This window comes from Bacteroidota bacterium, from assembly GCA_039821555.1.
Taxonomy (GTDB): domain Bacteria; phylum Bacteroidota; class Rhodothermia; order Rhodothermales; family Rubricoccaceae; genus JBCBEX01.
The window spans coordinates 1-57671 of sequence record JBCBNX010000007.1 but is presented as its reverse complement, the minus strand read 5'-3'; the positions used below and the strand labels follow the sequence as shown (position 1 = coordinate 57671).

42 protein-coding genes (1 of these 42 running past the window's edge) are annotated in these 57671 nt (G+C 66.0%); 29 read left to right on the top strand and 13 right to left on the bottom strand.

Annotated features, from left to right (window positions below):
- A protein-coding gene (locus AAFU51_10260; GenBank protein MEO1571641.1) for a hypothetical protein crosses the window boundary here: on the top strand, positions 1–423 show its final stretch. 633 nt of this gene lie to the left of the window's left edge; only the last 423 of its 1056 coding nucleotides appear in the window; its start codon lies off the left edge, out of view; the stop codon is at positions 421–423.
- Between the two features lie 14 nt (positions 424–437).
- Here AAFU51_10260 and AAFU51_10255 read toward each other — a convergent pair whose 3' ends face one another.
- Positions 438–716, bottom strand: coding sequence for a NifU N-terminal domain-containing protein (locus AAFU51_10255; GenBank protein ID MEO1571640.1), 279 nt, complete (start codon positions 714–716; stop codon positions 438–440).
- 163 nt (positions 717–879) lie between these two features.
- On the opposite strand from AAFU51_10255, the gene AAFU51_10250 reads away from it, so the two are divergent.
- The 5 genes from AAFU51_10250 to AAFU51_10230 all read left to right on the top strand — a co-directional run bounded on the left by AAFU51_10250 (position 880) and on the right by AAFU51_10230 (position 4305).
- On the top strand, positions 880–1440 hold the full coding sequence (locus tag AAFU51_10250; GenBank protein ID MEO1571639.1) for a phage holin family protein: 561 nt from the start codon (positions 880–882) through the stop codon (positions 1438–1440).
- A 3-nt stretch (positions 1441–1443) separates the two neighbouring features.
- Positions 1444–2022 (top strand): hypothetical protein, encoded by a 579-nt coding sequence (locus AAFU51_10245; protein MEO1571638.1) that lies wholly within the window; start codon positions 1444–1446, stop codon positions 2020–2022.
- Between the two features lie 16 nt (positions 2023–2038).
- A complete protein-coding gene (locus AAFU51_10240; GenBank protein ID MEO1571637.1) occupies positions 2039–2482 on the top strand; it encodes a hypothetical protein in 444 nt (147 codons plus the stop codon).
- A 184-nt stretch (positions 2483–2666) separates the two neighbouring features.
- Entirely contained in the window at positions 2667–3449 is a 783-nt protein-coding gene (locus AAFU51_10235; GenBank protein ID MEO1571636.1) for a hemolysin III family protein, read from the top strand.
- 82 nt (positions 3450–3531) lie between these two features.
- Positions 3532–4305, top strand: a complete 774-nt coding sequence (locus AAFU51_10230) for an SDR family NAD(P)-dependent oxidoreductase (protein ID MEO1571635.1) — start codon at positions 3532–3534, stop codon at positions 4303–4305.
- A 62-nt stretch (positions 4306–4367) separates the two neighbouring features.
- Here the strand turns inward: AAFU51_10230 and AAFU51_10225 are convergent, their stop codons facing one another.
- From AAFU51_10225 to AAFU51_10210, 4 genes are all read right to left on the bottom strand, one after another.
- Complete coding sequence (locus AAFU51_10225) at positions 4368–4961, bottom strand: MarC family protein (GenBank protein ID MEO1571634.1); 594 nt, start codon at positions 4959–4961, stop codon at positions 4368–4370.
- Between the two features lie 246 nt (positions 4962–5207).
- On the bottom strand, positions 5208–5546 hold the full coding sequence (locus AAFU51_10220) for a hypothetical protein (GenBank protein MEO1571633.1): 339 nt from the start codon (positions 5544–5546) through the stop codon (positions 5208–5210).
- A 57-nt stretch (positions 5547–5603) separates the two neighbouring features.
- Complete coding sequence (locus AAFU51_10215; protein MEO1571632.1) at positions 5604–7337, bottom strand: DEDD exonuclease domain-containing protein; 1734 nt, start codon at positions 7335–7337, stop codon at positions 5604–5606.
- Between the two features lie 78 nt (positions 7338–7415).
- Complete coding sequence (locus AAFU51_10210) at positions 7416–8870, bottom strand: alkaline phosphatase (GenBank protein MEO1571631.1); 1455 nt, start codon at positions 8868–8870, stop codon at positions 7416–7418.
- A 218-nt stretch (positions 8871–9088) separates the two neighbouring features.
- On the opposite strand from AAFU51_10210, the gene AAFU51_10205 reads away from it, so the two are divergent.
- From AAFU51_10205 to AAFU51_10170, 8 genes are all read left to right on the top strand, one after another.
- On the top strand, positions 9089–10264 hold the full coding sequence (locus AAFU51_10205; GenBank protein ID MEO1571630.1) for a molecular chaperone DnaJ: 1176 nt from the start codon (positions 9089–9091) through the stop codon (positions 10262–10264).
- Positions 10265–10318: 54 nt separating this feature from the next.
- Positions 10319–11311: a hypothetical protein gene (locus tag AAFU51_10200; protein ID MEO1571629.1), complete on the top strand. Its 993-nt coding sequence runs from the start codon at positions 10319–10321 to the stop codon at positions 11309–11311.
- 26 nt (positions 11312–11337) lie between these two features.
- Positions 11338–12762 (top strand): adenylosuccinate synthetase, encoded by a 1425-nt coding sequence (locus tag AAFU51_10195; GenBank protein MEO1571628.1) that lies wholly within the window; start codon positions 11338–11340, stop codon positions 12760–12762.
- A gap of 19 nt (positions 12763–12781) precedes the next feature.
- Complete coding sequence (locus AAFU51_10190; protein ID MEO1571627.1) at positions 12782–13492, top strand: NUDIX domain-containing protein; 711 nt, start codon at positions 12782–12784, stop codon at positions 13490–13492.
- A gap of 255 nt (positions 13493–13747) precedes the next feature.
- Positions 13748–17491 carry a multifunctional oxoglutarate decarboxylase/oxoglutarate dehydrogenase thiamine pyrophosphate-binding subunit/dihydrolipoyllysine-residue succinyltransferase subunit gene (locus AAFU51_10185; protein MEO1571626.1) on the top strand — a complete coding sequence of 1248 codons (3744 nt, stop codon included), beginning with the start codon at positions 13748–13750 and terminating at the stop codon, positions 17489–17491.
- Between the two features lie 359 nt (positions 17492–17850).
- Positions 17851–18414: a cysteine hydrolase family protein gene (locus AAFU51_10180; GenBank protein MEO1571625.1), complete on the top strand. Its 564-nt coding sequence runs from the start codon at positions 17851–17853 to the stop codon at positions 18412–18414.
- Positions 18415–18495: 81 nt separating this feature from the next.
- On the top strand, positions 18496–19065 hold the full coding sequence (locus AAFU51_10175) for a thioredoxin family protein (GenBank protein MEO1571624.1): 570 nt from the start codon (positions 18496–18498) through the stop codon (positions 19063–19065).
- The gene (locus AAFU51_10170) at positions 19056–19310 is read left to right on the top strand and encodes a hypothetical protein (GenBank protein MEO1571623.1); all 255 of its coding nucleotides are present in this window, start codon (positions 19056–19058) and stop codon (positions 19308–19310) included. Before AAFU51_10175 ends, AAFU51_10170 begins: the two co-directional genes overlap by 10 nt.
- Before the next feature lie 7 nt (positions 19311–19317).
- On the opposite strand, the gene AAFU51_10165 is transcribed toward AAFU51_10170, so the two are convergent.
- From AAFU51_10165 to AAFU51_10155, 3 genes are all read right to left on the bottom strand, one after another.
- A complete protein-coding gene (locus AAFU51_10165; protein ID MEO1571622.1) occupies positions 19318–19821 on the bottom strand; it encodes a hypothetical protein in 504 nt (167 codons plus the stop codon).
- A 103-nt stretch (positions 19822–19924) separates the two neighbouring features.
- Positions 19925–20923, bottom strand: coding sequence for a porphobilinogen synthase (gene hemB, locus AAFU51_10160; GenBank protein MEO1571621.1), 999 nt, complete (start codon positions 20921–20923; stop codon positions 19925–19927).
- A gap of 126 nt (positions 20924–21049) precedes the next feature.
- Entirely contained in the window at positions 21050–23878 is a 2829-nt protein-coding gene (locus AAFU51_10155; GenBank protein ID MEO1571620.1) for a serine/threonine-protein kinase, read from the bottom strand.
- A gap of 164 nt (positions 23879–24042) precedes the next feature.
- Between AAFU51_10155 and AAFU51_10150 the strand changes: the two genes are divergently transcribed.
- The 9 genes from AAFU51_10150 (at position 24043) to AAFU51_10110 (ending at position 36429) form a co-directional block, all read left to right on the top strand.
- Positions 24043–25008 carry a carbohydrate kinase gene (locus AAFU51_10150; protein ID MEO1571619.1) on the top strand — a complete coding sequence of 322 codons (966 nt, stop codon included), beginning with the start codon at positions 24043–24045 and terminating at the stop codon, positions 25006–25008.
- 86 nt (positions 25009–25094) lie between these two features.
- Positions 25095–26117 (top strand): LacI family DNA-binding transcriptional regulator, encoded by a 1023-nt coding sequence (locus tag AAFU51_10145; protein ID MEO1571618.1) that lies wholly within the window; start codon positions 25095–25097, stop codon positions 26115–26117.
- A 248-nt stretch (positions 26118–26365) separates the two neighbouring features.
- On the top strand, positions 26366–27328 hold the full coding sequence (locus tag AAFU51_10140) for a T9SS type A sorting domain-containing protein (GenBank protein ID MEO1571617.1): 963 nt from the start codon (positions 26366–26368) through the stop codon (positions 27326–27328).
- Positions 27329–27594: 266 nt separating this feature from the next.
- Positions 27595–29571, top strand: coding sequence for a hypothetical protein (locus tag AAFU51_10135; protein MEO1571616.1), 1977 nt, complete (start codon positions 27595–27597; stop codon positions 29569–29571).
- Positions 29572–29638: 67 nt separating this feature from the next.
- Positions 29639–31510: a hypothetical protein gene (locus AAFU51_10130; protein ID MEO1571615.1), complete on the top strand. Its 1872-nt coding sequence runs from the start codon at positions 29639–29641 to the stop codon at positions 31508–31510.
- A 12-nt stretch (positions 31511–31522) separates the two neighbouring features.
- A complete protein-coding gene (locus AAFU51_10125) occupies positions 31523–32575 on the top strand; it encodes a hypothetical protein (protein ID MEO1571614.1) in 1053 nt (350 codons plus the stop codon).
- A gap of 118 nt (positions 32576–32693) precedes the next feature.
- The gene (locus AAFU51_10120; protein ID MEO1571613.1) at positions 32694–33989 is read left to right on the top strand and encodes a hypothetical protein; all 1296 of its coding nucleotides are present in this window, start codon (positions 32694–32696) and stop codon (positions 33987–33989) included.
- Between the two features lie 50 nt (positions 33990–34039).
- Positions 34040–35449, top strand: coding sequence for a glycoside hydrolase family 2 TIM barrel-domain containing protein (locus tag AAFU51_10115; GenBank protein MEO1571612.1), 1410 nt, complete (start codon positions 34040–34042; stop codon positions 35447–35449).
- A 68-nt stretch (positions 35450–35517) separates the two neighbouring features.
- Positions 35518–36429: a glycoside hydrolase family 16 protein gene (locus AAFU51_10110; protein ID MEO1571611.1), complete on the top strand. Its 912-nt coding sequence runs from the start codon at positions 35518–35520 to the stop codon at positions 36427–36429.
- A 113-nt stretch (positions 36430–36542) separates the two neighbouring features.
- Here the strand turns inward: AAFU51_10110 and raiA are convergent, their stop codons facing one another.
- From raiA to AAFU51_10095, 3 genes are all read right to left on the bottom strand, one after another.
- Positions 36543–36854 carry a ribosome-associated translation inhibitor RaiA gene (raiA, locus tag AAFU51_10105; protein ID MEO1571610.1) on the bottom strand — a complete coding sequence of 104 codons (312 nt, stop codon included), beginning with the start codon at positions 36852–36854 and terminating at the stop codon, positions 36543–36545.
- A gap of 472 nt (positions 36855–37326) precedes the next feature.
- Positions 37327–39558: a type I DNA topoisomerase gene (gene topA / locus AAFU51_10100; protein MEO1571609.1), complete on the bottom strand. Its 2232-nt coding sequence runs from the start codon at positions 39556–39558 to the stop codon at positions 37327–37329.
- Between the two features lie 512 nt (positions 39559–40070).
- Positions 40071–42200 carry a HEAT repeat domain-containing protein gene (locus AAFU51_10095; GenBank protein MEO1571608.1) on the bottom strand — a complete coding sequence of 710 codons (2130 nt, stop codon included), beginning with the start codon at positions 42198–42200 and terminating at the stop codon, positions 40071–40073.
- 130 nt (positions 42201–42330) lie between these two features.
- Between AAFU51_10095 and AAFU51_10090 the strand changes: the two genes are divergently transcribed.
- From AAFU51_10090 to hprK, 3 genes are all read left to right on the top strand, one after another.
- Positions 42331–42810 carry a plastocyanin/azurin family copper-binding protein gene (locus tag AAFU51_10090; protein ID MEO1571607.1) on the top strand — a complete coding sequence of 160 codons (480 nt, stop codon included), beginning with the start codon at positions 42331–42333 and terminating at the stop codon, positions 42808–42810.
- 110 nt (positions 42811–42920) lie between these two features.
- Positions 42921–43970 (top strand): MoxR family ATPase, encoded by a 1050-nt coding sequence (locus AAFU51_10085; GenBank protein MEO1571606.1) that lies wholly within the window; start codon positions 42921–42923, stop codon positions 43968–43970.
- Positions 43971–44057: 87 nt separating this feature from the next.
- Entirely contained in the window at positions 44058–45077 is a 1020-nt protein-coding gene (hprK, locus tag AAFU51_10080) for an HPr(Ser) kinase/phosphatase (protein ID MEO1571605.1), read from the top strand.
- Between the two features lie 40 nt (positions 45078–45117).
- On the opposite strand, the gene AAFU51_10075 is transcribed toward hprK, so the two are convergent.
- Positions 45118–48801, bottom strand: a complete 3684-nt coding sequence (locus tag AAFU51_10075) for a T9SS type A sorting domain-containing protein (GenBank protein ID MEO1571604.1) — start codon at positions 48799–48801, stop codon at positions 45118–45120.
- A gap of 150 nt (positions 48802–48951) precedes the next feature.
- Positions 48952–52995 carry an ATP-binding protein gene (locus AAFU51_10070; protein ID MEO1571603.1) on the bottom strand — a complete coding sequence of 1348 codons (4044 nt, stop codon included), beginning with the start codon at positions 52993–52995 and terminating at the stop codon, positions 48952–48954.
- A gap of 569 nt (positions 52996–53564) precedes the next feature.
- Here AAFU51_10070 and AAFU51_10065 point away from each other — a divergent pair.
- The 3 genes from AAFU51_10065 (at position 53565) to AAFU51_10055 (ending at position 57477) form a co-directional block, all read left to right on the top strand.
- Positions 53565–54545, top strand: coding sequence for a M23 family metallopeptidase (locus AAFU51_10065; GenBank protein MEO1571602.1), 981 nt, complete (start codon positions 53565–53567; stop codon positions 54543–54545).
- A 270-nt stretch (positions 54546–54815) separates the two neighbouring features.
- Positions 54816–55034, top strand: a complete 219-nt coding sequence (locus AAFU51_10060) for a DUF2795 domain-containing protein (GenBank protein ID MEO1571601.1) — start codon at positions 54816–54818, stop codon at positions 55032–55034.
- 19 nt (positions 55035–55053) lie between these two features.
- On the top strand, positions 55054–57477 hold the full coding sequence (locus AAFU51_10055; GenBank protein ID MEO1571600.1) for a BamA/TamA family outer membrane protein: 2424 nt from the start codon (positions 55054–55056) through the stop codon (positions 57475–57477).
- The last annotated feature ends 194 nt before the right edge of the window (positions 57478–57671 follow it).

Below are 57671 nucleotides of genomic sequence, written 5' to 3'. Positions count from 1 at the left end.
AACGTCGCGTTGCTTTGGGCACCGAAGGGGATCGACGCGGACCCCTACTTTGAGGCGTTTTCAGGCTTCCGGCAGATCATGCCCGCGCATGCGGACACCGACGGCGTCCTCGAAATGCCGCGGGCGTTTCTGAAGGCCGCGAAGCAGCCCTATGCCTGGGGCGACGGCGTCCTGGTCAGTCGCGGTGACCCCGATGTGCAGACGGCTGGGCATCTCCGTTGGGCCGAATACGATTCCCTCGACGCGGTGACAACCTGGATCGACGCGCACCAGAACGCACTCGGCGGGGTCGTGGCCACCGAAGCCGTCGCCAGGCGCGTGCAGATCCCCCCGGCGCTACACATCAAGCCAGGCGACGCGCATCGCTCCCGGCTCGGCACAGCGGCCGACCGTGCGCTGATGGCCTTCGTGCGCAGCTTGTAGGGCTACGCACTCGGTCAAGCCAGGTCTTGGGCGTGATCGTCGAACGCTTCGCGGAGGCTTGGTAACAGCTCCGCCCAGTCGGCGGCAGGATGCTTCGTGATCGTGGCGAAATCCGGCGTGATGAAGACGTTAGCCACGCCACGTACGCCGAAGAGGGCGTTCGCAAACGCGTTCGTTTCGGCTTCCGCGCTGGAGTTGAAGACGAGGATGCCAGCGTCGATGAGTTTCTGGCCGTCGAGCGAGAACTTGAGCGCGTTCGGGCTCGGCGTTGCTTGGGTTTGGAGCGTCGACATCGAGTGGGGGAAGCGGGAGGGACAACGGCGGGTCGTACCACCTGGCTGCGCCAGCAGGTTCCCTCCGGTTGAATGGGCCGGCGCCTGGATCGCTGATTGGATTGCGGCGTCCAAGTGCGTAGTCTATCACCCAGCACCGCACGTCCACACGCCTGCACCCGGCATGGCCGACCCGACCACGACCCTTGCACCGCCGTCCTTGCGCTCAGGCGACGGCGCCCAAGTGCCCGCTGGCACCGCTACGTCCCCAGTCGTCGAGCCGTCACGCTTGGCACCACCCCCAGTCAGGCCGATCTCCCAGCCCAGTTCCCCGGTTGCCGGGACGCCCGCTCGCATCGAGTCCAAAGGCAAAGTCGCCCGGATCTCCGATCAGACGAAGGGCATCGTCGACGATGCAAAGACGTGGGTCGACCTGCGCATCGCGCTGGCCAAGCAGGAGGTGCGCGACGAGGTCAAAGGCCGCGTGGACGGCGCCAAGGCGATCGGGCAGCCGCTGGTGTTGCTGATCGCGGTGGTCTTGCTCGCCGGGGCCTTCTTCCTTCTGACGCTGAGCTTCGGGTTCACGGCCCTCTACGTCTGGGGGTTTGCGTCGCTCCATGCTGGTTTGCTGCTGGGCTTCCTGACCACGACGGCGCTGCTCGGAATCGCGGCCGTGGTGTTCAACGCGCAATTCCAGAAGGCGAAGGCCGCATCCTCCGCTGACTCTCCAAAGACCCCTGCCTGACTCGTGAGTACCGACGTTTCGAAGCCAGTCGCCTCCGACACGCCTGAGCAGGACAAACTGCGGGCCCGTTTGGCTGCGCAGGAGGCCAGCATGAAAGCGCGCTTCGACACCCTCCAGCACGAAGTCACGCGTCCGCTCAAGGCGCTGCCCTTTGTCGGCGGCACATCTTCCGAGCCGGGTGCGCTGGCTCGGGTCGTGCGTGAAAACCCGCTCGCGTTTGCAGCGGGCGCTGTGGCGCTGACCGCGTTGGCGTCGTTTGTGCTAGGGATGCGCAAGAAGCGCAAGAAGCGCCTGGCTCCTAACGACCATCAGCAACTCGTGACGGCCTACCTCAGCACAGTCATCAACGACGCCTCGGCCAGAATGGCGCGCGGGAAGAGCGCCGACGAAGCGCTCGACCTCGCCTTTCGCAGACGCCCGCCGGTGATCGTCTATGGCGATACCGAGGTGAGCACTACGCCGAAGCAGAGGCGTACGCTCATCCGCGAGGGTATGCGCGCTGCAGGCAACCAGGCGGTGCGTGTGGGCCTGAGCTACGCACTCGGTCGCTTCCAACTCGCCCCGTCCGCCGACTTCGAGTAACCCTACCGCCGCCGCCGTGTTCTCTGCTGTCGTCCTCGCTGTCTCGCTGCTCGTCCTCGGAGGCGGGCTCATGATCTACGAGGCGCGCACGGGGCGGCTCACGGGTGCGACGCGTCGGCGGTCGCTCGGACGGCTCGCAATCTTCTTCGCCGGTGCTGCATCGGGTGCCGCCTTGCTGATCTCCACGGCCGGTGCCGAGTGGCTCTTCGCGCTGGCGTTCGTGCCGGTGACCGTGCTGTGTCTGCTACGCTTCACGATGCTCGTCCGCCACCTCGCTCCTGGCTGGGGGCCAGCGTTGCTGTCCAGCCTCATGCTCGCGCTCGCCGTACTCTACGCCGTGCAGTGGCTCCCGCTCCCGCTCGACCGCGCCTACGTAGTCGAGCAGATTCGCCTCATTGATGAGGCCCGGCAGGCCCCAGACTCGATCAACCCCGACGCGCGCCGCACGGTTCGGTCGTAGGGCGGCAACCTTGTGAGACGGCGGCCGTACATTCATAGGGCCTTCATCAAGCGGCGTCTACAGCTGCTTCTGGGGGAACGATTTGTTAACACCGTCGCAGCGTATCAAGCGGTAGCTAGTGGCGGTATGCTATTGACTACCACCACCACCGCTCGCTCTCTCTCCACCTGCTCTCCTGCTCGCCATGCGCCGCCGAGCTGTCCGACCGCGCTCCGTCCGTCGACGTGCCGCACGCATCCAGGCGATCCGGCGCCAAAATGCGCCGCCGAGTCGGCTCGCGCGCACCCGCACCGTCGTGCAGTGGCGTGCTCGGCGGGTGGTCGAGGCGCACCAGAAGCGGCTGCGAGAGGAGATCGCGAACTCGCTGACGCACGGGCTGGGCATGGTGCTCGCGCTCATCTTCGTCCCGGTGCTGATCGTCCTCGGCGTCATGCGTGGCGATTTCGTGCACGTGACCACGTTCTCGATCTACGGCGGCGCGCTCATCGCGGTCTACACGACCTCGACGCTCTTCCATGCCTTCTTCGATAAGCCGTGGAAAGACACATTTCACGTGCTCGACCACATGGCGATCTACCTCCTGATCGCAGGCACCTATACGCCGATCGTGCTCCTGAGCGTGCCGGGACCGGTAGGCTGGACGCTCCTCACGCTCGTCTGGACGCTCTCGGTGTTCGGCATCGTCTACAAGCTCTTCTACACGGGGCGGTTCAAGCGTTTCTCGCTCATCCTCTATCTCCTGCTCGGGTGGTCGGCGGTGTTGATCGCGAAGCCGCTGATCGCCGCGATGCCGCTCGAAGCGCTGTTCTGGATCGTGGCGGGGGGCGTGTTCTACACGGTTGGCACCCTCTTTTTCGCCTGGGAGAAGCTGCCGTTCAGCCATGCTATTTGGCACGTCTTCGTGCTCGCCGGTAGCGCGTGCCATTACTACGTGATCCTGGGCTACGTCCTACGCGGCGGCTGGTGATTCTGAAGTGTGAAGTGGGAAGTTGGTGGTGCGTCGGATATTCGGGCTGAACTCGAAGCTTTAAGCCTACGCCCCAGGACGAATGACTCAGGACCCGACACCCCCTACCGTTTTCATCACGGGGGCCTCCTCAGGGATTGGCGAGGCATGCGCTGAGGCGTTCGCGCAGCGCGGGGCGCGCCTCGTGCTGTGCGCTCGCCGCCTCGACAACATGCAGCGCGTTGCGCAGGGCCTGCGTGACACCTACGGCGTGGCGGTGCACGCGTTTGCGCTCGACGTGCGCGATGCCGAGGCCGTCACTGAGGCCGTGGCGGCGCTCCCGGAGGCGTTCGCCCACATCGACGTGCTGGTCAACAACGCCGGGCTCTCACGGGCGCTCGACCCGGCCTACGCCAACGAGGTGCGCCACATTGACGACATGGTAGACACAAACGTGAAGGGTTTGCTCTACGTCACGCGCGCCGTCGTGCCTGGGATGCTGGAGCGCGGGCGCGGCCACATCGTCAACATCGGCTCCACGGCTGGCCACGAGGTCTACCGAGGCGGCACGGTGTACTGCGCCACGAAGCACGCGGTCGGCGCCATCACGCGTGGGCTCAAGATGGACCTCCACGGCACGCCCCTCCGCGTCTCGACCGTCGACCCAGGTCTCACCGAAACCGACTTTTCGCTCGTCCGCTTCGAAGGCGACGCCACCCGCGCCGATGCCGTCTACGCAACGACGACGCCGCTGCAAGCCTCCGACATCGCCGATGCGGTCGTCTACGTCGCCACCCGGCCTGCGCACGTCAACATCGCCGAGGTGATCCTCACGCCCGTAGCGCAGTCCAGCGCCTCGCTCATCGACCGGCAATGAAGTGCGGCTGGAGAGCTTGAGGCAGCCGTGGAGACGGTGTGCCTCGGCGACGTGTGTGGGCGCTAGAGCACCGCCTTGACGCCGTTGACGAGCATCTGCACGGCGATCATCAGGAGCAGCATGCCCATGAGCCGTTCGAGGGCAATGAGGCCCCGTTCGCGCAGGAGGCGGTAGAGGAGGGGCGCTGCCATCAGGAGTGCTGCCGTTGTCCCCCAGGCCATAAGCAGCGCCAGCGCCCACGTCCCCGTGCGGTCTGGAGCCGCGTTGACCATGAGAATCAGCGTGGCGAGCACGGACGGCCCCGCGATGAGTGGGATCGCCAACGGGACGATGAACGGCTCGCCGTCGGGTTGAGGCCCCATCACGCCATCTGGCGTGGGAAACACCATCCGGAGGCCGATCACAAGCAGCACGAGCCCGCCTGCGATCGTTACGGATTCCTGCTGGAGGTGCAAGAGATCGAGGATCGCCTGCCCGCCGAGCAGGAACGCGAAAAGCACAGCGAGCGCGATCAGCAGCTCCCGTGCGAGCACCCACCGCCGACGCTTGTCGTCCACGTCGCGCAGCAGCGAGAGAAAGAGCGGGATGTTGCCCAGCGGGTCCATGATGAAGAGCAGGACGAGTGCCGCCGACCACACCGAGTCGCTGAATTCCATCGAACCGTGCGGGAATAGGGGGAGGAAACACCAGGGCGCGCAAACTACACCGCTGGGCCTTGGTCTGGCCGTTTCGGTGCACGGGCAGGCACGCGTCTTGGTGCTGCCGTCAGTGCTCCGTGAGTGCGCCCGAATGCGTTGCGTATTGTGCCTGACGTTGAGAGGTCGGCTACTATCCGGTCCGTACCGTGCATCGCGAAGCCTGTGCGGCGATGCGAAGCCCAACGCCTCGGCGTGCTCGCGCTGCTAGTTCAACCGCAGCCCACGCAGCGCGCCGACGGGGGCGCGTTGATCCACGTGGAGGCGGTCTGAAACGGCGCGCACGCCGGGCAGCGCCGCCACGCGACCGAAGACGATGTCGCGGTCCCGGTCCTGTTGCACGCTCCCGTAGACGGTTACGACTCCGTCCACAACCTGAAAGTGCAGCCCCTTGAACCGTTGGTCGGTGCCCCGTTCGAAGGCGAGGTAAAGGCTACGGGCCAGCGTGCGGTCGTCGCGCGTGCGCGTGCGACGCGAGCGCAGGTGGTCTACAAACGCACGAAGCGCAGCAAACGGCGAGCGGGACGAAGACGAGGGTACGGACATAGCCATCGGCACAGGAAGATTCGTCTTCCTGAAGCTTAGCAAAGAGCGTACCGAGTGCTACGCGTCGTCCTCTTCTGTGTCGTCGGTCACGGCTTCGCGCCACGTTTCGCGCGTGGCCGAGTCCACGATAGCGTCGCGCATCGCCGCGAGGTCGTCTTCGTCGTGCCAGCGGATCTGACGGGCTCGGTCTGGGTGGCGGTGCATCCAGTGGAGCAGGATGCGGGTCTGGTCTACGTCGGCCTTGCCAATGACATCGGGCGGGGCCACGCTCGGGTCGAAGTGCTCCTCCAAGAGCCCGTCGAGCGCGGAGAGGTCATCCGGCGTGGGCGGGACGGGCAAATCGTGCATCGCGACGAGGCGCCCGTGGCGGATGACGAAGAGCTGCACGTCGCCCTCGCGCAGACCTGGCTCCACGAGCACGGCGTGGTGATCATGCACCGCCGAGGCGATGTGCTGCTGACGACCGAGCGTGCGTTCGAGGCGGCGGAACTGGTCACGGTAGAACCCCGCCTCCTCGAAATCGAGGCGGGCAGCCGCCTGCCGCATTTTCTGCTCCACTACGTCCAGCGCTGAGTTGTCCTGCCCGGTGAGAAAGCGCCGCACGTGCTCCACGACCTCGCCGTAGCGCGCTGCGCCAAGGCCGCCCTCGCACGGCGCCGTGCAGCGGCCCATCTCGTGGTAGAGGCACGCCCGCCCCATGCGAAACGTGGGCTCCTCGCACTCACGAAGCTGAAAGAGGCGCCCGATCAACTCGACCAACTCCTCGGCCTGGCCGCGCCGCCCGATGGGGCCATAGTATTCAGCGCCATCGTTGCGAATGACCGGCGTCTGCGTGATCGTCGGGAAGCGGTGCGTGGTGTCGAGCCGGAGGAAGGGGTAGGAACGGTAGCGCCGCTGAGCCCGGTTGTAGACCGGCAACATTTGCTTGATGAGGCGGCTCTCGTCGAGGAGCGCGCGCAGTTCTGAGCCCGTCTCCGTCCACTCAACGGTACGCACGTCGCGGAGCAGCTTGCGCGTCTTCGGCGGGTGCGCCTCGATGCCGGTGAAGTACGACCGCACGCGGTTGCGGAGGCTCTTCGCCTTGCCGACGTAGATGATGCGGTCGCGGCGGTCCTTCATGAAATAGACCCCGGGCCGGTCGGGCAGCAGCGGCAGCCGTTCTTGTCGGATCCTTTCGAGGTGCTTCGGCGCGCGGCGCGTGTCTTTGTAGCGCTTGCGCTGAAAAGCGAGCACGTCGGCGATGGTCGTCGCGCCGAACTCGATGCGGAGCTGGTCGAGGAGGCGCATCAGCACGTGCGCCGTCACGGTGGCGTCGCCGAGGGCGCGGTGGCGGGCGTCGTTCTTGAGGCCGTAGTGTGTGGTGAGCGCCGAGAGGCCCTTCGAGGGTAGCGCTGAGAGGAGCCGCCGCGCCAGCCGCAATGTGCAGAGCGACTCGTTGGTCATCGGTGGCTGGTCCGCGAGGTCCAGCTCTACGTCGAGGAAGCGCTGGTCGAACGGCAGGTTGTGCGCTACGAGGATGCTATCGCTGAGAAAGTCGAGGTAGCCGGGCAACACCTCGCCTGCCGTGGGCTGTTCGAACACCATCGCCGTGGTGATGCCGGTCAGCCGCGTGATGCGCTGCGGGATGTGCCGCTCCGGGTTGATGAGGTGCTGAAACGTCCCTACGATCTGCCCGCCGCGTAGTTTGACCGCGGCCAGCTCGATTAGCCGATCCTCGCCCGCCCGCGCACCCGTTGTCTCGGTGTCGGTGACCACGAACGTGGCTTGATCAATGGGCGTGCTCAGGTCCATAGCAGTGGATCAGGTGCATCGGCAACGAAGGAAATCAATTGGCAATACGCGTCCTTCGTAGGCAAGCGGACGGGGTTGCTACTCCACAACGGTCTCAGGTTCCTGGCGAAGCTCTGCGCGAAGCTCCGCGGTGAGCGCGTCGAGATCGAAGCCCATCACGTCGGCCAGCGTCCGGCCGATGGCGTCGTTCTGCATCACACCTGCGAAACGCTCCGCATGCGGCCCGTAGCTGTGCAGGTTCACGGCGACAGCCGTATGCCCCCCTGTCGTCCAGCCGATCAACGCGCGCTCTGACAGGATGGCCGCCATCACGCTGTAGAGCGAGCCGGGGCCTCGAATAACACCGACGGCGTCGCGTAGCGCGCTGCGCTCGTCGTCCGTCAGGTCGACGATGCCGCCGCGGGTCGCCATAAGCGTGTCCGGGGCCATGCCTTCGTCGACTAGCGCGAGCATCCCCTCAACGCTACGTGTTGCCTGGGCGAGGACGTCCGGTCGCCAGTCGTAGATGCCGCGCCCGTCCAAGTTGCGCCCCAGCGACAGGCCGCCTGTCTCGTGGTCGGCCATCACCACGATCAGCGTCTCGCCGTCTTGCTCGGCAAACGCAAGAGCCCCCGCCACGGCCTCGTCGAACGCAATGATGTCGTGCAGGTGGCCCACAGGATCGTTCCCGTGCCCCGCGTGGTCGATGCGGCTGCCCTCGATCATCAGAAAGAAGCCGTTGGGGTCGGTGCTCAGGTGCGCAAGCGCGAACGAGGCCATCTCAGCGAGGCTGGGCTCTTTCGACGGGTCGCGGTCGATCTCGTACGCCAGGTGCGAATCGCTGAAGAGGCCGAGCACGGGAGGCGCGGTGTCGGCACCGCCGAGCGGTATGGCGCTGAAGGCGTTGAAGCCCGCCCGGTCCAGCGCGACGGCATAGCCGCGCTCGCGCGCCTCCTCGACGAGGTCGCGGCCATCGTCGCGACGGCCAGCGTAGTCCGTATTGGTGTCGGTGGGAAGAAAAAACGGCCGCCCTCCGCCCAGGATCACCTCAATACCCTGATCCAGCATCTGCGCGGCGATGTCGAGCTCCATCCCGCGCTGTGGCACGTGGGCAGCAAACGCCGCGGGCGTGGCGTGCGTGATGCGGCTCGTCGCCACGAGGCCCGTGGCCATGCCGCGCGCCTCGGCCGCCTCCAGGATCGTGGCAACCGGCGCCCGCGTCGCGTCGAGGCCGATGGCGCCGTTGTAGGTCTTCACGCCGGAGGCATAGGCCGTGGCGCTGGCAGCGGAATCGGTCACGCGGCTGTCGGAGGCATACGTGCGCACCGCCCCGCTCAGGATGCGATCGAGCACGAGCTCGCGGCCCTCGATCTCGTGGAGATACTCCCGCGCCATCGTCTGCGAGGTAGGGCCGAAGCCGTCGGGGATGAGCACGATGAGGTTGCGGGGCGGCGGGGGCGCATTCGGTTCGGCTGGTTGCGCTGAGGCCCAGGGCGCTGCGAACAGCAGGACAAGCAACCAGAGCAGGCTGTGGGCGGGGGGAGACGCGCGCATCGATGTCGGAGTGGGTCGGTGGGGGACGAAGCTACACGCGGCCGGGTGTCAGCCGCGTGACGCAGGCATGACGAATGGCCGCAAACAGGGCGAGGACGCCGCTATGGGTCGATGCAGCGAGAAGAACAGCGAGAAAAGTATATAGTGTTGTAATTACACTTAAATTGTTCTACCTTGATGTCAGACGCCCCAAGCACCCTTCGCCAACGTCCCTCGCCGTGTCCTACCGACTGCCCACCACCTTCGCTGACGCATGTGGCCGCATCGATGCGGCCAGGCGAGCGGCTGACCTGTTTGGAGCGCTGGAAGGGGACGCCACCCGACAGCATAGTGCCCTGCGTGAGCGCTATCGCGCCTTCGCGTTCGTCGTCCACGCCGACCGCAACGGCGGCGACCCGAGCGCTACCACGGCTTTCCAGCGTCTCGGCGCGCTCTACGAATCCGCCCAGCAACAGCTTCGACTCGGTACCTACGGGCGACCCCGCGCGCTGGCGGTGCTCCGGCACGCCGACGTCACCTACCGCCTCCACGACATCCATGCACGGGGCGATGTGGCGGATCTCTACTTGGCCACCGCCGAAACCAAGCGAGGGACGGCAACCCTCGTGCTTGTCAAGAGCGCACGGTCGTCGGCGGACAACGATCTGCTCACCAACGAGGCCTGGGCGCTGCGCCGTCTCCGCGAGCGCGTCGACCCGTGCAGCGATGACGCGCGGCTGCTCGCACACGTGACGTCGCTCTGCGCTTCGTTTGACGTTCAGAGCGCGGACGGCACGCAGCGCCGCGCCAACGTGTTGGACTGGGAAGACGGCTGGGTGTCGCTCGTTGACGTGAAGCGGGCGTACCCCGCGGGTGTCCACCCGGCGGACATGGCCTGGATGTTCAACCGCCTCCTCGCCGCGCTCGCGCTGACGCACGCCTGCGGCCTCGTTCACGGTACCGTCGTCCCCGCGCACGTTCTGGTCCGCCCCGAAGACCACCACGGGCGGCTCATCGACTGGGGCTACGCGGTGCCGTTGCCGACCCGAGCCGCTGGAACGCCACCAGCGACACGCGTCCAGACGGCGTCGGAATCGATCCGCGCGATCAGTCTGCCACACCGTGCCTTCTATCCGCCTGAGGTGCTCGCCAAACAGCCGCCCACGCCAGGCACGGACCTCTACATGGCCGCGCTGACGATGCTCTGGCTCGTCGGCGGCGATGCGGCGACCCAGACCCCGCCACGGGGCCTCGACCCGCGCCTTGTGGCATTCTTCCGGAGCTGCCTGCTGCCTAACCCAGCACGCCGTCCGCAGGACGCCTGGGCGCTCTTCGGCGAATTCCGCGACCTCCTGCAGACGCTCTACGGCCCGCCTCGCTTCCGCCCGTTCGCGATGCCGTCGAACCCGGCATAGGGCGCACGCCTGTTCTCTCCACGAACCCAATCACACAACCACTGAGGTACTACCATGGGATACAGCCGTTGGTCACACGATGCCTACAGCAGCCGCCAGCACGACCGCTCGTCCCGCGGCGTCGACGCCTTTGCCTACGACCGCCACGTCCGGTCCACCGGGCGCTACGTCGCCCACGACAAGATGAACCCCCACGGCGTCGCCTTCCGCGAGAGCCGCGACTCTGCCGAACACCCCAACTCGGTGCCCATCGGCGTGTTTTTCGACGTCACCGGGTCGATGGGCTCCATCCCGCGCGTCCTCCAGACGAAGCTGGGCGCGCTCATGCGCACGCTGATCGCCCGTGGCTACGTCGCCGATCCGCAGGTGCTCTTCGGCGCCGTCGGTGATGCGTTCGTTGACCGCGTTCCGCTCCAGGTCGGGCAGTTCGAGTCGGGGCTGGAGATGGACGACGACCTCACCCGTATCGTCATCGAGGGCGGGGGCGGGGGCACTATCGAGGAGTCCTACGACCTCGCGCTCTACTTCTTCGCTCGCCACACGGCCACCGACGCTTGGGAAAAGCGCCGCCGCAAGGGCTACCTATTCCTGATCGGCGACGAGAAACCCTACGACGAGGTGCGGCGCGACCACGTCCGGGCGCTCATCGGCGACGGGCTGGAAGCGTCGATCCCGATCGAGGAGATGATCGCCGAAGTCGAGGAACGCTACCACCTGTTCTACCTCGTCGTGACGCGCGGGGCCAACGGGCGTCGCCCGGAAGTGCGGCAGCGGTGGCGCGATCTGCTGGGCCAGCGCGCGCTGCTGCTCGACGACCCCGAGGCCGTCAGCGAGACCATCGCGCTGCAGATCGGGCTGGTCGAGGGCACCGTCAACGACTTGGGCCGCGCCACGGACGACTTGGTGGCTGCCGGCTTCGACGCGGGCGCCGTCCGCTCGGCTTCGAAGGCCGTAGCCAAATACGCCGCCCCGACCGCGCTCACCTCGGTCGCCTCCGGGACGCTGCCGCCCCCGAGCAGCGACGCGGGCCGTAGTGGTAGGCTCTAACCCACACGCGCAAACCCACACGCGCTATGACCACGGCCTATCTGATCGTAGACCTCGGCTTCGGCGACGCGGGGAAGGGGAGCCTCACCGACTTCCTCGCGCGCCGAGCCGTCACCGATGCCCACGGCGTCCACACGGTCGTCCGCTACAACGGCGGGCCGCAGGCTGGCCACAACGTCGTCACGCCCGATGGGCGGCACCACACGTTCTCGCAGTTCGGGGCGGGGACGTTCGTGCCAGGCGTGCGCACGCACCTCGCGCGCCACATGCTCGTCAGCCCCCCGGCCATGCTGGCCGAGGCCGCACACCTGGACGAGGTCGGCGTTCCCGACGCCTTCTCCCGGACAACGATCAGCGCGCGGTCGCTCATCATCACGCCGTTCCAGCAGGCTGCCAACCGCCTACGCGAGTTGGCGCGCGGTGATGCGCGCCACGGGAGCTGTGGCATGGGCGTCGGCGAGGCGCAGGCCGACCGGATCGCCCTCGGCGACGAGGCGGTGCTCTTCGCAGGCGACCTCGCCGATAAGGCGCGGACTCGGGCCAAGCTCCAGGCGCTGCAGGCCTACAAGCAGACCCAACTCGACGACGTGCTCGCGCGGTTGCCCGATACACCCGCCGTGCGCCGTGAGCGGGTGGCTTTCGACGCCGACGATGTCGTGGAGACAACGCTCGACGGCTACCGGCGCTTCCTGCGGCATGCCCGGATCGTGGGCGACGGCTACCTCGGCGAGGTGCTCCGCTGGCCCGGCGGCGTCGTGTTCGAGGGGGCGCAGGGCGTGCTGCTCGATGAGTGGTATGGCTTCCACCCGCACACCACGTGGGCCACGACCACGCTCGCCCACGCCGATGCGCTGCTCGCCGAACAGGGCTACGAAGGTGCTATAACGAAGCTGGGGCTTACGCGGGCCTACCAAACGCGCCACGGGGCCGGTCCCATGCCCACCGAAGACCCCACCCTCAGCCGTGAGCGCCCCGACGCCCACAACGGCGACGACCCCTGGCAGCACGGCTTCCGCGTCGGGCCGCTCGACCTCCCGCTCCTGCGCTACGCCCACGCCGTCGTGGGCCACCTCGATGGCCTCGTCGTGTCGTGCCTCGACCGCATCGCGAACCGGGACGGGGCCGTGGCGACAGGCTACCGGACAGACGCACCCTTTCCGGAGGCCTCCTTCGTTCTGGCTGATGGCGTCCATACTGACGACAACCCGTTGATTCGAACAATCGAGGTGCATCCGTCGCAGTGGTCGGAGCAGCAGCGCCTCGACCATCAGGAGCGGATCGGGCGCACGCTCGGCACGTGCCGACCAGCCTACGAACACGACCTCAGCGCCGACGCGCTCGCCCACCTCGTGGCTGACGATCTTGGGGTGCCGCTCGCGCTCACGTCGGGGGGGCCGACGGCTGCCGATAAGCGTATCGTGGCGTCGGGGCTCTTGCCAACAACGCCGTAATCGCCAACCCTCCGACGTCATGCCATCGCCACCGGTCGACCCGAGCACGCTCCGCTTCGCTGTGTTGGCCGTCGACGTGGTGGTGTTTGCGCTGCACGAAGAGACGCTCCGGGTGCGACTGATTCCGGTGGACCGGCCAGCGGTGGCTGGGCGTGAGGGGTTCCCTGGCGGGCTGGTCGCGCCGACCGAGACGGCCGAGCAGGCGGCCGCGCGGCTGCTGCGCGACAAGGCGGGCATCGACCCCGAGACGGTCTATCTGGAGCAACTGCACACCTTCAGTGCCGTTGATCGGGACCCGCGCGGGCGCGTCGTGTCCGTCGCCTACCTCGGGCTGACGACGATCGCCGAAGATGTCATCGACACCGACGCAGCCGATAGCGACACACTATACAGCGGCAGCGGGGCCCGGTGGCAGCCCATGGACGACCTCCCCGCGCTAGCCTACGACCACGACGCGATGGCCTCGGTGGCAGGGCGGCGCCTGCGCGAACGGCTACGCGCCACCAACCTGATCGGTCGGCTCCTGCCGGAGAGCTTTACGCTGACCATCCTGCAAGACGCCTTCGAATCGCTCCTCGGCGAGCGCCTCGACCGGCGCAACTTTCGGCGGCGTGTGCAGGAACTAGGCCTCGTCGAGCCGACAGGAGAGGAACGCCGAGAGGGACGGGGGCGGCCTGCTGCGCTGTTTCGGGTGGCCGAGGCCGACGTGCGGGCCATTCCGTTGCTCTAACGAGGACGGTAAACTGGGGACAGTTCAACTGGGACAGTTCTAAACGGGGAGAACTGTTCCAATTCACCGGAAAGCCCAGGGAAAAGATGAGCGGGTGCGTCTGCGTGTGGTCAGAACGCGCTACCTTCCCGAAGCGCTTTTTCTGACGCCGAATCGGCACTGCGGACCGAGCGGCGTGGATGGCGCGGTGGCTGAACACGGGGAATCCCCCTGCGTTCGAGCGTCCCTCTTTGCGATCCAACCCCTGCTTCCACCGTGAGCAACTTCGGCTTCAACAGCGGCTACGTCGACGACATCTACGCCCAGTATCTCGAAGACCCCAACTCCGTCTCCGAGTCCTGGCGCGAGTTCTTCGCGGACTACGACCCTAGCCCCACCTTCATCGGAGCCAATCCGGACAGGATCGCCGCGACTACGGCCCCGCCGGCCACGACACCGCCTGCAACGTCCCAGCCAGCCTCGACGCCGTCCGGTGACGGAGCGACGAAGGAAGCCGCCCCGGCGCGGACTCAGATCGAGGTCCCCGTGCCCGAAGGCGCGGAGGTGACGAAGCTGCGGGGCGTGCCCGCCAAGATCGTTGAGAACATGGAGGCGTCGCTCTCCATCCCGACGGCGACGAGCGTGCGCTCGATCCCGGTCAAGCTCATGGCCGAGAACCGGCGGCTCATCAACCGCTTCCAGCGCAGCGTCGGCGGGGACAAGGTGTCGTACACGCACCTCATCGCCTACGCAATCATCCTGGCGATGAAGCAGGTGCCGTCGATGAAGGCAACGTTCCGCCAAAACGGCGCGCCCGAACGCATCGACCCGCCGCACGTCAACTTTGGCCTCGCCATCGATATCGAGCGTCGTGGGAAGCGGCAACTGCTCGTTCCGAACGTGCACGCCGCCGAGTCGATGAGCTTCGCGCAGTTCCTCGGGGCGTACAACGACATCGTACGCCGCGCGCGCGGCAACGGCCTGGAACTGAAAGACTTCCAATACACGACCGCTACGCTTACCAACCCCGGCATGATCGGGACGGTGATGAGCGTCCCGCGCCTGATGCCAGGCCAGGGCGTGATCGTTGCGGCAGGCGCCATCGGCTACCCACCGGAGTACAGCGCGCTGCCCAAGACGGAGTTGTCCCGCCTCGGTATCTCCGAGACGATGACGCTCACCTCGACCTACGACCACCGCGTCATCCAGGGCGCAGAGTCGGGCGAGTTCCTCAATTACATCGCGCAGTTGCTGCAAGGCCAGCACAACTTCTACGAGGCCGTCTTCCGCTCGCTCGGCATCTCGACGCCGCCGTTCAAGCCCGCGCAGGACTCGACGCCCTACCTCGTCGGCTCGCGGGAGCGCGACGAGATCGACTTCATCAAGAAGCAGGCGGCGGTGCTGCAACTCATCCGCGCCTACCGCTCGCGCGGCCACCTACTCGCCACGACCAACCCCATTGGGGCTGACGGGCAGGGCGGCGGCTACCACCCTGAGATCGACCCGGCCGAGTATGGCCTGACGATCTGGGACCTCGACCGCCACTTCATCACCGGCGAGCTCGGCACCGCAGGCGGCAACCTCGGCGGCGAGACGCGCCTGCCGCTGCGCGACATCCTCGACATCCTGTGGGAGACCTACACCCGCAACGTCGGCGTCGAGTTCATGCACATCTCGACGCCCGCCGAGAAGCGCTGGCTCATCGAGCGCATCGAACCCGAGCGTTTTCAGTCGGAGATGCCCGTTGAGACCAAGCGGCGGATCCTGGAGAAGCTCAACCAGGCCGAGGCGCTGGAGAGCTTCATCCACACGAAGTACATCGGCCAGAAGCGCTTCAGCCTCGAAGGCGGCGAGTCGCTCATCCCGATCCTCGACATGCTCCTCTCCGACGCCGCCGACCAGGAGGCCGGCGAGGTCGTGATCGGCATGGCGCACCGCGGGCGCCTCAACGTGCTCGCGAACATCCTCGACAAGCCCTACAGCGCCATTTTCGACGGCTTCGAAGGCACCGTGAAGCCCGACACCGTGCAGGGCTCGGGCGACGTGAAGTACCACCTCGGCGCGGAGAGCACGCACACCTCGCCCAGCGGCGAGACGGTTACGGTGGCGCTTGCGCCCAACCCGAGCCACCTCGAAGCGGTCAACCCCGTCGTGGAAGGCATGGTGCGCGCGAAACAGCAGCTGATCGTGGGCGATCGCAACCCCGTGGAGGTGCGCGACCGCGTTATCCCGATCCTGATCCACGGCGACGCGGCCTTCGCCGGGCAGGGCGTCGTGGCGGAGACGCTCAACCTCTCGCAACTCGACGGCTATGCGACCGGCGGCACGGTGCACGTCGTCGTCAACAACCAGATCGGCTTCACGACGGTGCCGGTGCACGCGCGCTCGTCGGTCTACGCGACGGACATCGCTCGGATGATCCAGGCTCCGATCTTCCACGTCAACGGCGACGACCCCGAGGCCTGCGTCCGCGTGGCGCGCCTCGCGCTGGACTACCGGCAGGTGTTCAACAAGGACGTCGTTATCGACATGATCTGCTACCGCAAGTTCGGGCACAACGAAGGCGACGAGCCCAAATTCACGCAGCCGCTGATGTATCAGCGCATCGACGGCCACCGCTCGGTGCGGAAGCTCTACCTGGAGCAGCTCCTCAAGCGCGGCGAGATGAAACCCGAGGAGGCCGAGTCCATCCTCGACAGCTTCCGGGGCATCCTCGACTCAGCGTTCGAGGAGACGAAGGAGACGGCCGAGCTCCTCAAGGATGCCGAGCCCGCCAGCGCGCCCGTCCCGAGCGCCTTCACCGCCGATTTCGAGACGAAGGTGTCGCGCGACGTGCTCGACCGCATCACGCAAGCCCTCGTCTCCTGGCCCGACGACTTCGAGGTCCACCGCAAGCTCGCCCGCCTGCTCGAACGCCGCCCGCAGTCCTTCGCCGACGGCAGAATCGAGTGGGCGTTCGCCGAGGCGCTCGCGTTCGGTTCGCTGCTGCTCGACGGACACCGCGTCCGTCTCTCTGGGCAGGACTCGGGGCGCGGCACGTTCAGCCAGCGCCACGCCATCCTCTACGACCAGACGACCGGCGGGCACTACATCCCGCTCAACCACATCCCTGATTCTTCGGGCGAGGACGCCGACCAACTCCCGCTGCAGGTCTACGACTCGCTTCTGAGCGAGTACGCCGTGCTCGGCTTCGAGTATGGCTACACTGTCGCAGACGACCAGGCGCTCGTGTGCTGGGAGGCGCAGTTCGGCGACTTCGCCAACGGCGCGCAGATCATGATCGACCAGTTTGTCGCGTCCGCTGAGGCGAAGTGGGGGACGCAGAGCAGCCTCGTGATGCTGCTGCCGCACGGCTTCGAGGGCCAAGGCCCCGAGCACTCCTCGGCCCGCCTGGAGCGCTTCCTCCAACTCTGCGCAGACGAGAACCTAATTGTCGGCAACTTCACGACACCGGCGAACTACTTCCACGCGCTGCGCCGCCAGATCATGCTGCCCGAGGCCAACGGCGGCATCCGCAAGCCGATGGTGCTCATGACGCCGAAGAGCCTGCTGCGCCACCCGCGCGCTGTCTCGGAGGCTAGTGACCTCACCGATGGGCGCTTCCACACGGTCTACCCCGCCGCCAACGACGACCCGCAGGCGGCCTCGCGCCTCGTCTTCTGCTCGGGCAAGGTCTACTACGACCTCCTCGCCGCACAAGAGAAGATGGACAACCCGGCGTCGGTCGGCCTCATCCGCGTGGAGCAACTCTACCCGTTCCCCGAGGCCGAGGTGCGCGCCGAGCTAGAGCGCTTCGGGCACGTCACCGACGTGGTGTGGTGCCAGGAGGAGCCGCAGAACATGGGCGCGTGGTCGTTCGTGCAGCCGCACCTCGACGGCCTGCTCATGGAGCGCCATGGTGACTGCTGCGTCCGCCCGCAATATGTCGGGCGCCCCGCCGCCGCCAGCCCCGCCACCGGTAGCTCGAAGGTGCACGCCGCCGAGCAGGACCGGCTAGTCAGCGAGGCGCTGGGCCAATAGCCAAGCACACCAATGAGCAACCACAACTGGGTTTGCTTCAACTGTCGACGGTCCGTACGTCGGTCCTCTAGCGATACCGACGTACGGTGCCCGTCGTGTGGCTCTCAGTGCGTGAGCCTTGGGTCGAAGATTCCGATTCCTTCCAGGTCGAAAGAGTCTTCCTGGCAACGGCTGCGTACGCACGTTTTCTACTGGAAGCAGCAGTGGTCAGTACACCAACACCGAGCAAGCGTGCGTAGGCGGCACGAATTGGCTAGCGAAATTGTACGACTTGAGTCGTTGCCAGAGAGCCCTGGGCGAAATGCTCACCTCAAGAGACTAAGGGCCCGCTTAGATGTGCTTGGCAACAGATCCTAGCCATGAACGCGATTTCTTCGGACACAGCGCTCCTCATCGTAGACGTGCAGCAGGGGATGGACGACCCGAGGCATGGCCCGCGTAGCACCCCGAACGCCGTGGCGAACATGGCGCGGCTGCTCGCAGCGTGGCGAGAGTCGGGCTGGCCGGTCGTCCACGTCAAGCACAATTCTACGGTGCCGACCTCGCTACTGCGGCCCGGCTTGCCCAGCAACGCACTGATGCCGGAGGTCGCGCCTCACCAGGGCGAGCCCCTCTTTGAGAAGACGGTCAATAGCGCCTTCATCGGTACAGACCTCGAAGGCTATCTCCGCGCGCGCGGCCTCACAACGCTCGTGATCGTCGGTCTGACGACGGACCATTGCATCTCCACGACGGCGCGCATGGCCGAAAATTTGGGGTTCGCAACGACCGTGGTTGCCGACGCCACGGCGGCCTTTGGCAAGACCAGCTACGATGGGCGCTCGTTCAGCGCTGAGGAGATTCACGAGGTCGCTCTCGCCAACTTGCACGATGAGTTCGCCACGATCCGTGCGACGGACGAGGTGCTGGTCAGCATCCAGTAAGGACTGACGTGCTTTGGAAACACCGACGCCCGTCGGCGGAAGAAGAAGGCGAACGACTTCGCACGTCCAACAGCCCGTCTCATGGCCCTCACCTATTCCGAAATGATCGACCTGGGCACGATGGCCCCAGCGTTCGACCTGCCCATCGCCAACCCCGACGTTGATGACCTCAACGGCTCCACGCGCAGCGTCGAAGACTATGACGCGGCCGAAGCGCTCGTCGTCGTGTTCATCTGCAACCACTGCCCGTACGTCCACGCCATCGAGGAGCGGCTGATCGCGCTGGCGAAGGACTACGCGCCGAAGCAGGTCCAGGTCGTCGCTATCAGCAGCAACGACGTGGCCGCGTACCCGGCCGACTCGTTCGAGAACATGACTGCACGCGCTGCGGTGAAGCGCTATCCGTTCCCCTACCTCTACGACGAGAGCCAGGAGGTTGCCCGCGCCTACAGCGCCGTCTGCACGCCGGACCTCTACGTCTTCGACGCGGACCGTGCGCTCGCCTACCGAGGCCGCCTCGACGACGGACGACCCAGCAAGCCCGCAGTCACTCAGCACGACCTCCGCAATGCGCTTGATGAGTTGCTGGAAACGGGCACCGTCACGGCCGAGCAAATCCCGTCGATGGGGTGCAGCATCAAGTGGAAGTAAGTCCGCGTCCTCCAGAGCCCGATCAGCGTCCCAAGCCGGAGACGCTGTTGCTGTGGCTGGGCCTGCCCGTCGCGCTCGGCGCAGGCGCCATGTGGACGTGGCATGACTACTCGACGTATGGCCAGTGGACCGGCTACGGCCTGCGCATCGGGCTGTTCGGCGTGACGGCGGTGCTGCTCTATTACGGCGTGATTCGGTTCGCCCGCAGCTTTTCCGCACGCGCCTCTGAGCGCTCGGGCGAGTGAGCTGTGGCTAGCCCTCGCTGAGATCGCGGTGGCCGAAGTAGAACAGGCAGTGCTTCAGCTTCTTCGCCTTCATCGGGCCAAAGCCAGGCAACGCACGGATGCGCTTCTCGACCTCGGCGTTGGTGCCCTCCGCCCAAAGGTTGGACGCGGAGCCATCATATTCGTCGGCGAGGATCTGGGCGATCTTCTGCGTGGTGTCGACCATCTTGTTTGTGAATCGGTGCACGGCCGGCGATTCGCTGAAGACTTCGGCGAAGGCGTCCCGGTCCATCCCCGCAATGCGCGCCATGTCGAGGTGCCCGAGACGCTGGTAGAGCTTGTAGGGGCCAACGAACGCGGTTTCAGCGAGCACGCGCTGGTCGTAGAGCAGCCCGAGGAGCACCGCGTTGGGCTCATCGCGGAGGTACTGGTCGGCGGCGGGGTCCTTGGTGGCGGTGCCCTCGGCTTTGAGGCGGTCGAGCATGCGCACCAGGCCGCCGTCGAGGTAGGAGTAGTCGGAAGCGTCGAGCATAGCTGGATTTTAGATGTGGGCTGTACGATGTGCGATGTGAGACAACGGCTACCCAGGTGCACCGTGCTACATCGTGGGGTTTAACATCACAAATCCAAAATCGTCAATCGTATATCCACCGAGCTAAGTCTTTGGCGAAGTAGGTCAGGATGAGGTCGGCGCCGGCGCGGCGGATGGCGGTGGTGGCTTCGAGGGCGGCGGCGCGGAGGTCGAGCCAGCCGCGTTCGGCGGCGGCGTGCAGCATCGCGTACTCGCCCGAGACGTGGTAGGCAGCCACGGGCACGTCGCTGAGCTCGCGCACGCGGTGGATCACGTCGAGGTAGGCGAGGGCGGGTTTCACCATCACCATGTCGGCCCCCTCGTCCAGGTCGAGGGCTACCTCGCGGAGCGCCTCGCGGGCGTTGGCAGGGTCCATCTGGTAAGTTGCCTTGTCGCGGGGCACGTCGTCCAACTCACGGGGTGCTGAGTCGAGCGCGGCGCGAAACGGTCCGTAGAAGCTGCTCGCGTACTTCGCCGCGTAAGAGAGGATCGCCACGTCTGCGAAGCCGGCCTCGTCCAGCGCCGCTCGGATCGCGCCGACGCGCCCGTCCATCATGTCGCTCGGCGCGATGATGTCGGCCCCGGCCTCGGCCTGGACGACCGCCATCTGAGCGAGCAGGTCCAGCGTCTCATCGTTCTGCACCACGCCGCCTCGGACGACGCCGTCGTGCCCGTCCGACGAGTAGGGGTCGAGCGCGACATCGCTCACCACGAGGAGGTCAGGCGCCGCGTCCTTGACGGCACGGATCGCACGGGGAAAGAGGCCGTCGGGGTTGAGCGCCTCCGAGCCTGTCCGGTCCTTCAGCGACTCGTCGAGTGCGGGGAATAGCGCGACGGCAGAGAGGCCGAGGTCAGCCACGGCGCGAGCTTCCTCCGCGAGGGTGTCCACCGAATAGCGAAACTGCCCTGGCATGGCTTCGATCGGTGTACGCCGTCCCGAGCCGTCCTCGACAAAAAGGGGGAGGACGAGGTCGTCTACGGAGAGGCGGGTCTCGCGGACGAGGCGGCGGAGCGCGGGCGAGCGCCGGAGGCGACGGGGGCGGTGGAGCAGGGGGGCGTCCATAGGGGAAGGTCAGAGTGCAAAGCGCGGCTCGCCGAACACACGGGGCCTACGTGCCTCGTTCCGACCCGGCCTGCGAAGTCCAGATGAGTACGGCTCCGGACACGTAGAGCAGCGCCTGGCTCTAGCCTACCGTGCGAGCATCGCGGCAACCTCGTCGTTGCCCGTGATCGCATGCAACTCGCGCAGCCGTTCGCGGATGGAGAGGCGCAGGCGTGCCGTTTCGCCCGCCCCGCTCTCGATGCGCAAGTAGCTGGCCGTGAGATGCTGCCTGGCCTCCGTGGTATGCCCGAGAGCCAGTCGGGCAGCACCGAGTGCGCCTTCGGCCTCGGCAATGCGCCAATGCTGCCCCGTCGCCGACTCACGGATGGCGAGGGCTTCTTCGAGGAGCGGGAGGGCTTGCTGGGGACGGCCGAGTGCAGTGAGGGCCTCACCTAAACCTGTCAGCGGATACGCGCGCGCCGTGTGTGCGGCCGGGACCTGCGCAGCCCGGTGGTAGCCCAGCGCCGCATCGAAGTGCACCTCGGCTTCCGTGAAGCGCCCCTGCGCAAGGGCCAGCATGCCGATGTGCGCGCGCGAATGGCCGACGCGGAGGTGCGAGTCGCCGTAGAGCGCACGGTACATCGCGTGCGCCTCTTCCAGGAAAGGTCCTGCCTCCTCAAAGTGGCGGGGGTCGTTCTCCACGAGCCCGCGGTCCTTCAGCAAGACGCCGAGATTGGCTAGCGCGTAGGCACGCCGGGGGTGCGCCGGGCCGTAGATGTGCCGGAAGGCGTCGAGGGCGTCGCGGTAGTGGGGTTCGGCATCCGCATAGCGCCCCTGGTTTTTGATCACGACGCCCAACTCATTAAGAGCAGTGGCCGTGCGGACGTGGAGCAGCCCGAGCGTGGGGCGGTAGTGGTCGAGGGCCTGGTGATAGTAGTGCTCGGACTCTGGGAGCAAGCCTTGTCGGTAGAGGACGTGGGCGAGACCAGCCAGCGTGTGGCCGAGAACGGCAGGGGAGAGGTCCGCATCATGTTCCTGAAGGCGGAGGGCGCGGCGGAGGAGTAGTTCCGCATCACCGAAATTGCCATGCAGCGTGAGGGTGCGGCCCAGTTCGTAAAGCGCCTCAGCGGTCCGCGGACCGTCCTCGCCGTCGTGGCTCTCGAAATAGCTAAGGGCACGTCGATGCAGACGCTCAGCCTCAGCGTAGCGACTGCGGTCCGATAGGAGAGCGCCGAGCGCGAGCTCGACTTCGGCGACTTGATCGTGCGTGCTGCCGAAGCGTCGTTGCCGAATGGCGAGCGCGCTGCGGAGAAGGGCGTCGCCGGCGTCGTAGAGCCCGAGGCTGTGGTGGACGCGCCCAAGCGTGAGCTGCATCGCCGCCCGCGTCTCGGGCTGATCGGCGAGTTCCGTCTCAACGCGCCGTGCTGCACGTTCGAGCAGCGCGCGGGCACTCAACTCGTCGCCCGTCTGGCCGCCCACGCTCGCCATCATGTCGGGGTCCTCGCTGCCGAACAGGTCGCTCAAGAACTGGGCAGAGGCCACAGCCTTGTCGCGTTCCACAGAGACGCGGTGGACTTGCGTGGTCACGGCGATGATCCCCGCGGCGAGGAGCGCCATGATGGTGCCGACGGCCGCGACCGCCCGGCGATGCCGCCAGAGGTTGCGGCTGAGTCGGTAGCCGAGGGCGCCGCGGCGCGCCTGGACAGGCTTGGCTTCGAGGTAGCGCATGAGGTCACGGCCAAGAGCCTCCGCCGAGCGGTAGCGCCGCTCCGGGGACTTCGCCAGGGCCTTCTGGACAATCGCATCCAGGTCGCCGGCTACGACGCGGGCGGCCTTGGCAGCATCGGGGAGCCCGACGGCGTGCTCGGGATGGCGTCGGAGCACCGAACTCGGCGAGGGTGGCAGGTCTTCCAGCACGGCGCGCTCGATCTCATGCACCGATCCCGTCGGGGCGGTAAACGGCCGCTGACCCGTCAAGACTTCGAACAGGAGCACGCCGAGGCCATAGACGTCAGTGGCGGTAGTGATGCCCTGGTTGCGAATCTGCTCGGGCGCCGCATACTGCGGCGTGAACGGCCGCACCCCCGTCAGGGTGAGCGCCTCGGCGAGAGGGTCCTCGTGCTGCAGCTTGCCGATGCCGAAGTCGAGCAGCTTGGCGAGCGGCGTCCCGCCCGGCCCGCCATCCGGGGCCACGAGGATGTTGGAAGGCTTGAGGTCACGGTGAATGACGAGGTGACGGTGCGCATACTGAACCGCCTCGCAGATATCTAAGAAGAGCCGCACCCGCGCCCGGATGTCAAGTTGGCGCTGGGCGCAAAATTCCAGCAGCGGCGGACCCGCCACGTACTCCATGACCAGGAAGGGCACGCCATCGTCGGTGACGCCGCCATCGATGAGTTGCGCGATGTGAGGATGATGAAGACGGGCCAGCAGAGCGCGCTCCCGCACGAAACGCTGGCGCAGCGCTTCGGAGAACATGGACGCGCGGACGCGCTTGACGGCGACCCGCTGCTCGAAGGCGCCGTCGGCCCGTTCGGCGAGCCACACGGTCCCCATGCCCCCTTGTCCGAGCTCGCGCAGCAGTCGCCAAGCACCAAGCCGCCGGCCGGGCGCGGCCGGGCGCGGCGCGAGCGACAGCACCGTCTCGTCCGGAAAGTCGCCCGAGTCGGTGCGCGACCTGTCGGCGTCCGCTACCGGAGCAGGTGTCTCCGGCTCAGGGTTCTCGTGCTCGGCGACCACGTCCGCTACCATCGGAGCGACGCGGCTCACAGGCGTGTCGAGAAACCCATCGCCCGTCTCCCCATTGATCTCCGTGTCGAGGCGCGCATCGGCGTCGAGGAGCGCAGAGACTTCGGCCAGCAACGCCGCGTTGGTACCTGTCGTCGCGCGCAGAAACGCCTCGCGCTGCGGGGCTGGCTGCTCAAGAGCCGCCTCGAAGAGCGCACAGACATGCGCCCAATGGTCTTGTGCAGGCACGGGCGGCAACGAGGAATCCGAGTCGGACACAGGAGTCATAGGAGAACATTGGGTGGGGATGACCACAACGCGCAAAAACCCCGTGGGATAGCACACGCGAACATACATCCGGGGCTGTCGAGGCAAAAGGCAAGGCGTGCGCTCCGGGTGAGCGTGTCCGTACCATGGACCGCCTCGTCCCAACGACTGTCTCGTCCCAACGAACGCCTCGTCAAGCCACCGAACAGCCCGTGACCGCTCCACCTTCTGCTCGGGCCCTCGTCGTCGGCGAAGTCTTGTGGGACGCGCTCCCACGAGGCCTCTTTATCGGCGGTGCCCCGTTCAATGTCGCAGCCCACCTCCATACGCTCGGGGTGGACGCCTGCTTCGTCAGCCGCGTCGGCGACGACCGCCTCGGCCGTGAAGTCTGCCGCCGGGTCACACAGCTGGGCCTCGCCGCCGATCTTGTCCAGGTCGATACAGGGCACGAGACGGGCTTTGTGGAGGTGGACCTGGACCATGATGGGATCCCGAGTTATACCATCGTGGAGCCGGTGGCATGGGACCACATCGCCTGGACCGACGGCCTCGCTGCCGAGGCTGATGGGGCGAGCATGGTCATCTTCGGGAGCCTGGCCCAGCGCAGCCCCACCACCCGTGCCACGCTGGAGCGCATGCTCAGCGCGACGCCCACCGCAACGGCCGTGTTTGACATCAACCTGCGTGCTCCGTTCGTTGACCGAGCCGTTGTTGAGCGCTCGCTCGCTCGCGCCGACATCGTGAAGCTCAACGATGACGAGCTGGTCCTGCTACAGGCGTGGTACGGTCTCCCTGACGGTATGGACGCATCAGCGGAGGGGTTGATGGAGCGGTTCGCCGTCGACACGCTTTGCGTGACGCGCGGCGCCGAGGGGGCGCTCCTGTGGCACGAAGGCGAGCGGTATGCGCATCCAGGTTATCAAGCCAATGTGGTGGACACCGTCGGCGCCGGCGACTCGTTTTTGGCGATGCTCTTGACCCAACTGCTGGCGGGCGCACCAGGCGCAGAGGCGTTAGACTGGGCAAATCGGCTGGGGGCGTACGTTGCCGGGCAGCCCGGCGCCACGCCTGTGTATTCTCGCCGTGATCTCTTCGATTTGCCAGCGAAATAGGCTATGTTGAGCCCTACTAGGTCGCCTTTGTTAGGCGATCTACCCTGTGTGCGTTCCATCGAACGTGTTCCATGCAGTGACGAATCATGAGTGCTACGATCCGAGACGTGGCGCATCGCGCAGGCGTCTCCATCTCGACGGTGTCGCGGGTGCTCAACGACACAGCCCGCGTCAGTCATACCAAACGCAAGCGCGTGCTGGAGGCAGCCGAGGCGCTGGGCTATGCGCCGAACCCGGCCGCCCGTACACTCCTTGGTAAGCAGACGAGCAGCCTCGGAGTGCTGCTCCCGTTCGTCAGCGGCGAGTTCTTCTCCGAATTGCTCCACAGCCTCGACACCGCCGCCCAGGAAGCGGGCTATTTCCTGCTCATCTCGACCTCGCACCGGCTCCGTGACGAGTTCCGCGCGGCGCGCATGATGCTCGAAAAGCGCGTCGACGGCCTCATCGTGATGGCCCCAGAACTGCGCCCACGGGAGGCACAGGTGCTCGCAAGCGCCAGCGAGCCGATCGTGTTCATCAACACCGACGCGGAAGGGCTGCCGTTCGACACGGTCAACTTCGATAACTACGGCGGGTCGTACGCGCTCACGCAGCACCTGCTGGACCTCGGTCACCGTGACATTGGCATCATCCGCGGGCCGTCCGGCGCCAAGGACGCCGATCAGCGCCTGGAGGGCTACCGAGCCGCGCTCGCAGAGGTAGGCGTCACGCCTCGCTCTGACTGGATAGTCACAGGCGAGTACACGCTCGAAGCGGGCTACGCAGTAGCACGGCCCCTCTTCGCGACCGCTGACCGACCGACGGCGCTGCTGTGTGCCAACGACTACTGCGCCGCGGGCGCCATCCATGCGGCGCACGAGGCAGGCTTACGCGTACCAGAGCACCTCTCCGTTGTCGGGTTCGATGGGCTCCCAAGCACGCTCTACACCCAACCGCCTCTGACCACCGCGCGAGTCCCCATCGACGAGGTGGGCAAGATCGCTGTGGCGTTGTTGCTCGACCGGATCATCGACGGGCCCGTCGGTCACGACCCCGTGCGCCGGGTCGTGCCGGTGGAGGTGCTCTTGCGCGCGTCGACAGCCCCGCCCTCCAAGCAACTTGAGAGATAAGAGGTACTAGGACGCACGCTTGGGGGAATTCAGTAGCGTGTGGGAACTTGGTGAAGGTATGGCGAAGTAAGTCGGCCAGAACGTCCATTCGGGGCTCGGCTTCGATTCCGTCGCTGCGAACGGGCCTTCCAGCTAAAACGTCTGCGTGTACGCCGTAGAAAAGCGCTTTGAAAAGGTTTTCACCTTTGGTATGTTGGAAGCGCTTCAGGCTTTTCCCCAGTCCCCCCTTGTCTCCCATCCGACGACCCATGACTCCAACGCTACGCCTTTCTACCATCTCGCTAGTCCCTGCGCTTCGCGCCGGCGCGCTCACGCTCGCCCTGGCTGTGCTCGCCCTAGTCGGGGTCCCCGCGGCCACGGCCCAGGTGGTCTACGACAACTTTGACGACGGCAACGTGGACAACACGGGCGCCTTCGCAGGGGGCGCGGAGAACACTGGCGCGGGCACCGGCCCGACCGACGGCCTCGGCGGCGACGCCGACACCGGCCTCAACCTCGGCATCGACCCGGGCTCGGGCGGCGGCTTCGCGGGCGCGTTCGTCACGGCCCCGGGCGGCGTCTTCGACGCGACGGGCCAGGAGTACCTCACGTTCTACATTCGCCCGTCGGTGGTGGAGGCGAACCTGCCGCTCACGCTGGAGATCGTCCTGCAGGAGGACATCAACGGCGACGGCGCGTTCGACGGCAACGGCGGCGGTCCTGAGGACGAGCTCCGGACGACGTACCGCCTGGACGCGGACATGATGGGCTTCGAGTTCGTGCAGATCCCGCTGGCGACGTTCGTGGACGGCGGCGGCGGTGCGGACGACGGCGTGGACCTGTCGAAGATTCTCAACGTGGTGTACGTGTTCGGGGGCATCCCTGCGGGCCCGCCCTTCGCCGTCTCCCTCGATGAGATTGCCTTCGTCACCGGTACGCCGGTCTCCAACGAGCCTGCGAACATCGCCCCGGCCTTCTCGCTGAGCGCGGCCTACCCGAACCCGTTCCAGACTTCGGCGCGCGTCGACCTGACGCTGGACCGAGCTGAAGCGGTGCGGGTGGCGGTCTACGACGTGCTGGGGCGCCAGGTCGCCGTGCTGCACGAGGGCACGCTCTCGGCGCAGACGCTGCACTCTTTCTCGCTCGGCGCACGGGGGCTGTCCAGTGGCCTCTACCTCTACCGCGTCACGGGTGAGTCCTTCAGCGCCACGCGCCGCGTGATCCTGAATTAACTCCTCGCCTGCAGCTTCTCTCTGGCTCACACGCCATGCTAGTGCCTCTTTCTTCACGCCAGCGGCTCGCCGTGGAGTCGGTCCTCGCGGATCGGCTTCACGGAGCCAGCCGGCTCCTCTCGCTCGCGTTGTCCTTCTTGATCGGAGCAACTGCGGCCTCTGCGACGCCTCATTTGCCCACGGGTCCTCATCAGCCCCACACCGGGTTGGAGGCGAGGGCGTCCAACTCACTGGGGGGAGACGAGGCCGATTGGCTACGAAGCTCGTTGCTCGACGGCGTCGACCTACCGAGTCTTCCGGACTCTGTTGACCGGGCCTACCCGTCGGACTCGACGGAAACGCTTCGTCAGCCTGCGCAACCGTTGACGGTGTTCGGCTACTACCGGACCATTGGGTATTACCGTGCCTTCTCGAACCCGTATCCGTTCCTGGAGCCCTTCGAGCGAGCCTACGGAATCGGTGACGGGTATCGGGAGCCCATGCTCTCGATAAGTGTCCTGGGCCGTCCAAACGGGCGGTCGAGCTTTGGCACGGAGCTGTTCATCTTTACGCCGTACGATGGTGGGGGTGTGGAAGACAATGTTCTTTCGCTCAACCTGGGCATCAACTTCTACGGCAACTTCCGGACGGAAATCGGCTCGTTCGGTGTGCGTGCCGGTGGCATCCACTGGTACAACCTCAGCCCGTTTACCATCGGCGTGTATCAGGTCCTCGATCGCTTCTCGATCTTCGACCGTACACCATGGGAAGGCGTTAGTGACTTGGCTCGCTACGACAACTACTTCCAGTCAGGGCAACTCGCAACAGGCGACGCCCGGTGGAACTTCCAGGCCTTCCAGGGCCTCATCCTCAACGGCGGTCAGCTCCCCGGCGACTTCAGCTTCGACGCGTTCTGGGGCAAGACGCAGCCCAATGGCGGTCTCCCCAATGCCCGCACGGAGCCATCGGAGACAGTGGCCAACGAAGGCGAGGAGGCGGGCGATGTCCCGACCTATGCTGGCTTTGGCGGCGACGCGGAAGCGCTACCAAGCGCCATCACGGGTGGGCGTCTGGCCAAGACGTTCGGCTCTACACTGATGCTGGCCTACAACGGCCTCTACAGCTATCGCACGCTCGATAGCCTCGACGTGGAGCGCCGGGAATACCAGGTACACACGGGTCAGTTCGAGGCCAACCTCCTCGGCGTTAACCTCAGCGGTGAGTTTGGCGCGAGCCGGTTTGACAGCCCGACCTACACGTCGCCGTGGGGGGAAGCCTTGATGGGCCGCATCCGCATCCCCGCCTCAGCGACCTACTTCCCGCTCGATGTCCAGGTCTACCAGATCGGTCGGCACTTCTACAACGAGAACGGCGAGATCGCGACGAACAACAACCCGCAGATCCAAGCCGCCATCAATGAGGAGGACGGGCTCGGCACAGGCGAAGTCATCCTGTCTGGCCAAGGGTCGGTCGGTGGCCTTCTCACCCAGGTCAACCAGCTCGCTCACAACCGGCGTGGCATCAACTTCAATACGAAGTGGAACGCCCCCAACGGACTGGTTGAATTCGGGGTAGGGTGGGGCGTCGCCCACGAACTGGCCCCGACGACCACATCGCTTTCCTTCATCCACCGTGTCAACGGCCTGGCGCTCTCGCGCGTCTACAATCCGTTCCCAGCAGACGCCGTCTTTGCCACCCAGTTTGGGGCATACGGCCGGAAGTACTCGTTCTTCCGCGGCTTTTTCGAAGCAGTGCCGACGACCGACGTGGACCAGGTCACGGGCATCGCCACGACGCGGAAGTGGTTCCACTCTGTGGACCTGACCGCGAAGACCCGGGTCGATCTTGATGGACGCAATCTCTACGCGTTCTATCTGGGCAGCTTTTCCTCGGCCAACCGCGACTTCACCGGGGTCCCCCATGACGACGACACCTACCTGTTCGTCCAATCCCACGAGCTGGATGTCTACTTCGACCTCTTCCCTCGCGTGATTCTCGCCGGCTACCTCGGCCTCGAGTTCGCGAAAGGCGGGCGCTTCACTCCGCGTGATGACCGGTTCTTCCCAGAACTCCCTGAAACCACGCTTTCCAACGAGCCCCTCGACCAGCGGGGACTCGGCGTTGGTCTCGGCTTCGACATCACTCTCGCCGACAACGCGGGTCTGTACCTCCGGCACCGCTGGATGGACTACGAGGACCGCAATTTCGCACTCGACCGCTACGTCGGTCGCGAACTGACGGCCGAGATCAAAATCTTCTTCTGATCGAGTAGCACGCGTTTCTCGCCTTCTGCTTTTCTCCGTTCGACTGCCCTATCACCCCACTCGCGGTATGCGGTTGTTTTCTCTCCCTCGCCTTCTCGCGCTGACGCTCGCGCTACTTCCCGTGGCTGCTTCAGCGCAGGCCCCCTCCGACGATCCTGACGAAGGCATCGGCCTTCGTTTCAACGGCATGGGGCGCACGCTCCTGCAGCAAACCAACCTCGGCGGCAACCTCGCCGACGAGGACACGGTGACGCCCGAGAGCCAGACCGACGGCGAGTTTGTGCTCGACCTGGCGCTCAACGCACAGCCCAACAGCAACACCGAAGTGCAGGGCGTGATTCGTTTCCGCAACGAGTTCGGTGGCTTCTTCGGAGCAGGCGTCAACGTAGAAGTCCGTGAGCTTTGGGCGCGTGGCGTTGTCGCAGACGTGATCCGCTACCGTGTCGGCGACATGGACAAGGTGCTGACGCCCTACACGCTCTACCTGGAGGAGGAGGACGGGGTTGTCTTGGAGCCAGAGGTGTTCCGGCCCCAGAAAGACGTTCTCTACTACGAGGAGTTCTACACGGGCCGCAATACGCGTCGCCTTCAGGGGGCCAACCTAGGCTTCGGCCTCGAATTCGAACAGGGCCTCGAAGCCCTGGACGTGGACGCCTTCGTGGCTCGGCTGCGTGGCACCAACTTTTCTGATACGCCGACGCGTCTTATCAGTGGTGGACGCGCGTCCATGTCTACGGTGCCGCTCACGTCCTATGGGTCGCAGGTGAACCTCGGGGCTAACGTCGTCTACACGTGGGACGACCTCAATTCGGGCAACGCCAACGAAGGGCTCCGCAACTGGGTGCTCTCAACAGACTTTGACATCGCGGTTCTCGACAATCCGAGCTTCAACCTGAGTGTCATTGGGGAAGGTGGTCTCTCGACTGTGTCTCTCAGCGAGCGCGTCCGCGAGGCGACTGGCCTGCCCACCACAGTGACCGGCCCCGACGGCGGGAGCGTGGTGATTCAGGACTCGGCCTTTGTGGTCAACTCGATCTTCGAAGACGATGACACCTTCATAGAGGTGGGGCTGCGGAGCGTCTACAAGCCGCTCGACCTATCCGTCACCGCACGGTTCGTCAACGTCGGGCCTGACTTCTTCAGCGCGGCTGCGCAGAGCAAGCGCGTCGACTTCAGCCGCGCTCTCGGCGTCTACAACCGCCTCGGCAACGACCGCCTGGAGCGCCTCCCAACGCTCTTCGACCTCACACGGGATGCGGAGCTCTACACGTTCCGTGTCTCGGAAGAGCTGATGGCCTATGACCCTCGCTACAGCAACGTGCTGCCCTACGGGAACGCGACACCTAACCGCCGAGGCGCTCGTCTGGGTATCGACTACACCCCGGCAGAGGGTGCACTCGACGCATCGCTCGACCTCGCGCTCTTGACGGAATTACGCGGGCAAGGCACGACGGAACTGAAGGACTTCCTGCACCTCCGCGCTTCCGCGGATGTAGATGTTGCCACGCTCACAGGCCTCAACCGCCTCTTCGACGTCACGCTGGGCCTCCAGGTTGAAGACACGAGCCGAGGGGGCGTAGAAGTCGAGCAGGTGGATCTGAGTTCGCTCCTGTTCGAAGCAGGCTTCGCCTTCGAGATCTACAACCGCCTGGACGTGCTGGCTGGCACCAAGCTGCGCACCGCCAGCGGCCGGGAGTATATCCCCATCTTCGAAAACTTCAACGACGTCCGGGACTTCCCTGCGCCGTTCGACATCGACGATCAGGAGACGCTGCTGGGCGCAGGGCTGCGCTACCGCTTCCGTGACGACGTGTATCTGACCGTGCAATTCCAGCACCTGAGCTACACCAACGACGCCACGCCTGCCGAGGGCGTCACGCTCCCTCCCGAGGACTACAGCTTCGGGCAGATCTTCGCGCTCTACTCCATGTTCTTCTAGACTATCTCGTTCATGTCACGTACTGTATCGTTTGAGGGCGCACGTCGCGCCATGAAGACCTGGATGGGGGCGAGTCTGGTGCTCGCCTGCGTCCTCACCCTCGCCGCGTGCGACCACGCCACAGACGGCATCGACGGGCCCTTCCTCGTAGACCGCTTTGGTGAGTTCACGCTCGTCGAGCCCCTGTCGGCCGTTCAGGGCGAAGTCGACTTCGCGGGCGGTCAGACGCTCGCCTTCGAGGCGGCATTCAACAAGCAATCCAACTGGGTGATCGAGATCACCGGTCAGGAGAGCGGCGCCGTAAAGCGCATCGAGGGATTCTCGCGCGAGATCGACGACCTCGTCGCCACGTGGAACGGGTCCACCTCGGTGCTCCCGTTCTTTCGCGCTGAGCCTGTCGAAGCGAAGCTGCTGATCGACGGTGCGGTGCTCGATGAGTCGCCACCGGTGACGGTCGAAGTCACCAGTGCCCGCGTATACCCGGGTGAGGAGGTAACGGGCTTCGAGGAAGACGACCCCGCCACGCTCGTGCTCGGCAACTTCGAGTTCGAGTTCGACCTGACTGCTACGGGTCCTAGTTCCGAGATCCCGGCTGCCGAGGGGGAGTCGTTTTACTTACTTCGGAGCACGGGTGGTCCGACTGTGGCCGATCCGTTCTTCATCGGACTCACGAGCATCTTCCCCGCCGCGGACGGGCCTGACTACTTCAGCGTCCCCACGACCATCCCGGAAGACCTGTTCTTCAACGCAGCGCTCTACAGCTTCGGTACGCCCAACACGATCGCCGTCGTCCAAGTCGGCGTCGACAGCAACGGCAACGGGGTCTACAACGACGGAATCGACGCCGTAGTCAGCGTGATCGATCAACCGGTCGACTGGCAGGGTTGGCAGCTCTTCAGCATCCCGTTCTCGGACACCAACTTCACGCAAGAGCAGTTGGAGACGATCGTCGCGGTGCGCGTGCTGCTTATCTCGGACAACAACGGCCAGCCGAACCCACCGCTTCCCGTCGACTACGGGATCGACTTTATCACGTTCACCGCAGGCGGACCGCTTGAACTCTGACGTGTGCTCGTCGTTGAGCCCATGTCGCGGCAGGACACTTCGGATGGGTCCATCTCGGGACTCCCGGTTACTGCCCCTGCCAGTGCTTCCAGTCTCCCCTGACTTTCTTCCTTCGGCCATGCGTGCCTCTCGCTTTCTCGTTGCTCTTGTCGTTGCGCTGTTCGCGGTGACGGCCTCCTCGTGCGTGCGCTTCCAGACAGCAAACCTCTACGACGGCGTTGCCCTGGCGCCCCCGCCGGAACGCCCCCGAGTGATCTCGCTCGCGGTACAGCCGACGATCTACGACGACCAGAACGACGACCAGATCTGGTTTCAGGACGACGTGAACTGTACGCAAGGGCAGTTGACCGAAGAGGTCGTCTACGAAGGCGAGCGGGCCATCCAGGTATCCTGGAATCGCTTTGAGGAAGGTTGCAAGTGGGCCGGCATGGGCGTCGGCTGGGACAATTGGGCAGGCAAAGACCTCTCGGAGTTGCTGCCGTACGCGGCCATCTCGATGCGCGTCCGCACCGTGGAAGGCAAGATGTACGGTTTGCCGATTGTGCTCACGCTGGAAGACTACAGCGGTGGCATGGGCTTCGCCTACACCGGCAACCGCTACTTCGAGCGCCCCTTCATTGACGAGGAGTGGCAGCGTGTGGTCGTCCCACTCGCCGACTTCGACTTGGAGATCGAGAACCTTGATCCGACTAATGTGAAGCAACTCATGTTCGAGTTGCAGCAGAGCGGAAGCATCTACATGGACGACATCCAGGTCGTCTTCTACGAGCCGGAGCCGCTGGAGCCCTGGCTTGTCGAGGAGCCGCGCCCTGATCCGGCGGCCCTGCCCATCACGCTATTCGATGACGCCTTCATCAACAACGATGGCTGGGGCCTCGTCACCGACGCGTGCCAGGCGGTCCAGCCGACGCAAGAGTCCACGTCGATGGGCGACACCGCCCTGTCGTTCGAGTGGGACATCTCGGGCGAGGCCTGCTACGAAGGCATGGTCGGCGTGAGTTGGGACAAGTGGTACCCCATCGATGTTACCTCGATCTCGGAAAACGCGGGTATCCAGTTCGATGTGCGTCTTCCCGAAGGCACGGCCACCCAGATCCCCGTCCGCATTGCGCTCGAAGACTACGGGCGCCGCACCTCGCAGATCATCCTCGACGGGCGCTTCCTCGAGTCCGGCACCTTCACGACGGAGTGGCAGACGGTCACCATCCCGTTCTCTTCGCTGCGTGGCGGTGGTCGTGAGCTTGCCTCGGCTCCGGCGACGGTCGGCAACCTCCCCGAGTTCAGCGACGGGGCAGACTTCCGCAACATCAAGCAGTTGATGTTCTTCCTCGACGAGTCAGGGGCCATGATCGTGGACAACCTGAAGCTCATCGACACGGCCTCCGTGGACGTCGGGCCGCTCCGGCGGCGCTAGCGCGACACCCAACCTACGGTAGCCATTCAGACGTATCGATCAGACCTGTCATGCGAATCACCTTCCTCCTTGCGCTCGCGCTGTCCCTGTTTGGCAGCACGGCCACCGCGCAGAACGAACAAGACACGACGACCGACCGGCCCGCCTCCTCTGGCATCCTCGAAGAGGCACCTAGCTTGGAAGGCGTGATCCCGGTAGAAATGCGCCAGGATGACGAGGGCAACTGGACGCTCTATCGCGGCGGCGAACCCTACTACATCCGCGGCGCGGGTGGCATCCAGTTTATGGACCGCGCGGTCGAGTATGGCGCTAACTCCGTGCGCACCTGGGGCGCAGGGGAAGCGATCTCCATTCTCGATGAGGCCCACGAACTAGGGCTGTCTGTCGTCTTCGGCCTCTGGGTCGGCATGGACCGCCAGGGCTTCGACTACAACGACACCAAGAGTGTGGAGGCACAGCTCGCCCGCTTCCGCGAGGTCGTCCGTGAATACAAAGACCACCCGGCCATCCTCATGTGGGGTGTAGGCAACGAGGTCGACCTTTTCTACGAGGACTTCAAGGTCTGGGACGCCATCAACGACATCGCCGAGATGATCAAGGAGGAGGACCCGCACCACCCGACGATGACGGTGACGGCAGGCCTCGATGTGGCAGAGATTCAGCTCATCATGGAGCGTGCGCCCGCCATCGACATCATGGGCATCAACACGTATGGCGAACTGGTGGGCGGTACGCGCGAGTTTCGGACCTACGGCTACGACGGCCCATCCGTAGGCACCACGCTGCGCCGCGCTGGATGGGACGGCCCCTACATCATCGCTGAGTGGGGCCCCGACGGTCACTGGGAAGTTCCGCGAACCTCGTGGGGCGTTCCGATCGAGCAGACGAGCACGGAGAAAGCCAGAGTCTACCGCCTCCGCTACGAGCGCGGCATCGCGGCGGACTCGGCGCGCTGCATCGGCTCCTACGCGTTCCTCTGGGGCGAAAAGCAGGAAACTACCCCGACGTGGTACGGCATCTTCACGCCAGGTGGCTACGAGACCCAAGTCATGGACGTGCTGGAGTACGTTTGGACAGGCAGCTACCCTGAAAACCGCGCTCCCCAACTCGACGCGCTCACAGCCAACGGCCAAGATGCCTTCGCGAGCGTCTACATCGAACCGCGAGAGGTGGTCACGTTCTTTGCTGACGTGACCGACCCCGAAGGCAAACCGATCCGCTACGACTGGGAACTACTACCAGAGAGTACAGACATCCGGGCTGGTGGTGACGCAGAGACGCGTCCCGATGCGGTAGACCTAGACATCGTGAGCGGCCAGGACGGTGAGATCAACGTACGCGTGCCCCGTCGCGAGGGACCCTACCGCATGTTCATCTACGCGTACGACGACAGCGGCAACGTGGCCACGGCCAACATTCCGTTCTACATCGGTTCGCCGGAGCAAGCTTCGGCTCGGTAGACCTAGCTACAGATGCCCGTTCGCGGGTATATCCAGCGTCTCTCACAACAGAACTACGCCCTTTCGACATGCTTCGTGCTGCTCTCCTCGCCGTGTTCGCGCTCTGCGCCGTCGCTCTCGGCGCCTTCGCCGTCGGCTGCGACAACGCCGTAACGCAAGAAATCCCCGACGCGCAAGCAACCCCTGCCGGATGGTCCCTCGTGTGGGCCGACGAATTCGATGGCACCGAGGTCGACGAATCGAGGTGGGAGTTTCAACTCGGCGACGGCTGCCCGGACCTCTGTGGCTGGGGCAACGCCGAACTCCAGGACTACGCGCGCGAGAACAGTGTGGTGAGCGACGGCACGCTCAAGATCACGGCGCTCCAAAACATCGTTGATGGAGACACCACCTACACGTCGTCACGTCTCCGCACGCTCGGCAAGGGAGATTGGACCTACGGGCGTTTCGAAGTCCGCGCAAAGCTACCCCTCGGCCAGGGCATGTGGCCCGCCATCTGGCTGCTCTTCAGTGAGCCGACCTACGGTCAATGGGCCTCCAGTGGAGAGATCGACATCATGGAGGCTGTCGGCGACAAGCCCGGCGAGGTCTTCGGCACGCTGCACTACGGTGGGGAATTCCCGCAGAACGTGTTCAAGGGCGACGAATTCCAGCTAGCCGCCGGCACCTTCCAAGACGACTTCTTCGTCTTCACCGTCGAGTGGGAGCGCGTTGACCGCGAGCCGGGCGAAGACGGCGAGCCGGTCGAAGGTGTCGACATCCGGTGGTTCGTCAACAACGTTCTCTATCAAGTCCAGACCGAAGAGGACTGGTTCTCCGGCGGTAGCGATGACCCGACCTCGCCCTTCAACCACCCGTTCCACATGATCCTCAACGTGGCCGTTGGAGGCAACCTCCCTGGCTCGCCCGATGCGACGACGCCGTTCCCGCAGGCGATGGAGGTTGACTATGTGCGGGTCTACGAGCGCACAGGAAGCTGAGTCACCACGGCCTACATGGTTCCATAATCAGAAGCCCCAGGTCGCGCGAAGCGACCTGGGGCTTCTCTCGTTTCGTGACGAGCCGGGTGTACGTATTGGCAGCGTTCGTGGGGCTACCGATGCGAGTCCTTGTTGGTGCTGCGCAGCTTTTCTTTATAGCGCTGCACCTGCCGTCGTAACTGCTTCACGCAGCCATCCACGGCGACTTCGTGCGACGGCCCGGTTTCGCTCGCCGTGAGCGTCTGACGGTAGACGTTGAGCGCAACTTCAGCCGACTTGTCGGTGGCCCGGTCATCGCCGTTGAGCACCACGTGTGCGTCCACGATGCCGTCATAGTATCGAGTGAGCTTCGAGAGCGACTGCTCGATATGGGTGCGGAGTCCATCGGAAGCCTGGAAGTGCCGAGCCGTGATGCGCGTTTGCATAATCTCACCGGTTAATATGAGGGGTATACCAAGTCGCCAGGATAGTAGCCCACCTCCACCTTTGTCATCCCGGACTTGATCCGGGATCTACACGGGGTACCGTATGGATCCCCGCCTTCGCGGGAATGACACTCGGGTTCGAGTGAGGCATCATCCCAAAGAACTGGTATTAGAATGGACTCCCAGTAAACGGCGAGGGGGCGCCTATGTCAAGGGACGGTTAAGCGAGTAGGGACTTGCGGCCGCACGGATGCGGGAAAGCCCTACGGGCTCATACTCCAGGGGCTGGGTTAGCACACCCACCGAGGGTATGCTCTGGCGGACTGTCGTTTACACCTAGCCTGATCTGCCTGGAGGCAACACGCTGTGTTTGTAGGTCTCGATCGCCTCCCGGATCATAATGACGGCTTCCCGCTCAGACTGCAGGTGTTCGCGAATGATTGCCACCTCGGCCTGAGACTCTACGGGTTTGTCAACCTGAACCGCGAGGCCTCGTTCGGCGGCGTGACGCTGGCGTTGATGCTGGGGCGGATGCAGTAGCGGCCGGCGCAGTCTCGGTGTGCGAGCAGGCCGGATATGTCGAGCAGCCGCGGAATACGTTACCGCTCTTGGCGCGGCGCTCGACGAGCCAACCGCGATGGCAGATGGGGCAGCGCGGTGCCGTGCGTGGATCAAAGAAGGGCATCGTGTGGCGGCACGTTGGGAAGCCGGTGCAGCCATAGAACGACCCCTTCGCGCCGTCGCGGCGGGCGAGCGGTTTGCCGCAGCGCGGACAGGCTAGGCGAGGGGCGTCGTCGGAGGACGCAGCGGATGCAGCCTGGGGCGAAGAGGTGGCGGCTGGCGAAGGGGCGTGGTCAGCCGACCGGATGGAAGCACCAGCGGGCGGCTTCCCGGCGTCGATTGCAGCCTCGGCATCGTGCAGCGCGGCGAGGAGGCGGTCGTGATAGAACGTGTGCAGCGTGTCGCGGTAGGCGCGCTGGCCGGCGGCGATCTGGTCGAGCGCCTCTTCCATCTTGGCGGTGAAGCCGAGGTCGAACAGCTTGGGGAAGTGCTGGACGAGGAGGTCGCACACGCGTAGGCCGAGGTCGGTGGCGTGCAGGACGCGCTTCTTCAGGTCGGCGTAGCCTCGGTTCTGGAGCGTGGCGATGGTGGCGCTGTAGGTGCTCGGGCGGCCGATGCCGTGGCGTTCGAGCGCCTTCACGAGCGACGCCTCCGTGTAGCGCGGCGGCGGCTTCGTCTGGTGCTTGTTCGTCGCGAGGTCGAGGAGGTTAACGGGCAGGCCCTTCCGCAATGACTCCGGCAGCTTCTGCTTCCCTTTTGCTGCCTGGGTCGCATCGTCTTCGCCCGAGTCGTCGTGGCTTTCGCCGAGGTCGTAGACGGCGCGGAAGCCGCGAAAGCGCGTCACCTCGCCCTTCGCCAAGAAGACGAACGCGCTGTCGGTGCTCGCCACCTCAGCGGTCGTGCGGTCCACAACGGCGGGGGCCATCTGGCTCGCGACGGTGCGGTAGAAGATCAACTGATAGAGCTTGTGCTGCTCGGGCGTGAGCCACTTGCGGATCGCCTTCGGCGTGAGGTCGAAGCGCGTCGGGCGGATCGCTTCGTGGGCCTCTTGCGCGTTCTTCGACTTCTTGCCGTGTCGGTGCGGCGACTTCGGGAGGTAGTCGAGCCCGAGGTCGCGTGCGATGAGGTCGCGGACCGACGCAATGGCCTCGTTCGAGATGCGCGTCGAGTCGGTGCGCATGTAGGTGATGAGCCCCACGCGTTCGTCGTTGCCGCGTGATCCGTCGCCGATCTCGACGCCTTCGAAGAGTTGCTGTGCGACACGCATCGTCTGCTTCGGCGACATCCTGAGCCGCGCCGACGCTGCCTGCTGCAACGTCGAGGTGGTGAACGGCGGCGGCGGCTTGATCCGGGCGGTCTTTTTCGTGAGCGAGCGGACGGCGTAGAGCCGCATCTCGGCCTCGTCGCGGAGGTGCGCCGCCGTACCCTCGTCCGGGATGGTACGCTTGACCTTGCCCTGCTCGCGCCCCTTCTGGACATCAGCCGGGGAGCCGACCTTTTCGCCATACGCCTCCACGAGCCGCGCGCTGAACGTGTCGCCGTTCTCGGTGGCAAACGTGGCGTCGAGCGACCAGTAGTCCTCCGACGTGAAGTCGGCGATGGCCATTTCGCGCTCGCAGAGGAGCCGCAGCGCCGCCGTCTGCACGCGGCCCGCCGAGAGACCCTGCTCGCCGCGCGCCGTCTTCCAGAGGAACGGGCTGATCGTATAGCCGACGAGTCGGTCCATCACGCGCCGCGCCTGCTGCGCCTCGATGAGCGGTCCGTCGAGGCGGCGCGGGGCGCGCACGGCGGCCTGAACGGCAGGCTTGGTGACCTCCTGGAACGTCACGCGCGCGACGTCCTTGCAGACGCGCTTGAGCGACTCGGCGAGGTGGTAGGCGATGATCTCGCCCTCGCGGTCGGGGTCGGTGGCGAGGAGGATCTGGTCGGCCCGCCGCGCCTCCTCCCGCAGCGACTTCATCGTCTTCTTCTTCGCCGAGAGCGTCTCGTACTTCGGCTTGAACGTCTTCTCCACGTCCACCGCCACGTCCTTGCGCGGTAGGTCGCGCACGTGCCCGAGCGACGCGCGCACCCGGTAGCCCCGCCCCAGGTAGCCCTGGATCGTCTTGGCCTTCGCGGGCGACTCGACGATGACGAGTTTCATGGGTGGTTTACAGTGCGTTGTACGTTCTGGGTGGCTCTACATCCTCTCGAGCGCGGAGTCAGTCCCGCGAAGACGGGAATCCGTAGGAGGCTATGTCCTGGTCCGGGAGAGTGTATAGATCCCCGATCAGGTCGGGGTGACGGGTATGCGGCTAGGATAGTTTGAAGTGAGCAGATGCCATCAGAATAGCCTCGACGCCAAGGGCTACCGGATTGGTCGGATCGAACTTTAGGAAGGTGATCCCTGATCCTGACTCGTCATGGGCAATCTGTAGATCAATAGCTCCCGTATCGCCATATAGCCTTAGCTGTGACCAGCGTCCCAGATTGCAGTTTGTGTCCTCTAGGTCTTGGAAAAGGAGATACGCGTCCGATTCAGAGACGGTGTAGCCAATGAGTTGTCCGATCAGCCAAAGAGTTGGACGAAGGTTGTCCGATAGAATCCAGTCGATTTTTTCTCGATCAGCCGCCTTTCTGCCTTCAGCATTCATCCTTCTCCCTTCCCCTGACTTCCTACTTCCCACTTCGAACCTCACAGGTCAAAACCATGTCGCCTTGCACGACGGCGTCCGCTACGTCTTGGCCTTCGGCGAGTTGGCCGACGGCGGTGTAGCGTCCGTCGAGGTGGGGCTGGGGGGCGTGCGTGACGAAGTACTGGTTGCCCTCGGTGTCTTTCCCGGCGCTCGCAATGCCGACGGTGCCGGTCGTGTAGCGCGTCCGCGTGAACTCGCTGCGCAGCGTGAAGCCCGGCCCGCCGAAGCCGTCGCGGCGGGACGAGTCGCCGCCCTGGATCACAAAGTTGGGCACGACGCGGTGAAACGGTACGCCGTCGTAGGTGCCCGCCGCGCATAGCCGCGCGAGCGTCTGTGTGGTCTGGGGGGCCTGCTCGGCGTCGAGGCGCATCACGAAGGTGCCGCGTGTGTCACCAGTCTCCGTGGCAACCTGAAACGTGAGCGTCGGGTGGCGGCCGAGGCGGGCGAGCACATCCCAGTCGATGCCCGGGGTGGGCGGCAGCGCTTCGCCGAGGAGGTTGACCTCCTCCAGCGCTTCGACGCGGGTTTCGAGCGCATCCGCAGCGGCGCGGCGCACGACGGGGTGGCCGTCCACGGCGGCGTCTACGAGGAAGCCGATCACCGTCGAATCACGCTTGAACGTGCCGAGCGCGCGGACGATCTCGACCATCGGCTCGATGTCGTCGGGGGCCGAGAGTTGCGTGTAGACCCGCTGGAGGAGCGGCGCGGCCCCGAGCGGCGCAAACGTGCTGTCAGCTAACGCGGGCGCGGCGGCATAGGCCGTGGCGAGGTCGCGGCGTTCGAGGGCTTGCTCGAAGGCGGCGTAGTAGCGCGGCGCGAGGTTGGGCTTGGCCGTCTGGTCGCGCTTCCACCGCGCCTTAAGCGCGTCGAGGGCGGCGTACGCCACACGCGTGTCGTCGTCCTGGGCCTTCTCAAAGAGCAGCCCAAGTGAAGCGTCGTCGTCCGCCGCCCGTAGCGCTGCGATGCCCGCCGCGAGCGCGAACGGGCTTGTCTGCGCCCGCAGCCACGACTGCGAGTAGTCGATCATCTCGTTCTGCTGGGACCCGACGAGGATCGGTAGCAAGGCCGCCGACGTGCGCCAGTCGGTGTCGTTGGCACGGATCCAGGCCAGCGCGCGCGCGGCGAGGAGCGGGGAGCCAGGCTGCGCGGCAAGGCCCTGCGCTGCCACGAGGCGCACGTGCGGGCTGTCGTCGTCGAGTCCCGTGAAGAGCACGTCGAGGTTGGTCGTGGAGCCCGCCGCCGAGTCAGCGCGGGCGACGTGCGGAGCAAGCGCTCGGGCCGCGTTCGTGCGCACGCGCCAGTCGGGGCGGTCCGACAGGATCCCCCGGAGCAGCGCGAGGCTATCGCCGTCGCCCATCTTGCCGAGAGCAAGCGCGAGGTGCATGAGCGAAGGCTCAGGATCGTTGCTCTGTGTTAGCCGCTGCGCGTTTTTCACAAGCTCATCACTGAGCGAGAGCCACGACTCGGTCGAGCGGACGCGGCCGAAGAAATAGGCCGCATTGTGCCGGACGGCGGGGTCGTCGCTGCCTAGGTAGCGAGCAAGCAGTGAGCTAGCCGAGGGGCTGGTGACGCCGCGCAGGCCGTAGCGTGCGAGCGCGAGGGCGTGGTCGGCTTGCTGCGTGGGCGACGAGTCGACCATCTGCAGCGTCACCAGTTGCCGGAGCGAGAACGCACTGCCGGTCTTGCCCAGCGCGTCCATGAGTTCGCGGCGGGCGGGGGGCCACGCCTCCGCCGCCAGGGCGTCGAGGAGGTGGGCCTCGGCGGTCGAATCGGCCGATTGGCCGAGTGCGAAAGCCACGTCGGTACGCACGAGTGGGTCGGCGTCGCCCAGGGCGTCGAGGAGCGTCGGGACGGCCGCTGGGTCTTGCACGGACCCGAGGGCGAATGCAGCCCGTGCACGTACGGCCGCCGACGAATTGCTGAGCGCAGCGCTCAGGGCCGCACCGTCCCGGGCGAGTTGGTGCAAGACGACGGCCTGCAGCGCCGAGTCGGCGAGGAGCCCATCACTGGCACGGTCAGGTAGTTCCTGCGGAACGATCCCCCCCGTAGGCGGGCGGCTCGCACACGCGGCGAGGGTGAACACGAGGAAGGCGAGCAGAAAGCGTGGCATAGACGGCGGGGCAGGGGAGCGGGACGGACCAAGAAACGAACAGCGCTGGGAGAACGTGCGCGCGCCGAACCCTGCGAGGCGCCGAGAGTACCGCACCGCCCCCACGCATTCACACCCACTCCTGATTCCGATGCAACGAGCTCTCCTTTTCCTCTTCAGCGCGGTCCTCGTGGCCACCCTCGCGGCGTGCGGCGGCGGTGCCGATAGCAGCGAAGCCGCTGGCGGTGACTATCCCGACGGAGCCATCGTCATCCAGCCGGTTGGCAACGAGATGCGCTACGCCCAAACCGAGTTCACCGTCGATGCGGGCCAAGAGGTCACCGTCGTCTTCGAAAACACGGCCACGAGCCCCGCGATGCAGCACAACGTGCTCATCCTCAACTCAGACAACGACGAAGACGTCGAGCGCGTCGGCATCGCGGGCATGACCGCCGGCGACAACGGCTACGTCCCGGACGACCCCGCGGTGTTCGCCTACACGCCGATGTCGCAGCCCGGCCAGACCGTGCAGGTCACCTTCACCGCCCCGACGGAGCCCGGCCGCTACCGCTACATCTGCACGTTCCCCGGACACTACTCGATCATGCAGGGCGTGATGATCGTCGCGTAGGTCGATGTTCGATTGTCGATTTGGGATGTTCGATGTGAGTCGAAAGGACAACTCAGCGATGGTCATGTCTTTACCGATCGAAAATCTAACATCCTAGATCTACCATCGACATGCTCGATCCTACGCCACCCAGTCCAGCGGACTCTGCGGTCCACGCGTCTGGCCTCACTTCCGCCGACATCGCCGCGTTGGCGGAGGAGGTCGAGCGAGAGAGTGCCTTCGTGCGCACCCTCACAGACGCCCTTGCGGACGTGGTAGTCGGGCAGCGGCACATGGTCGAGCGGCTGCTGATCGGGTTGCTCGCGGGCGGGCACGTCCTCCTCGAAGGCGTGCCGGGCCTTGCCAAGACGCTCACCGTGAGCGCCCTCGCCGAAGCCCTCGACGCCGACTTTCAGCGCATCCAGTTCACGCCCGATCTCCTCCCGGCAGACCTCCTCGGCACGCTGATCTACAACCAGCGCACCGCCGACTTCCAAATCAAGAAGGGGCCGATCTTCGCCAACCTCGTCCTGGCTGACGAGGTGAACCGCGCGCCCGCGAAGGTCCAGAGCGCGCTCCTCGAAGCGATGCAGGAGCGCCAGGTCACCATTGGCGAGACGACGTTCCCGCTGCCGAAGCCGTTCCTTGTCCTCGCGACGCAGAACCCGATCGAGCAGGAGGGAACGTATCCGCTCCCCGAAGCGCAAGTCGATCGGTTCCTGCTGAAGGTGGTCGTAGGCTACCCGTCCCGCGAGGAGGAGTTGGAGATCATGCGACGCATGGCCCGCACGGGCGAGCGTACGCCGATCCCGACCGTCGTGACGCCGCAGCAGGTGCTCAAGGCGCGCGGCCTGCTCAACCGCTTCTACGTCGACGAGCGCGTCGAGCACTACATCGTGGACCTCGTGATGGCGTCGCGCCAGCCGGGGCGGTATCGCCTCGCTGACATCGCGCCGCTTCTGAGCTTCGGAGCGTCGCCGCGCGCGACCATTGGGCTCAACCTCGCCGCGCGCGCCCATGCCTTCCACGACGCCCGCGCCTACGTCACCCCAGACGACGTCCGCGCCATTGCGCCCGACGTGCTCCGGCACCGTCTCGCGCTCACCTACGAGGCCGAAGCCGAGGAAATCACGACGGACCACCTCGTCCGGAAAATCCTGGACACGATCGAAGTGCCGTAGGACTTATGATTTCGATTTTTCGATGTATGGCGTGAAGTCGTGAGTCAGTAATCGAAAATCATAGATCGTCAATCGCAAATCCAACAGATGCGAACCCCACAGCCCTTCAAAAAGCAATCGATCACCGTCGCCTTCATGATGGCGGAGATGCGCGAGACGGTGCATGTCGAGATCGAGACGGTGCACGAGGGGGAGGCCGAGGAGCGGCTCGTGACGGAGAGCAACCTCCACCGGCCGGGCATCGCGCTCGCGGGCTACACCGACCTCTTCACGCACCAGCGCGTGCAGGTGCTCGGCAACACCGAAAACCAGTTCCTTGCCTACCTCGACGAGGACGACCGCGCCGCGGCGTTCCAGCGGCTCGTCAACTTCCCCGTCCCGTGCCTCATCCTCACGGAGAGCAACCAGCTTCCAATCGCCCAGGTCGAGCAGGCGAAGCGGGCCGGGGTACCCGTCTACCGGACGCCAATGCCGTCCACGGAGTTTATGTACCACCTCCGGGACTTCCTGGAGGACCAGTTCGCGCCGATGCAGACCGTCCACGCCTCGATGGTGGACGTCTACGGCGTGGGCCTGCTCATCGTTGGCAAGTCGGGCATCGGCAAGAGTGAGGTGGCGCTCGACCTCGTGGAGCGCGGCCACCGGCTCGTCGCGGACGACGTCGTCGTGGTGACGAAGAAGGCCGAGAACGTCGTGATGGGCGCGGGGACCGACCTCATGGGCCACTTCATGGAGATCCGCGGCATCGGCCTCGTGGACGTACGCGCGATGTTCGGCATCCGCGCGATCCGCTTCCAGAAGCGCATCGAAGTGGTGGTCGAGATGGAGCACTGGGAGCCCGATCGCGAGTACACCCGCGTGGGCATGACCGGCGAGGCGCAGGAGCTACTCGGCGTCGACCTGCCGCTCGTGCGCCTTCCGATCATCCCGGGCAAGAACGTGACGGTGATCTGCGAGGTCATCGCCATGAACCACCTGCTGCGGCACTACGGCTACGACCCTGCCGAGATCATGAAGCAGCGGCTCGCCGAGCGCATCGCGGCGAAGAGTGGCGGGGCCGCTCGACCGCGCCGCGGCGTGACCTACTTCGAGCACGACTACGAGTAGGCGGCTGTCGGCTCTCAGGAGCTTGTGTAGCGGCGGAAGCTCACCGCAGTCGGGTGAGGCGGAGCGCGTCGGTGCCGCTTGGAGTGCGAACCTGGACGACGTAGACGCCGCTTGGCACCGATCCTGCGTTCCAGGGCACCGCGTGCGTTCCGGGCGTGAGTAGCCCGTCGTGCAGCACGGCCACGCGTCGGCCGAGCAGATCGAAGACAGCCACCTCGGTGCGCGTCGCTTCGGGCACGTCTACGCGCAGCACCGTCGTCTCCGCGAACGGGTTCGGGTAGGCTGCGGAGAGCCTCACTGCCGCTGGGCGTGTCGCCGTGTCGTCATCGCTGGCGACGGGCGCTTCGGCAGGCAGCGCGACCGTCGTGAGGCCGAGCGCGGGGCCGTCCTGGTTCGCCGCCGGGTCGAGGAAGCCCGCGAGCACGACAAACTGCACGGCCGAGGGGTTGCTGAAGTCGAGATCGTAGGTGCCCAGCGCCGCACCGTCGGCATGGCGGCGTACCTCCACACGTGGTGTGCTGCGATCAATCGCGAGAGCCACCGAGACAGCGTTGAACGTCAGGCTGTCCGCGAACACGGTCCCATCGGGGAGCACCACGTCGACGGCTGGCGCGTCGGTGACGGCATGCACGAAGCGCGTGAGCAGGCGGTCGCCGAGCGGGAGGGCGCGGTCGGGGGATTGCAGGGCGACGAGGCCGAGGCCTGTGTCGAAGCCGTCGGGGTTGGGCGCGTAGTCGCCGGGCGTGTCTACCCCGGTCACGGCAAAGGTGACGCCGCCGATGTTGTCCACGACGAGCGTGTCGGTGGACAGCACCGTCCCGTCTTCGGCGGCGAGTTCGAACACGAGCGGCTGGCCCACGGGGAAGTCGGTGGTCGTGACGACGCTCTCGCCGAACGCGACCGTGCCCAGCACCTCGCTGGAGGAAGACGAGGCCGCTCTGCCGAGGCCCGGGTTGGCGCAACTCAGCCGGGCAGTCGGTCCGAGGTACACCACATCGGTCGCACGACCTCCGCCACTGCCTCCCGACCCACCACGAATGCTCCCGCTGGACCCGACAACAACGACGGGGGGCGGCGGCCGGTAGTCGCGCCACTTCGCCAGTCCGGGCGCTTGCTGCCCCGCGCCCACCTCGCTGAACTGCCCGCCGACGTACCACGTGCTCGTGTCGAACCGACCGATCCGGCACGAGGTCCAGCCCGTGTCGAAGACGGTGCCGTTCGTCCCGTCGCCGATGGAGGCGAATACCTCCGGGCCGCGCCGCACGGGGTCGTCGTCGAACTGCCCGCCGGGGTAGAGCGGCGCGTAGTTCCGCAGCAGCACCACGTTGGGCGACGTGATTGTGTTGCCGAACTCGTCGTAGGCCTCCGTAAACGTGCCCGTGACCATATAGGCGAAGGCTCCGTTGTCCTCGCCAAAGAACGAGATGCTGGGCGAGGACGAAACCTCAGGCCGGAACTCGATGGAAAGGACAGGGCCGTTGGTGCCGTTGCCGGGCGTCCCACTCGCCTGGCCGAACGGGAGACCGAGTTCGGACCACCGCGAGCCGCCGGTGCCGACGAGCACGCGGGCTAGGTTGGAGACGGGCAGGTTGGGGCCGTCGGTCAGCACGCTCGTAAAGCTGCCGCCCACGTAGAGCGTCGTCGACGTCACGTCGAGGCGGCATCGGTCAGGCCCAGCGAGGCGCTGGTTCAGGGTCGCAAGCCGCGTCGCGGACGAGCGCAGACTTTCTAGGGCGTAGACCGGGCCAGCCGGACCGCCGCCGATGGCGCGCCACTGGCCGTCTGTCGTGAGCCAGGCGAGGTTGCGCGCGCCGGCGACGCCCATGCCGTTCGCGTCTAGCACCGTGTTAAACTGTCCGCCGATGAACAGCGCGTGCCCTTCCAGGCCATCGTCGGTCGGCACGAGACGGGACCGCTGCCCCGCCTCCAGCCGCAGCGCGAAGACCGGCCCGGTCGGGCCGCCCGCGAGGGCTTCCCAGCGGTTCGAGCGCAGGTTGTAGCGTGCCAGGTTGCGCACGGCCACCGTCGAGCCGTCAGCGTTGGTTGCCGTGTCGAACTCGCCGCCGACGTAGATGAATTCGCCCGCGTCCTCGTCGAAGCGGCAGGGGAGTGGAAGGTGGTCGATGGCGTGCACGGTGCCGGTGCCAGGCACGCCGCCGCGGCTCACGCCGAGCCCGAGCGCCTGCCAGCGCTCGTCGCCGAAGCGCCAGAGTGCCACGTTGCTCACAGGCACCGCCGTGCCGTCGTCCTGCGTCACCTCGGTGAATCGCCCCGCGACCATCATCGCCAAGCCGCCACCGTCTGCGAAAAGCGGCAGCGCGGTGGCGCGGAGCGCGTGCACAATGCCGCCGGGATCGGTGATGCCCTGACCGGGGTCGTCCCAGTCCGCCCCGGTCGTCGAGAACGCAATCCGGTTGACCGGGCGATTCCGGACGGATGCGAGGTCGCCCCCGACGGCCATGAGGCGGATCCGGTCGAGCGGGTCGCCGTTGCGCGGCACGATCAGCTCCTCGACAGCCCGCACGGTGCCGCTCACGCCCACGAACGGCGGCTGGGGCGACGTCCACGCACCGTTCCAGAGTGCGAAGTTGGCAACGGTGGTGAGGGAGCCGTTGAACAGGAAGAAGTTGTCGAACAGCCCGCCGGCGAAGAGGTAGCGTCCAGGCCGCCCCCGGTTGGCCGCCAGGGTGCTCGGGAAGCCATTGGCGATGACGGCGATGGCCGACCAGTTCGCGAAGCCTGCGTTGGACTGGTGGATCGTGGAGCGCACGCCGAAGCCGCCGTCCCCGAAGGCGTAAAGAAAGCCCGCGCCGTCCAGGACAAGGTCGTAGATGTTGGGCTCGAGGTCGAGGCTGCTGCCAAAGCCCGACCACACCGTGCCGTTGAAGCGCCACACCTGGCGTACGTCGGTGTTGATCTCGATCCCGGTCCCGCCGATGAAGACGTTGGTCCCGTCCGTGGCGATGGTGCGCGGCGTGCTCGATCCGACGTCGAGGCCGTTGAAGAGCGCCTCCCATCGCCCCGTGGCAAACCGGAAGCGGGCGACCTGCCGCACCGTCAGCGCGGTGCCGTCGCCCTGCGTCGCCGTTTCGAAGCGGCCCGTGACCACTACGTTGCCGAATGGATCGGCGTCGAGGTCCACGACGGGGTCGCTCACGCCGAGGCCGAGCCCTTCCCAGATGCCCGTGCTCTGGTTCCATCGCCCGATGTTGCCGAGCGTCGTCCCGTCCGTGGTCTGCGCGAAGCGGCCGCCAACGAGCAGGTTGCCTGCGGCATCCACGTCGATTGTCTGGACGGTAGCCTGGTCCAGACCGCCACCCAGGTCGTCCCACTGCCCCGTTGCGATGCCGTAGCGCGCGACGTACGCGACGCCCACGCTACCGCCGTTCCCGTTGACGGCACGGTCGGTCCCGACCTGCGTCGCGACGTAGAGCGCATCACCCCCATCGGTCACGGCGATGCGGTTGGCGTATTGCGGCGGGAGGCCCGGCAGCGTCGTCCACTGGCTGCCGTCCCAGCGCGCCATCTCCGGGCGGAAGCCGTTTGGTTGAAACTGAAGCACGTAGACGTTTCCTGCTGCGTCCATCGCACTGGATACGGGCTGTGGAAGCGACTGCGCACCCGTGCTGAGGGGCTGCCACGACGGCTGCGGCTGCGCGGACGCGGACAGCGCGAGCAGGACCGCGAGGCCAAGAAGGAGGGAGGACGACGTGAAACGGTACATGGACGCCGAGGGCTAGCTAGCTGCAAAGCACAACCCTGGGCGCGAGCTGTGGTCCGCACACGCGGACGCGCCAAGGTGGAGCGATAGCGCTCGCGCATGCCTGCCTTTCGCTGGCGCATTTCTGCCAGTCGGGCTTCTCACGCTATGTGCTCAGCCAGCCGATCCCTCGCCATAGACCGAGGGCAGCACACCGAACTCGGCCTTGAACCGCTTTGTGAAGTGCGACTCGCTGCGGAAGCCCACGGCGTAGGCGACCTCGGCGACGGTGCCGCTGCGTCCGGCCAGCAGCGTCGCAGCCCGCTGGAGCCGCATTGCCCGGACGAAGGCCGCTGGCGTCAGCCCGGTCAGCGCCCGCATTCGCCGGTGAAGTTGGCGCGGGCTCACCGCGAGCCGGTCGGCTAGCACCTCGACGGTGAGGTGCGGGTCCGCCAACGCATCCTCCACGACGGCACGCACTCGCTCGACGAACGCGGCATCGTCCGAGGTGACAACGATCTCGCTCGGCTGCACGACCACCTCGCGGCGGAAGCGGTCGCGTAGTGTCTGGTGCCGCTCCACCAGGGCGTCGAGGTGGGCGCGAAGGACGGGCAGGCTAAACGGCTTGGCGAGATAGGCGTCGGCTCCGGCATCAAGTCCCGCAACCTCGTCGGCGGCGTCGGCACGGGCGGTAAGCAGCACGACGGGCGTCGCTCGGAGCGCGTCGTCGGCTCGCAGCGCAGCGGCGAGGGCGAGGCCGTCCAGGTTCGGCATCATCACGTCGCTCACGATGAGGTCAGGGCGTAGCGATTTCGCGAGGGCGAGCGCCTCGGCGCCGTCGGCGGCCGGGTGGACCTCGTAGCCTTCGGCAAGCGCACGGGCGAGAAAGTCGCGGAGGGCCGCGTGGTCCTCCACCAGCAACAGCGTCGGTCGTTCGCCCAGCGCAAGCGAGTCGTCGCTAGCCTCGGCCATACTTCTGGGAAGGCGAGGTACAGTGGCAGCCTGGGACGAGCTAGGCGCCAGCGCAACAGGTGCGGCATCGGTCGTTGGGAGGGTGACCACGAAGGTGCTGCCAACGCCTACCTCGCTGGTCACGCTGACTGTGCCTCCGTGCGCCTCCACTAACTCCCTCGCCAACGCGAGCCCGATTCCGGTCCCGGCCCGGCCCAACGTGGGCGAGGCCTCGACTTGGTAGAACCGATCGAACACATGCGGCAGCGCCTCTGCCGGAATGCCGCTGCCGGTGTCCTCGACCGTCAGCCTAGCGGTTTCTTCCGAAGCCGCTAGTTGGACGGTGATGCGACCTCCCTCCGGCGTGTGCGCGAGTGCATTGCTGACCAGATTGGCGACGACCCGTCTGAGGTGCCGCGCTTCGCCGAGGACGACAGGGGAGGGCTCGACACAGACGGCGACGAGCGTGAGGCCATGCTGGACCGCCTCGGACTCGAAAGCGGCGACGGTGCCTGCCACGAGATCGCCGAAGTCGATCGGCGTGCGATCGAGCGCGAGATGGCCCGCTTCGAGCTTGGCGAGGTCAAGAAGCTGATTGACGAGGTCGAGCAGGTGCGTGGCCTGCGCGTGCGCGGTGTGGAGGTCGCCCTCAGCCTGGGCGCCTGCGAGCGCGCGCTCGAGCGGGCCGAGCACCAGCGTCAGCGGCGTGCGGAACTCGTGGCTCAGGTTCTCGAAGAGCCGGTTCTTCGCGGCGTCGAGTTTGCGAAGCTGCGCCGCTTGCGCCTCCACGACAGCCTGGGCCGCTCGCGTCTCGGCGAGAGCCTCTTCGGTGCGCAGCTTCTCCGTTTCGAGCGCAGCGGTGCGCTGGCGGACTTGTGCTCGGAGAAGGTCGGCGCGCTGTCTTAAACCACGCACGCGAGCCGCATACGTGGCAAGGCCGAAGCCCGCGAGGACAAGCGCGAGGCCGAGCCGGAACCACCACGTCTGTGAGAGGCGCGGCTCTACGGCGAAGGCATACCGTGCCGGCTCCGCACTCCAGACGCCCTGGTGGTTGGCGGCTTCCACGTAAAACGTGTAGCGACCTGGCGCGAGGTTGGTGTAGATCGCCGAACGCCGGAGGTCCGTCGCCGTCCAGCTCTCTTCGAAGCCGTCGAGGCGGTAGCGGTAGCGGACTCGGTCGGGCGCGGTGAGGTCAAACGCGTTGAAGTGCAGTTCGAGGCGGTTGAGCGCCGGTGGAAACCGTGCGGGTGCTGCGGGTCGCACGAAGCTGTTGGCATCCGCATCGACGCGCGTTACGGCAACGGACGGTGGCGGCAACGATGGCGGGAGGGCGTCGAGGTCCACGATGGCGACGCCCAGCGTGGTGGGGAAGAAGAGGCGGCCGTCCTCGGCGCGAGTGGCGGGGGGACTGAAGCCATACACGCCTTCACCGGACACGCCCACCTCTGGCCCGTACGACGTCCCGGCCACTCCGTCCGTCTGACCGTCTGCAAGCGCGTGCAGGTCGCGTTTGCGCACGCGGTAGAGGCTGTTGATGCGGCGCGTCCAGAGCGAACCGGCGCCGTCGTCCAGGAGCATGCGCTCGTGGTCGAGCGCGTCGAAGCGGACCGTGCCATCGGCTGCTGTTGTCAGCCGCGAGAGCTGCTCGCTACCGCCAATCCAAAGCGTCCCTGGTGCTGTGTCGGCATCGTCCATGAGCGCAAAGACGGCAGTGTCAGCGAGCCCGTCGACCGTCGTGAAGACGTCAAAGCGCGTTGTGTCAGGAGTAGCGTGAAGGCGCACCAGGCCGCCATCGGTGCCCGCCCACAGGCGTCCGAGCGTGTCCTGGGTAAGCACGCGGACGGTCCCGCTGGGAAGTCCATGGGCGATGCCATACCGATGCAGTCGGCCATCCAGATCGCGACGCCAGAGGCCCTGTCCGTTGTGGCCAATCCAGAGGCGGCCTGTCCGGTCTTCGAGCAACGACAGCGCGTCGATGGCGCCTTCCAGGCCGTCGACTAAGACCAGCGCGCCGTTGACAGGGCGCGCGATGCCACGACCGGCTAGCCCCACCCATGGTCGACCGTCGCTAGCGGCGGCGAGCGAGAGCACCGCGTTGCCCCGTGCCGCGTCGGGTAGACGAAACACGTCGAGCCGGTCGCCGCGAAGGCGGTGAAGCGCTCCGCGCCGCGTCCCGATCCACATCGTCCCTGCCGGCGCTTCGAGCAGAGGGCGGACAAGGTCGTCCACAAGCCCTTCCGCTCTACCAAGGGTGGTTACAGCCATACGGCGTAGGCGCACGAGTCCGTACCCTGCGGTTCCAGCCCAGAGGTTGCCCTCCCGGTCTTCTAGTAGCGACACGACGCCGCCTGCCTCGCCAGGCGGACCGGATGGGACTGAGAGGAGGCTTCCGTCCGACGCAAGGCGGTGGAGGAGCGGCGCTTCCGTACCAATCCAAAGCGCACCGTCGCGTGTGACCGTAAGCGCTTGAATGACCGGGCTAGCGAGGGCGAGTCCTTGCGGTTCGCACCGCACTGGGGGCGGTGTGCAGCGATGAAGGCCCGTTCGGGTGCCGACCCACATGCCGCCGCCAGCATACGCTGGAACCGGGGCAAGGGATGAGATGGCACCCTCGGGTATGCCAACACCTCGGAGTGCGCTAACCCCCCCAGCCGTGTGCAAGGCGAGGCCTGCCGTGGTGCCGACCCAGAGACGGCTGGCCGAGTCACGTTGGAGCGCGCGAACATCCGCGCCGGGCAGGCCGTCTCTTTGCGTGAAGTGGAGCAGTGTATCAGGCGTCTGCTTGAGCAAGCCGTCCGTGGTGCCTAGCCAGGTGCCATCCAAGTCAGACGCGAAGGACCATACGGTGGTAGAGGAGAGCCCGTCGGCGGTACTCAAAGGCTCGTAGTACGAGGTCGGCGTCGCCGGAGTGGGGAGGTGCAACCGTACGGCACCACTGCCGAAGGAGCCGAGCCAGAGCGTCCCATCGCCGGGGTCGTGAAGGGCGAGGGCGAGGTCTGAGCCAGAAGGGCCGGGGAGCAGTGCCCGCGAGAACGGCGTGAACGCAAGGCCGTCGAAGCGGGTGAGGCCGGAGTCGGTGCCGAACCACAGGCTGCCGTCCGACCGCTGCGTGAGCCCACGCGCCGAGCCTTGCGGCATGCCTTCGCGGATGGTCCACACGGTGCCCACGAAGGGACCGGCGTTGAACTGGCGGCCGCTCTGCGCAAGCCCGACAGAACACGGCCCCACTAGCCATAGCATCAGCGCTGCGTGCCTGATGGCCGACATCGCGGACCGCAGTGTCCTCATCTAGGTGCTAGGATTGAGTGAAAATGAAACGCCAGGTGAGCTTCTTTGGCACGAACTACATGAAGCGTCCCAACATCAAACACCGGGGTTTGAGGTCAGGAGCTTGAAGCTCGATAAGTTAGTGCCCGGCCTAGAGGTAGCATACATGTGTAAACGACCGTACGAGTAGGCGTCAATAGCGCAGCGGAACGGTCGAGGAAGGTAGATCGCTCCGACGGGTATGACATCGAAGTTGACACCCCGGTGGCAGGCGTCTATCTTGGATGGCCCCTTCATCCATCCAATTCTTCGGCTCCCAGAGGCTTCGCACCCCAAGCTGGCGCGCTCTTTGTGCCCCAGACGCGAATCGGAGCCGTTCCGTAGAAACCCCAGCCCGCTTGGGTTCAGAACGGGTTTCCAAGCCTGGCTCCCCGTGCTGAGCACACCGCGTTGTGTCTTCTTCACGCTGGCCGCCACCACGGCAGGTCAGCCGCGACGAGGCGTGTGCCCACCACAGGGAGCGAGCCGCTTGCTCAGCCCAACCACCACGCTTGCAGCCGCTCGCCTCCATGCCCAAAAACACTTACTACCACTATGACCACGAGGCTTGCACCTTCGTAGAGGTCAAGCCCACCGCTTCCCGCTACCTCAAGCACGCCGCTGCTGTACTAGTCGTTGCCCTCGTGATTGCCACGGGCGCGACCTGGTACCTCTGGAGTACCGCTCAGACTCCGCTTGAGATATCGCAGCAGGAGGAGATCGAACGGCTCCGCACGCAACTTGCCACGACTACGGGCCAAGTCGCAAGCTTCACGGAGCAAATGCAGGCGCTCGAAGCCAAGGACCGCGACCTCTACCGTGCTCTCCTCGGCGCCGAGCCCATCTCTGACGATGTGCGCCAAGTCGGCGTAGGTGGTGCCCGCGATGAGTCCCTCGATCGGTACAGCCTTCCGACGAGCCGGCTCCTCCGTGAGAACGCCCGGACCTCCAACCAGCTTGAGCGTCAGATCGCGCTCCAGTCGCAGAGCTTCGAGGACCTGCTGGCGCTCGCCGAGCGGCACAAGGAACGGCTGGACCAGACTCCGGCAATGCTACCCACACAAGGTCGCCTGACCTCCGGCTACGGCATGCGCCGCCACCCGATCTTCCGCGCGCGCAAGATGCACAACGGGGTTGATTTCTCTACGCCCGTCGGCACCCCCGTGTACGCTACCGCCGATGGCGTCGTGAGCTTCCGGGGCGTCAGCGGTGGCTACGGCAACCTGCTCCGCATCCGCCACGCCAAGAGCAACCGCGAGACGCGGTATGCGCACCTCTCCCGGTTCGCCCCTGGGGTCTCAGAGGGCAGCGCCGTTAAGCGCGGCGACCTGGTAGCCTACACGGGCAACACCGGGCTCTCCACAGCCCCGCACCTGCACTACGAAGTCCGCGACCTGGGTGGCGAACCTCTCAATCCGGTCACCACGTTTGCACCCGGTGTGACCCCGCAAGAGTACCAGGATCTCGTCGAACAGGCCGCAGAGGACAACCCCATGCTGGGCGGCACCTGAGTCGTCGAAATCTGAGCATGCGCGTAGGCGGTAGGGTCGAGACACCCTGCCGCCTTCGTTTTGAGCCCTAGATCGGCGCGTACGCGCCCCGGCGATAGCCTCGTCTCCGCTCAAGAGCTTGTTCGCCCCCCTTGCTTTTCGCGACGCCTCGCCCTATCGTGCACGACCGCACTGCGTCGCCTCTCACCTCGTACCTACGCCGATCTCCACCCTATCTCTGCGTTCGGTGACGAAGAGAACCCTCCTTCCGCCGAACCCCTGCCCATCACTATGTACTGGACGCTCGAACTCGCCGCGCATCTCGAAGACGCGCCCTGGCCTGCCACCAAAGACGAACTGATCGACTACGCCGACCGCACCGGCGCCCCGCTGGAGGTGACGCAGAACCTCCTCGAAATCGAAGACGACGGCGAGCCCTACGAGAGCATCGAGGAGGTTTGGCCCGACTACCCCACGACGACCGACGACTTCTACTACGAGGAGGAATAGACCCGTGGGCATGAGAGCGGTGTCGCTCCGCCTTGTGCTGTTCCTGTTCACCCTCGTTCCGGTCCTGGGCAGCACGGTTCCTCTCGCGTACAGCCAGGGGGCGGTTAGCGACCAAGGGACCGCAAGCGCAACGAGTGGTGAGCAGACGGGTGCTCCAGAGAATTCCGACACGACCTACGTGCGTGTGATCGACCGGCGCATCGTCGGCGAGCGGCATCGGAGAACCACGGACGACCTGCTGGCCTTCGTTCGCACGCGCGAGAACCACGGCCTCTTCGACATCACCGGATTGACGCCAGGCTACTGGGTCTACCGACTCGGTACGAGAGCGTCACTGCCAGGCTGGCTCGGAGCAGGTCTCCGGCGCATTGGCGACGAACCAGCGATTCTCGACACCGCCGTGGTCGCTACGGACGCGTTGCGCCTGGCAGCCCTCTACCGACAAGACGGCTACCGACAGGCCCAGGTGCTGGCTGCCGTCGATTCCCTGGGCGGAAATCGGGTACGAGTCACCTTCGATATCCAACCGGGCCAGCCGTCTCTCATCGACACCGTCCGGTACGCTGGGATTGAGGCGTTGCCCGCGGAGACGCAGCAGGCACTCGTCGAAGAGACGCTCCTAGACGCTCGGGTGGTCGAGGAGCCTCGCACCCTCGTGGGGACGGGGCAGCGCTTTGCCGAGGCCGACCTCCTGGCCGAGCGAGGCCGCCTCATCGAAGTCTTGCAGCGACGCGGGCACCCGCTCGTCACCCGGGACTCGATACGCGCAATCGTGTTCGGGGCGAACGAGGACGCCAAGCCGGATACGGTGGACATTCGTTTCGAAATCCGCCCCGGGCCGCGCATGCGCTTCGGCGATGTGCACGTGGAGGTAGACGGCCCAGAACGTGCCCCGGCACGGTTGGACTCGATGGCACGGGGAGACGGGCAGGTGACCACCCGCATCGAGGACGACACGCGGCTGGAGCCCTTCCTCTTGCACCGCGCCTTACGCTTCGCACCAGGTGACCCGTACGACGTCTCGCGGCTGCGGTCAACGAAGCAGCGCCTGGAGCGCGTGGGGGTGTTCAGCTTCAGCGACATCACCCCTCAGCTGCCTGCGGCAAGCCTCCAAGGCGACAGCCTCGAACTGCCCGTCCTGCCGCACCGCATCCGGCTGCGGACCCGGCCGCGCCACAGCATCCGCCTCGAAGGGTTTGTCCTCCAGCGTTCGTACCTCCTCGGCACCGAACGGGACGAGTTGGGCCTGGGAGCGGGCATCACCTATCGCAACGCCAATGCCTTCGGTAGCGGCGAGTCGTTTGCGCTGAGCACCTCGGGCTCCGTAGCAGGCACGTTCGACGGCGGCTTTCCGACGGCGCAGGTCGACGCGAGCGCGACGCTCACCCTGCCGTACCTCGTCCGCCCGTTCAGCGGTTTGGAACGAGGGCTCGTAGACGCGCGCACCCGCTATGCTGCGCGCTGGGTGGCTGCCCGCCGCGACCTGCTCCGCATCGTCATCCGCAGCCGCGTCGAGCTCGGGGCGCAACTCGAACTGCGCCACTCAACGCGGACGACCTCGTTCCTCGATCTGCTCGACCTCAACCTCAGCGATCCCGACACCTTGGGCGGCTTCGAACAGGACTACCTGAGCATCATCCAGGACCCGGTCGAGCGCGAATTCCTGCTCGACGACTACACCCGGCCTCAGATCAACAATGCGCTTCGGTACACCCTGCGCAGCACCACCGCGAACCTCTTCCGCCGGGATCGGGGCTACGTCCGCGAGATCAGCGTTGAGACGGGCGGCAACCTGCTCTACCTCTTCGACCGCTTCGTCTTCTCGCCCGACTCGCTCGAAGGCACGCTGCCAAGCATCATCGACGGAGCCGACCTCGAATACCGGCCCTACCTGCGGCTCCGCGCCGATGCCCGGCAGTATGTCCCGCTGAGCCGCCGGACGACGCTGGCGTTCAAGGCCATCGTGGGCGTGGCTCTGCCGACAGGCGACGCTCCGGTCGTTCCCTTCGACCGTCGCTTTTACATCGGCGGGGCGACGAGCGTCCGCGGCTGGGCACTCCGCACCCTCGGTCCCGGCGTGGCCGAGCAGGAGGGTGCGTTCGTCCAAGGCGGCGACCTCAAGCTCGAACTCGCTGCCGAAGGCCGCACCGTGCTGGTGCGCAACCTCTTCAAGGCAAACTGGAGTGCGGCGCTCTTTGCGGACGCTGGCAACGTCTGGCTCGGTCCCCGCAACCCGGGCGACGATGCCGGGCGTTTCTTCGCAGACCAGTTCTACCGGCAACTTGCCTTGAGCGCTGGCTATGGCCTGCGCATCGGCTGGGAGTTCCTCGTCGTGCGGTTCGACCTAGCCTACCGCGTGCGCGAGCCGCAGCCGGGGGCCCCCTGGTTTCCAGATGGGTTGCGCAGACCGCTCTTCCACTTCGGGATCGGGCAGGCCTTTTAGGCTCTGTCTGGAAAATGTGAGGTAACTTCGGCGCTTTTCCAAGCCACGCCGATGCCACCCAAGCGACACGCCCTCACCGACGCCCAGTGGGCCCGCATCGCCCACCTCTTCGCACCCACTTCCGCACGAGGACGCCCCGGACGACCCGCCCGCCTCATGCTCGACGCCGCTCTCTGGATCATGACGACCGGAGC

What these genes read in the sequence shown, in the direction of transcription:
- AAFU51_10255 (MEO1571640.1), bottom strand. Translation starts at nt 716, where the DNA reads ATGTCGACGCTCCAAACCCAAGCAACGCCGAGCCCGAACGCGCTCAAG.
- AAFU51_10250 (MEO1571639.1), top strand. Translation starts at nt 880, where the DNA reads ATGGCCGACCCGACCACGACCCTTGCACCGCCGTCCTTGCGCTCAGGC.
- AAFU51_10235 (MEO1571636.1), top strand. Translation starts at nt 2,667, where the DNA reads ATGCGCCGCCGAGCTGTCCGACCGCGCTCCGTCCGTCGACGTGCCGCA.
- AAFU51_10230 (MEO1571635.1), top strand. Translation starts at nt 3,532, where the DNA reads ATGACTCAGGACCCGACACCCCCTACCGTTTTCATCACGGGGGCCTCC.
- AAFU51_10225 (MEO1571634.1), bottom strand. Translation starts at nt 4,961, where the DNA reads ATGGAATTCAGCGACTCGGTGTGGTCGGCGGCACTCGTCCTGCTCTTC.
- AAFU51_10220 (MEO1571633.1), bottom strand. Translation starts at nt 5,546, where the DNA reads ATGTCCGTACCCTCGTCTTCGTCCCGCTCGCCGTTTGCTGCGCTTCGT.
- AAFU51_10215 (MEO1571632.1), bottom strand. Translation starts at nt 7,337, where the DNA reads ATGGACCTGAGCACGCCCATTGATCAAGCCACGTTCGTGGTCACCGAC.
- AAFU51_10210 (MEO1571631.1), bottom strand. Translation starts at nt 8,870, where the DNA reads ATGCGCGCGTCTCCCCCCGCCCACAGCCTGCTCTGGTTGCTTGTCCTG.
- AAFU51_10200 (MEO1571629.1), top strand. Translation starts at nt 10,319, where the DNA reads ATGGGATACAGCCGTTGGTCACACGATGCCTACAGCAGCCGCCAGCAC.
- AAFU51_10195 (MEO1571628.1), top strand. Translation starts at nt 11,338, where the DNA reads ATGACCACGGCCTATCTGATCGTAGACCTCGGCTTCGGCGACGCGGGG.
- AAFU51_10190 (MEO1571627.1), top strand. Translation starts at nt 12,782, where the DNA reads ATGCCATCGCCACCGGTCGACCCGAGCACGCTCCGCTTCGCTGTGTTG.
- AAFU51_10180 (MEO1571625.1), top strand. Translation starts at nt 17,851, where the DNA reads ATGAACGCGATTTCTTCGGACACAGCGCTCCTCATCGTAGACGTGCAG.
- AAFU51_10175 (MEO1571624.1), top strand. Translation starts at nt 18,496, where the DNA reads ATGGCCCTCACCTATTCCGAAATGATCGACCTGGGCACGATGGCCCCA.
- AAFU51_10165 (MEO1571622.1), bottom strand. Translation starts at nt 19,821, where the DNA reads ATGCTCGACGCTTCCGACTACTCCTACCTCGACGGCGGCCTGGTGCGC.
- hemB (MEO1571621.1), bottom strand. Translation starts at nt 20,923, where the DNA reads ATGGACGCCCCCCTGCTCCACCGCCCCCGTCGCCTCCGGCGCTCGCCC.
- AAFU51_10150 (MEO1571619.1), top strand. Translation starts at nt 24,043, where the DNA reads ATGGACCGCCTCGTCCCAACGACTGTCTCGTCCCAACGAACGCCTCGT.
- AAFU51_10145 (MEO1571618.1), top strand. Translation starts at nt 25,095, where the DNA reads ATGAGTGCTACGATCCGAGACGTGGCGCATCGCGCAGGCGTCTCCATC.
- AAFU51_10140 (MEO1571617.1), top strand. Translation starts at nt 26,366, where the DNA reads ATGACTCCAACGCTACGCCTTTCTACCATCTCGCTAGTCCCTGCGCTT.
- AAFU51_10130 (MEO1571615.1), top strand. Translation starts at nt 29,639, where the DNA reads ATGCGGTTGTTTTCTCTCCCTCGCCTTCTCGCGCTGACGCTCGCGCTA.
- AAFU51_10125 (MEO1571614.1), top strand. Translation starts at nt 31,523, where the DNA reads ATGTCACGTACTGTATCGTTTGAGGGCGCACGTCGCGCCATGAAGACC.
- AAFU51_10120 (MEO1571613.1), top strand. Translation starts at nt 32,694, where the DNA reads ATGCGTGCCTCTCGCTTTCTCGTTGCTCTTGTCGTTGCGCTGTTCGCG.
- AAFU51_10115 (MEO1571612.1), top strand. Translation starts at nt 34,040, where the DNA reads ATGCGAATCACCTTCCTCCTTGCGCTCGCGCTGTCCCTGTTTGGCAGC.
- AAFU51_10110 (MEO1571611.1), top strand. Translation starts at nt 35,518, where the DNA reads ATGCTTCGTGCTGCTCTCCTCGCCGTGTTCGCGCTCTGCGCCGTCGCT.
- raiA (MEO1571610.1), bottom strand. Translation starts at nt 36,854, where the DNA reads ATGCAAACGCGCATCACGGCTCGGCACTTCCAGGCTTCCGATGGACTC.
- topA (MEO1571609.1), bottom strand. Translation starts at nt 39,558, where the DNA reads ATGAAACTCGTCATCGTCGAGTCGCCCGCGAAGGCCAAGACGATCCAG.
- AAFU51_10095 (MEO1571608.1), bottom strand. Translation starts at nt 42,200, where the DNA reads ATGCCACGCTTTCTGCTCGCCTTCCTCGTGTTCACCCTCGCCGCGTGT.
- AAFU51_10090 (MEO1571607.1), top strand. Translation starts at nt 42,331, where the DNA reads ATGCAACGAGCTCTCCTTTTCCTCTTCAGCGCGGTCCTCGTGGCCACC.
- AAFU51_10085 (MEO1571606.1), top strand. Translation starts at nt 42,921, where the DNA reads ATGCTCGATCCTACGCCACCCAGTCCAGCGGACTCTGCGGTCCACGCG.
- hprK (MEO1571605.1), top strand. Translation starts at nt 44,058, where the DNA reads ATGCGAACCCCACAGCCCTTCAAAAAGCAATCGATCACCGTCGCCTTC.
- AAFU51_10075 (MEO1571604.1), bottom strand. Translation starts at nt 48,801, where the DNA reads ATGTACCGTTTCACGTCGTCCTCCCTCCTTCTTGGCCTCGCGGTCCTG.
- AAFU51_10070 (MEO1571603.1), bottom strand. Translation starts at nt 52,995, where the DNA reads ATGTCGGCCATCAGGCACGCAGCGCTGATGCTATGGCTAGTGGGGCCG.
- AAFU51_10065 (MEO1571602.1), top strand. Translation starts at nt 53,565, where the DNA reads ATGCCCAAAAACACTTACTACCACTATGACCACGAGGCTTGCACCTTC.
- AAFU51_10060 (MEO1571601.1), top strand. Translation starts at nt 54,816, where the DNA reads ATGTACTGGACGCTCGAACTCGCCGCGCATCTCGAAGACGCGCCCTGG.